Origin of the sequence: Shewanella sp. LZH-2 (assembly GCF_016859145.1) — a bacterium.
Taxonomy (GTDB): Bacteria; Pseudomonadota; Gammaproteobacteria; order Enterobacterales; family Shewanellaceae; genus Shewanella; species Shewanella xiamenensis.
Window position 1 is genome coordinate 1,037,606 of record NZ_CP069350.1, and the last position, 57,671, is coordinate 1,095,276.

The 57,671-nt window shown below is 45.6% G+C and carries 50 protein-coding genes and 1 riboswitch (2 of these 51 running past the window's edge); of the genes, 27 read left to right on the forward strand and 23 right to left on the reverse strand.

Annotation, left to right across the window (positions count from 1 at the left end):
• From JM642_RS04725 to JM642_RS04735, 3 genes are all read left to right on the forward strand, one after another.
• Positions 1 to 538, forward strand: partial view of a carbon starvation CstA family protein gene (locus JM642_RS04725; protein WP_088586780.1) — the end only. Its footprint begins 938 nt before the window's first position; only the last 538 of its 1,476 coding nucleotides appear in the window; its start codon lies beyond the left edge, outside the window; the stop codon is at positions 536 to 538.
• Positions 539 to 794: 256 nt separating this feature from the next.
• Positions 795 to 2,471, forward strand: coding sequence for a glucan biosynthesis protein D (locus JM642_RS04730; RefSeq protein ID WP_037414921.1), 1,677 nt, complete (start codon positions 795 to 797; stop codon positions 2,469 to 2,471).
• 187 nt (positions 2,472 to 2,658) lie between these two features.
• A complete protein-coding gene (locus tag JM642_RS04735) occupies positions 2,659 to 4,128 on the forward strand; it encodes an inorganic phosphate transporter (RefSeq protein WP_144345583.1) in 1,470 nt (489 codons plus the stop codon).
• Between the two features lie 21 nt (positions 4,129 to 4,149).
• Here the strand turns inward: JM642_RS04735 and JM642_RS04740 are convergent, their stop codons facing one another.
• Positions 4,150 to 5,046 (reverse strand): DUF72 domain-containing protein, encoded by an 897-nt coding sequence (locus JM642_RS04740; protein ID WP_169548771.1) that lies wholly within the window; start codon positions 5,044 to 5,046, stop codon positions 4,150 to 4,152.
• Positions 5,047 to 5,413: 367 nt separating this feature from the next.
• On the opposite strand from JM642_RS04740, the gene JM642_RS04745 reads away from it, so the two are divergent.
• Positions 5,414 to 6,778 (forward strand): diguanylate cyclase, encoded by a 1,365-nt coding sequence (locus tag JM642_RS04745; protein WP_037414912.1) that lies wholly within the window; start codon positions 5,414 to 5,416, stop codon positions 6,776 to 6,778.
• Positions 6,779 to 6,858: 80 nt separating this feature from the next.
• Here JM642_RS04745 and JM642_RS04750 read toward each other — a convergent pair whose 3' ends face one another.
• On the reverse strand, positions 6,859 to 8,751 hold the full coding sequence (locus JM642_RS04750) for a methyl-accepting chemotaxis protein (protein WP_169548770.1): 1,893 nt from the start codon (positions 8,749 to 8,751) through the stop codon (positions 6,859 to 6,861).
• A 259-nt stretch (positions 8,752 to 9,010) separates the two neighbouring features.
• Between JM642_RS04750 and JM642_RS04755 the strand changes: the two genes are divergently transcribed.
• Positions 9,011 to 10,537, forward strand: a complete 1,527-nt coding sequence (locus JM642_RS04755) for an EAL domain-containing protein (RefSeq protein WP_203433003.1) — start codon at positions 9,011 to 9,013, stop codon at positions 10,535 to 10,537.
• A 55-nt stretch (positions 10,538 to 10,592) separates the two neighbouring features.
• Here JM642_RS04755 and pepN read toward each other — a convergent pair whose 3' ends face one another.
• The 6 genes from pepN to JM642_RS04785 form a co-directional block, all read right to left on the reverse strand.
• The gene (gene pepN, locus JM642_RS04760; RefSeq protein WP_203433005.1) at positions 10,593 to 13,226 is read right to left on the reverse strand and encodes an aminopeptidase N; all 2,634 of its coding nucleotides are present in this window, start codon (positions 13,224 to 13,226) and stop codon (positions 10,593 to 10,595) included.
• A 239-nt stretch (positions 13,227 to 13,465) separates the two neighbouring features.
• Entirely contained in the window at positions 13,466 to 14,059 is a 594-nt protein-coding gene (gene lpoB / locus JM642_RS04765; protein WP_007645693.1) for a penicillin-binding protein activator LpoB, read from the reverse strand.
• A 67-nt stretch (positions 14,060 to 14,126) separates the two neighbouring features.
• Positions 14,127 to 15,527 carry a hypothetical protein gene (locus tag JM642_RS04770; protein WP_203433007.1) on the reverse strand — a complete coding sequence of 467 codons (1,401 nt, stop codon included), beginning with the start codon at positions 15,525 to 15,527 and terminating at the stop codon, positions 14,127 to 14,129.
• Entirely contained in the window at positions 15,524 to 16,066 is a 543-nt protein-coding gene (def, locus tag JM642_RS04775; protein ID WP_055646807.1) for a peptide deformylase, read from the reverse strand. Before def ends, JM642_RS04770 begins: the two co-directional genes overlap by 4 nt.
• Before the next feature lie 54 nt (positions 16,067 to 16,120).
• Positions 16,121 to 16,333: a SlyX family protein gene (locus JM642_RS04780; RefSeq protein ID WP_037414894.1), complete on the reverse strand. Its 213-nt coding sequence runs from the start codon at positions 16,331 to 16,333 to the stop codon at positions 16,121 to 16,123.
• Between the two features lie 9 nt (positions 16,334 to 16,342).
• Positions 16,343 to 17,293 carry a hypothetical protein gene (locus JM642_RS04785; protein ID WP_203433009.1) on the reverse strand — a complete coding sequence of 317 codons (951 nt, stop codon included), beginning with the start codon at positions 17,291 to 17,293 and terminating at the stop codon, positions 16,343 to 16,345.
• Between the two features lie 153 nt (positions 17,294 to 17,446).
• Between JM642_RS04785 and fkpA the strand changes: the two genes are divergently transcribed.
• The 6 genes from fkpA (at position 17,447) to katB (ending at position 24,652) form a co-directional block, all read left to right on the forward strand.
• Positions 17,447 to 18,217 carry an FKBP-type peptidyl-prolyl cis-trans isomerase gene (gene fkpA, locus JM642_RS04790; RefSeq protein WP_037414884.1) on the forward strand — a complete coding sequence of 257 codons (771 nt, stop codon included), beginning with the start codon at positions 17,447 to 17,449 and terminating at the stop codon, positions 18,215 to 18,217.
• 563 nt (positions 18,218 to 18,780) lie between these two features.
• Entirely contained in the window at positions 18,781 to 21,393 is a 2,613-nt protein-coding gene (gene exeM / locus JM642_RS04795; RefSeq protein WP_055646809.1) for an extracellular exonuclease ExeM, read from the forward strand.
• Positions 21,394 to 21,537: 144 nt separating this feature from the next.
• The gene (locus JM642_RS04800; RefSeq protein WP_144376427.1) at positions 21,538 to 21,993 is read left to right on the forward strand and encodes a hypothetical protein; all 456 of its coding nucleotides are present in this window, start codon (positions 21,538 to 21,540) and stop codon (positions 21,991 to 21,993) included.
• Positions 21,994 to 22,101: 108 nt separating this feature from the next.
• Positions 22,102 to 22,539, forward strand: coding sequence for a hotdog fold thioesterase (locus JM642_RS04805; protein ID WP_037426162.1), 438 nt, complete (start codon positions 22,102 to 22,104; stop codon positions 22,537 to 22,539).
• 52 nt (positions 22,540 to 22,591) lie between these two features.
• Positions 22,592 to 22,831: a YgjV family protein gene (locus tag JM642_RS04810; protein ID WP_037414872.1), complete on the forward strand. Its 240-nt coding sequence runs from the start codon at positions 22,592 to 22,594 to the stop codon at positions 22,829 to 22,831.
• 360 nt (positions 22,832 to 23,191) lie between these two features.
• A complete protein-coding gene (katB, locus tag JM642_RS04815) occupies positions 23,192 to 24,652 on the forward strand; it encodes a catalase KatB (protein ID WP_203433011.1) in 1,461 nt (486 codons plus the stop codon).
• A gap of 78 nt (positions 24,653 to 24,730) precedes the next feature.
• On the opposite strand, the gene JM642_RS04820 is transcribed toward katB, so the two are convergent.
• The gene (locus JM642_RS04820; RefSeq protein WP_037414866.1) at positions 24,731 to 25,285 is read right to left on the reverse strand and encodes a TMEM165/GDT1 family protein; all 555 of its coding nucleotides are present in this window, start codon (positions 25,283 to 25,285) and stop codon (positions 24,731 to 24,733) included.
• Between the two features lie 405 nt (positions 25,286 to 25,690).
• Positions 25,691 to 25,784: riboswitch (cyclic di-GMP riboswitch) on the forward strand.
• Between the two features lie 124 nt (positions 25,785 to 25,908).
• Between JM642_RS04820 and gbpA the strand changes: the two genes are divergently transcribed.
• The 3 genes from gbpA (at position 25,909) to JM642_RS04835 (ending at position 31,516) form a co-directional block, all read left to right on the forward strand.
• Complete coding sequence (gbpA, locus tag JM642_RS04825) at positions 25,909 to 27,384, forward strand: N-acetylglucosamine-binding protein GbpA (protein ID WP_203433013.1); 1,476 nt, start codon at positions 25,909 to 25,911, stop codon at positions 27,382 to 27,384.
• Between the two features lie 581 nt (positions 27,385 to 27,965).
• A complete protein-coding gene (locus JM642_RS04830; protein WP_203433733.1) occupies positions 27,966 to 29,141 on the forward strand; it encodes an aromatic amino acid transport family protein in 1,176 nt (391 codons plus the stop codon).
• A 218-nt stretch (positions 29,142 to 29,359) separates the two neighbouring features.
• Positions 29,360 to 31,516 carry a S46 family peptidase gene (locus JM642_RS04835; protein ID WP_203433015.1) on the forward strand — a complete coding sequence of 719 codons (2,157 nt, stop codon included), beginning with the start codon at positions 29,360 to 29,362 and terminating at the stop codon, positions 31,514 to 31,516.
• Between the two features lie 418 nt (positions 31,517 to 31,934).
• Here the strand turns inward: JM642_RS04835 and JM642_RS04840 are convergent, their stop codons facing one another.
• Positions 31,935 to 32,252 carry a DUF3144 domain-containing protein gene (locus JM642_RS04840; protein ID WP_055648549.1) on the reverse strand — a complete coding sequence of 106 codons (318 nt, stop codon included), beginning with the start codon at positions 32,250 to 32,252 and terminating at the stop codon, positions 31,935 to 31,937.
• Between the two features lie 70 nt (positions 32,253 to 32,322).
• Positions 32,323 to 32,883 (reverse strand): prepilin-type N-terminal cleavage/methylation domain-containing protein, encoded by a 561-nt coding sequence (locus tag JM642_RS04845; RefSeq protein WP_037421445.1) that lies wholly within the window; start codon positions 32,881 to 32,883, stop codon positions 32,323 to 32,325.
• A gap of 160 nt (positions 32,884 to 33,043) precedes the next feature.
• Here JM642_RS04845 and ung point away from each other — a divergent pair, with 160 nt between their 5' ends.
• A complete protein-coding gene (gene ung / locus JM642_RS04850) occupies positions 33,044 to 33,709 on the forward strand; it encodes a uracil-DNA glycosylase (RefSeq protein ID WP_086023977.1) in 666 nt (221 codons plus the stop codon).
• A gap of 76 nt (positions 33,710 to 33,785) precedes the next feature.
• Here the strand turns inward: ung and ispB are convergent, their stop codons facing one another.
• Positions 33,786 to 34,757, reverse strand: a complete 972-nt coding sequence (ispB, locus tag JM642_RS04855) for an octaprenyl diphosphate synthase (protein WP_037426181.1) — start codon at positions 34,755 to 34,757, stop codon at positions 33,786 to 33,788.
• A 273-nt stretch (positions 34,758 to 35,030) separates the two neighbouring features.
• Here ispB and rplU point away from each other — a divergent pair, with 273 nt between their 5' ends.
• From rplU to JM642_RS04890, 7 genes are all read left to right on the forward strand, one after another.
• On the forward strand, positions 35,031 to 35,342 hold the full coding sequence (gene rplU, locus JM642_RS04860; RefSeq protein ID WP_011073451.1) for a 50S ribosomal protein L21: 312 nt from the start codon (positions 35,031 to 35,033) through the stop codon (positions 35,340 to 35,342).
• A 14-nt stretch (positions 35,343 to 35,356) separates the two neighbouring features.
• Entirely contained in the window at positions 35,357 to 35,611 is a 255-nt protein-coding gene (gene rpmA / locus JM642_RS04865) for a 50S ribosomal protein L27 (protein ID WP_007650346.1), read from the forward strand.
• A gap of 213 nt (positions 35,612 to 35,824) precedes the next feature.
• On the forward strand, positions 35,825 to 36,991 hold the full coding sequence (gene cgtA, locus JM642_RS04870; RefSeq protein ID WP_037421441.1) for an Obg family GTPase CgtA: 1,167 nt from the start codon (positions 35,825 to 35,827) through the stop codon (positions 36,989 to 36,991).
• A 27-nt stretch (positions 36,992 to 37,018) separates the two neighbouring features.
• Positions 37,019 to 37,780 (forward strand): threonine/serine exporter family protein, encoded by a 762-nt coding sequence (locus JM642_RS04875; RefSeq protein WP_037421437.1) that lies wholly within the window; start codon positions 37,019 to 37,021, stop codon positions 37,778 to 37,780.
• Positions 37,777 to 38,250, forward strand: coding sequence for a threonine/serine exporter family protein (locus JM642_RS04880; protein WP_037421434.1), 474 nt, complete (start codon positions 37,777 to 37,779; stop codon positions 38,248 to 38,250). The genes JM642_RS04875 and JM642_RS04880 overlap by 4 nt, the downstream gene beginning before the upstream one ends.
• A gap of 22 nt (positions 38,251 to 38,272) precedes the next feature.
• A complete protein-coding gene (gene folA / locus JM642_RS04885) occupies positions 38,273 to 38,755 on the forward strand; it encodes a type 3 dihydrofolate reductase (protein ID WP_037421431.1) in 483 nt (160 codons plus the stop codon).
• A 196-nt stretch (positions 38,756 to 38,951) separates the two neighbouring features.
• Entirely contained in the window at positions 38,952 to 39,368 is a 417-nt protein-coding gene (locus tag JM642_RS04890) for a DUF3718 domain-containing protein (RefSeq protein ID WP_203433017.1), read from the forward strand.
• 245 nt (positions 39,369 to 39,613) lie between these two features.
• On the opposite strand, the gene JM642_RS04895 is transcribed toward JM642_RS04890, so the two are convergent.
• The 7 genes from JM642_RS04895 to lptD all read right to left on the reverse strand — a co-directional run bounded on the left by JM642_RS04895 (position 39,614) and on the right by lptD (position 48,649).
• The gene (locus tag JM642_RS04895; protein WP_037430780.1) at positions 39,614 to 41,635 is read right to left on the reverse strand and encodes a methyl-accepting chemotaxis protein; all 2,022 of its coding nucleotides are present in this window, start codon (positions 41,633 to 41,635) and stop codon (positions 39,614 to 39,616) included.
• 97 nt (positions 41,636 to 41,732) lie between these two features.
• The gene (locus JM642_RS04900; protein WP_047535502.1) at positions 41,733 to 42,557 is read right to left on the reverse strand and encodes a symmetrical bis(5'-nucleosyl)-tetraphosphatase; all 825 of its coding nucleotides are present in this window, start codon (positions 42,555 to 42,557) and stop codon (positions 41,733 to 41,735) included.
• 21 nt (positions 42,558 to 42,578) lie between these two features.
• The gene (gene apaG, locus JM642_RS04905) at positions 42,579 to 42,959 is read right to left on the reverse strand and encodes a Co2+/Mg2+ efflux protein ApaG (RefSeq protein ID WP_037421420.1); all 381 of its coding nucleotides are present in this window, start codon (positions 42,957 to 42,959) and stop codon (positions 42,579 to 42,581) included.
• 52 nt (positions 42,960 to 43,011) lie between these two features.
• Entirely contained in the window at positions 43,012 to 43,818 is an 807-nt protein-coding gene (gene rsmA, locus JM642_RS04910; RefSeq protein ID WP_037421417.1) for a 16S rRNA (adenine(1518)-N(6)/adenine(1519)-N(6))-dimethyltransferase RsmA, read from the reverse strand.
• Between the two features lie 14 nt (positions 43,819 to 43,832).
• Entirely contained in the window at positions 43,833 to 44,819 is a 987-nt protein-coding gene (gene pdxA / locus JM642_RS04915) for a 4-hydroxythreonine-4-phosphate dehydrogenase PdxA (RefSeq protein WP_203433019.1), read from the reverse strand.
• Positions 44,820 to 44,825: 6 nt separating this feature from the next.
• The gene (gene surA, locus JM642_RS04920; RefSeq protein ID WP_037421411.1) at positions 44,826 to 46,130 is read right to left on the reverse strand and encodes a peptidylprolyl isomerase SurA; all 1,305 of its coding nucleotides are present in this window, start codon (positions 46,128 to 46,130) and stop codon (positions 44,826 to 44,828) included.
• A 221-nt stretch (positions 46,131 to 46,351) separates the two neighbouring features.
• Positions 46,352 to 48,649: an LPS assembly protein LptD gene (gene lptD / locus JM642_RS04925; RefSeq protein ID WP_203433021.1), complete on the reverse strand. Its 2,298-nt coding sequence runs from the start codon at positions 48,647 to 48,649 to the stop codon at positions 46,352 to 46,354.
• 115 nt (positions 48,650 to 48,764) lie between these two features.
• Between lptD and JM642_RS04930 the strand changes: the two genes are divergently transcribed.
• The 5 genes from JM642_RS04930 to JM642_RS04950 all read left to right on the forward strand — a co-directional run bounded on the left by JM642_RS04930 (position 48,765) and on the right by JM642_RS04950 (position 53,106).
• On the forward strand, positions 48,765 to 49,856 hold the full coding sequence (locus JM642_RS04930; protein WP_203433023.1) for a phosphotransferase: 1,092 nt from the start codon (positions 48,765 to 48,767) through the stop codon (positions 49,854 to 49,856).
• Complete coding sequence (gene murU / locus JM642_RS04935; protein ID WP_203433025.1) at positions 49,853 to 50,524, forward strand: N-acetylmuramate alpha-1-phosphate uridylyltransferase MurU; 672 nt, start codon at positions 49,853 to 49,855, stop codon at positions 50,522 to 50,524. Before JM642_RS04930 ends, murU begins: the two co-directional genes overlap by 4 nt.
• Before the next feature lie 93 nt (positions 50,525 to 50,617).
• Positions 50,618 to 51,406, forward strand: a complete 789-nt coding sequence (gene djlA, locus JM642_RS04940) for a co-chaperone DjlA (protein WP_011718024.1) — start codon at positions 50,618 to 50,620, stop codon at positions 51,404 to 51,406.
• 55 nt (positions 51,407 to 51,461) lie between these two features.
• On the forward strand, positions 51,462 to 52,106 hold the full coding sequence (locus tag JM642_RS04945) for an outer membrane beta-barrel protein (protein WP_011718023.1): 645 nt from the start codon (positions 51,462 to 51,464) through the stop codon (positions 52,104 to 52,106).
• 46 nt (positions 52,107 to 52,152) lie between these two features.
• Positions 52,153 to 53,106 (forward strand): D-2-hydroxyacid dehydrogenase, encoded by a 954-nt coding sequence (locus JM642_RS04950; RefSeq protein ID WP_203433027.1) that lies wholly within the window; start codon positions 52,153 to 52,155, stop codon positions 53,104 to 53,106.
• 440 nt (positions 53,107 to 53,546) lie between these two features.
• On the opposite strand, the gene JM642_RS04955 is transcribed toward JM642_RS04950, so the two are convergent.
• The 4 genes from JM642_RS04955 to JM642_RS04970 form a co-directional block, all read right to left on the reverse strand.
• Positions 53,547 to 54,209, reverse strand: a complete 663-nt coding sequence (locus JM642_RS04955; protein WP_203433029.1) for a hypothetical protein — start codon at positions 54,207 to 54,209, stop codon at positions 53,547 to 53,549.
• A 132-nt stretch (positions 54,210 to 54,341) separates the two neighbouring features.
• Positions 54,342 to 54,617, reverse strand: coding sequence for a hypothetical protein (locus JM642_RS04960; RefSeq protein WP_099457600.1), 276 nt, complete (start codon positions 54,615 to 54,617; stop codon positions 54,342 to 54,344).
• Positions 54,618 to 55,304: 687 nt separating this feature from the next.
• Complete coding sequence (locus JM642_RS04965) at positions 55,305 to 57,584, reverse strand: tetratricopeptide repeat protein (RefSeq protein WP_203433031.1); 2,280 nt, start codon at positions 57,582 to 57,584, stop codon at positions 55,305 to 55,307.
• A protein-coding gene (locus JM642_RS04970; RefSeq protein ID WP_203433735.1) for a DUF3142 domain-containing protein crosses the window boundary here: on the reverse strand, positions 57,574 to 57,671 show its 3' portion. Its footprint extends 1,396 nt past the window's final position; 98 of the gene's 1,494 nt are visible here — the last part of the coding sequence; its start codon lies beyond the right edge, outside the window; it ends in the stop codon at positions 57,574 to 57,576. Before JM642_RS04970 ends, JM642_RS04965 begins: the two co-directional genes overlap by 11 nt.

Consider the following 57,671-nt stretch of genomic DNA (forward strand, 5'->3'; position numbering starts at 1 on the left):
GAGCTTACTAGACCAAGGCGGCCCTGGCTTAGTGGTTAACCAAGTGGCTACGAGCTATCTTGGGGTATTAGGCGGCGTGATGGCAATTATTGCGGTCGCTGTATTTCCGATTACCTCGGGGGATACCGCGTTCAGATCGCTGCGTCTAACCATTATCGACGCCTTTAATATCCCTCAGAGTATGCGTAACCGTTTACTGGTAGCGGCGCCTATTCTGACCATCGCTTACTTTATGACCAAGATCGACTTCTCCTTGATCTGGCGTTATTTTGCTTTCTCAAACATGCTGCTATCGACCAGTGTGCTATGGTTGGCGACAAAATATCTGTTCGATAGAGGCAGTTTTCACTGGATAGTAAGCTTGCCTGCGATTGCGGGCACCTGTGTGACAGTGTCTTACATTGTTACCGCAGGTATTGGTTTAGGTTTACCTCAATCCCTGAGTCAACCTGTGGGCATCGCAGTGGGGGTGGTGTGTTTAATCGCCTTGATTATTGCTCACAACAAACGCAAAACAGTAATAGATACAAAGTTATAACTTAATTGGGTTTATGACCATAAAGGGCTGCATTTTGCAGCCCTTTTTAATACTATTTTCATAAACTGGCGTCAGTATTGAATATTGTCACTGTGACATATTCCATTGCGTCGAAATTATGTTAGATTCTGGCGAACTGATGAAGATAGAGTTATTGTTATCACTGTCATCAACAGTTCTCCACAGGGCAGTCACTGCAATAATGCTTACTTTTGCAGAGAAGTGTCAGGAAGTTACACCAATTCAGAGTCTGCTTATGCAACCCAATTTATTTCCCGAACAAAGACATTTAAATCCTGAGCCGATGGTGATGCCATCGGTAGAAGCTCAGTCTACTCGTAGCCGCTTACAACGGATGGTTGGCAGCGTACTGCTCACCTGTAGTGTGTTGTTAAGCTTATCTGCTTGTGCAGCGGGTAAAGCCAGTGCGCCGCAGGAAGAAGAGTTTAGCTACGCTTGGTTAAAAGGCTATGCCCATACGCTGGCGACAGAGTCCTATGTAAGCCACAAGGGTGAGTTACCAAAAAGCTTACAGGGCATGAGCTGGGATGATTACCAGCAATTCCATTTCAAGAAAAAAGCCGCACTGTGGCATGAAGATGATTCGGAGTTTCGCGCCGAATTGTTCCACTTAGGTCTGTATTTCGATACACCAGTGCACATTTACCAATTGGAAAATGGCAAGGCTAAACTGATTGAATATTCTCCTTCTATGTTCGATTACGGTAAGTCGAAGGTAAAGGGTAGCCAGCTTCCTAAAGATTTAGGTTTTGCAGGCTTTAGAATGCAGTTCAACACTGACTGGCAACGTGACGTTGTCGCCTTCTTGGGCGCAAGCTATTTCCGCGCGGTCGGTCAGGAAATGCAATATGGTCTTTCTGCCCGTGGTTTGGCGGTTGATACTGCGTTGCCTAAGCCTGAAGAATTTCCGATGTTTACCCGTTTTTGGTTAGAGAAGCCGCAACCAGGTTCTAATATTGCGACTGTGTACGCTCTGTTAGATTCACCAAGTGTAACTGGTGCTTATCGTTTCGATATCGAGCCGGGTGAGCGTTTAAAAATGAAGGTTGATGCGGCGATTTATCCGCGTAAGGCTATCGAACGTTTAGGCGTTGCACCACTGACAAGTATGTTCATGGTCGGTGAGAACGATCGCCGTACAGGTTACGACTGGCGTCAAGAGATCCATGATTCAGATGGACTTGCCATGCATACTGGGAACGGTGAATGGATTTGGCGCCCACTGGGCAATCCAAGTAACTTGAGATTCAACGCCTATAGCGATGAGAATCCAAAGGGCTTTGGGTTAATGCAGCGCGACCGTAATTTCGATCACTACCAAGATGACGGCGTATTCTACGAGAAGCGCCCAAGTCTGTGGATTGAGCCAACAGGTAATTGGGGTAAAGGTTCGGTGCAGTTAGTTGAAATTCCAACACTGGATGAAACCTTCGACAATATCGTGGCTTTCTGGAATCCTGCAGAGCCCATTCAACCAGGCCAAGAGTTACTCTATAGCTACAACATGTACTGGGGCGGTACTCCACCTGTGCAGTCACCCCGTGCCCGCGTAGTGGATACCTTTACTGGTATTGGTGGCGTAGTTGGTCAAAAGCGTAAATACTATAGCAAGCGCTTCGTGATTGATTTTGCTGGTGGTTCTTTACCAATGCTGGGTAAAGATACTCAAGTGAAAGCGGTTATTTCAACTTCACAAGGCCGTGTGGAAATCGACTCTGCTCGCCCACAACATGCGATCAATGGTTACCGCGCTATGTTTGACCTCGTGCCGCCAGAGGATAGCGTTGAGCCGATTAACCTAAGAGTTTACTTAGAAGTAGATGGTCAACCTTTGTCTGAAACGTGGATGTACCAATGGACACCACCGCCGATGAACGAACGTGAACTGCATAACGCAGGTCATCTACAGTAAGCTATATGGGTGAATCAAAACGCCAGCCTCAGTGCTGGCGTTTTTGCATCAAGCGATTTGTTAATTGCAAGTTGGATTCAAAGTTATTGAGCACTAATTCACTTTTTGAAAATCTAAATAATTTTTCACTGTCAAATACCCAACCTTGGGCGTAATCTGTGGCGTCCTCGTCATAGGTTCGCGATTTATGTTTGAGATATTTACCTCTATCGGCTTTGGTTGGTCGGTGGCTTTAGTGCTGGCAGTGTTATTTGTGTTGGCCTACGAATTTATCAATGGCTTCCACGATACCGCCAATGCTGTTGCGACGGTGATCTATACCAAAGCTATGCCTGCAAATTTAGCGGTGGTTTCATCAGCCCTTTTTAACTTTGCGGGAGTGTTACTTGGCGGACTTGGCGTAGCCTATGCCATAGTACATCTTCTTCCCGTTGACTCCTTGTTGGGGATGGACTCTACCCAAGGGCTGTTGATGGTGTTTTCGCTATTATTTTCCGCGATTATTTGGAATTTAGGCACCTGGTACTTTGGCATTCCAGCCTCTAGCTCCCATACCTTAATTGGTTCGATTATGGGGGTTGGTGGCGCATTTGCTTGGATACATCACCAGCCTATATTGCATGGTATTAATCTCACTAAAGCCACGCAAATCATGTTATCTCTGATTATTTCGCCCACCCTTGGTTTTGTGCTGGCTGGAGCACTGCTATTGCTGATGAAGTTCATGTGGCAAAAGCATAAGATCCACCGTACGCCCGATGAACAATTTCAGATTAATGGTAAACGCCATCCACCATTTTGGGCGCGCGTCAGCCTGATAGCTTCGGCCATGGGGGTGAGTTTTGCCCACGGCTCGAATGATGGGCAGAAAGGCATAGGTTTAGTGATGCTGGTGCTTATCTGTATGGCCCCAGCGTATTTTGCCCTCGATATGAGCAGCCAGTCCTATGATTTGGCAAGGACGCAGGATGCAAACCGGCGGATTATGGCTATTTATAGCCGCAATCAAGCGATAATTAGCGATTTAGTTGATGTAAAAGCGCAGCTTGAGGCGAGTGATGAGCTGTTGAGTCATTGTTCGGCACAGACCGTGTTACCCGCGATGTCGTTGCTTGATCGCCGTTTGGATAAGGCGAATAGTTTTCAAGATATGACGGTAGAAGAGCGCCGTGAAGTGCGTAGGTTGTTGCTGTGTATCGATGATACCGCTCGTAAAGTGTCTAAATTAGACTTACCAGCCAAGGAGTTAAGCTCTTTAGCTAAATGGCGTAAGGATTTGACTAAATCGACCGAATACGCGCCGCTTTGGGTGATCGTGGCGATTGCGACTGCCTTGGGTTGTGGCACGCTTGTGGGCTGGCGGCGAATTGTTTATACCGTGGGAGAAAAAATAGGCTCGTCTGGAATGACCTATAGCCAAGGTATTGCTGCGCAGGTGACGGCTGCGGCTTCGATCGGGATTGCCAGCGTCACGGGGATGCCGGTTTCAACGACGCATATTCTGTCTTCGGCGGTTGCGGGTACTATGGTTGCCAATCGCTCTGGGCTGCAAAGCCAAACCATTAAGCAAATTCTATTGGCATGGGTACTCACGCTGCCTATTACGATGTTCTTGTCGGCATTGGTCTTTATTCTCGCTAACTCAATTTGGGGCTAAGCTGAAGTTGATATGCAGCCTCTACCAAGAGAGTTGCATTTGCGCGGTAGGATCTGCCAATGGTGGTGTGTGTAACTTGATTGTTGGTAAGCAAATCTCAGCGGCGATTTGCTGCTGTAACTGCTGATATAAACGAACTGCGAGCTCTGGAGCCGTTTGATTGTCGGGTGTATGGATAAAAAGATAGGGTTCTCGACCTTCTTTAATCCAGAGGGGAAGTTGCTGTAACCAATTTTTGAAAAAGCTATCGTTGTTTTTGATCTGTAACTTATCGTTATTGGCGGCTAAGGCTTCGATAGTGCCATCGGTTTGTCCGATAAAGCGAACCACTGGTGCATTTGCAGTTGCGATAGCATGTACGGGCAATTGTGGTTTTTTCTTATGGGCATCAATAATTGCTTCGCTAGCGGGCGGTAGGGCAAACAAGGGCCGACTGTCCATAATGATGCGATTTACCTGTTTATCCATCAGCAAGCGGTTTAGTGCTCGCTCAGCCTCGCCCTTCGCAAAAAAGGCTAAATGCCGTACTTCAACGCCATAGGTCAAGCCTTGGGGAAGCATTTCTAAAAAATGCGCCAAGGTTGTTAGTTGCTCCGGGCCAAAGTAGGCGGGAAGTTGGATCTTCCATAGCCCAGTTTTTTCAGCCAAGGGCGACATCACCCGAAAGAATTCCATTAGTTCCTGCTGACAATGTTGCAGCTGTCTTTGATGGGTGATGAGCTGCGGTAGTTTAAAGGTAAAGCGAAAGTCATCTGGTGTTGCGCTGTGCCAGTTCATCACTGTTTGTGTATTTGGCGTGGCGTAAAAACTGGTATTTCCTTCTACAGTGTTAAAAATGGTTGCGTAGCGGGCTAGGCGATCGGCTTGCTTAGTTGTTGCACCATAAACACTGCTTTGCCAATGCTGATGAGACCACATTGCAAGCCCTAGGCGAAAATGATTTGCTTGGTGTGAAGGTGACTTAAGCGCCGTCAAAATAACTCCAGATATAACCAACTAAATTTGAATTGGCTATTGTGCTCAAAGAGTTTTATCTCAGTCAAATACTAAGCATCTTGCGGATGCTGTTATTGGGTTAAGCTAATGTCCAATCCGGCTTTATGTATGGAATGTTGTAATAGTGGAACTGCCATGCTAATTAACCTACTCTAATAGTATGATATTATGTACTATTAACCTTAATCATCGAGTATTCGCGCGTTGGTTCTATACAGGGATGCAAAGCTTAGCTGCAATAGTCAGTTAGCTATTCTCGTTTTGTCTGCAGGCGTGGTGGGAGAGTCGTGTGAAAAACGAAGGTTATACTTCACTTGGTCGCTTTATTGATTTGCTATTAGATGCCATCTGTGTGGTGGATAAATCGGGGCGATTTGAATTTGTGAGTGCGGGTGCTGAACGTATTTTTGGTTACACGCCAGATGAAATGATTGGTATGCAGATGTTGGATTTGGTTTTACCAGAAGACCGTGAACGTACGCTTGCTGCGGCCAATGAAATTATGACAGATCACTATAAAATCGATTTTGAAAATCGTTATATACGCAAAGATGGCAGCATAGTGGATATTCTGTGGTCAGCCCGCTGGTCTGATGAATATCAACAACGCGTTGCGGTGGCTCGCGATATTACCAAAAATAAAAATGCTGAGCGTCGGCAAGCCGCGTTATACGAGATTTCTGAGGCGGTTCATGTGGCCGAGGATTTGTTATCCCTCTATAGTCATATCCACCAGATCATTGCAAAACTTTTACCCGCAGAAAATTTTGCTATCGCGCTTTATGACCAAGATTCAAATCAATTAGATTTTCCTTACCAGTTATCGGTGTCCGAGCAAAATATCGCATATATCAGTAATGCTAATTATTTTGCTGAGCAGATCATTCAAACGGGACAATCCTTACTCTTTTGTCCCATGTCGAATACGCTTTCATCGCCATTAGCAGTAACTTTTAAAGATTGCTGGCTCGGCGTGCCGTTGAGATTGCACAAAGGGGTGATTGGCGCGTTGATCATGCATAGCAACCCAGGTTCGAGAAGCTATACTACACAGGATTGTGAATTGGTGGAGTTTGTCTCGACTCAAATTGCGTTCGCCATCGAACGTCGTCAAATGTTGGCTCGCTTAGAGCAGATAGCACTCTACGACCAGTTGACTCATCTACCCAACAGAGAGTTATTTTACGATAGGTTTCAGAAGGCTTTATCTCGAGCGCATCGAGAGTCGAGTTATTTCTCTTTACTTTATCTAGACTTAGATAAATTTAAATGGGTTAACGATACCTACGGACATAGTGTGGGAGATTTGTTGTTACAAATTACCGCGCAGCGGCTTCTTAGCTGCGTGAGAGTTTCTGATACGGTCGCGCGTTTTGGTGGCGATGAATTTGTTATCTTACTGGAGCGAGTTGATTCTGCACACAATACCTTGCTCGTTGCTCAAAAAGTGCTGGATATATTGAATCAGCCTTTTGAACTTGTAGAGCAGCAAATTCATATTTTTCCAAGTATTGGTGTCGCTTTGTATCCTGAGCATGGTAAAGATGAACAGCAACTTATTTCCTGCGCCGATGCTGCCATGTATAAGGCTAAAAAGAATGGTGGTAATCGTATTGAGTTGGGGTATCAAGGTTTGAAGGGAAAGCACTTATAGGCCAGTGTTAAGACTCTAACTAAAACCCGCTGTAACGAAAATCGCTACAGCGGGCGTTTATATCAATGCAACAAGTGTATTTATAGTTTAAAACGTGACACTTCCTGTTGCAGTGAGGCGGCTAAGTGAGCCAACTCCTGTGACTGCACCATCGCACTTTGGGCCTCAATAGAGAGGTTTTCTGAGACTTCACGAATTGATTCGGTATTGCGATTAATTTCGCTAGTCACAGAGGTTTGTTCCTCTGCGGCCGTTGCAATTTGGCTTGCCATATCAGATATCTCATTAATTGCTTTGCTTATCTGCAGCAGGCTCTCACTGGCTGAGTTAGCATCAGCCACACTCGTTTCTGCCATATCATGGCTTTGAGTCATGGATTTTACGGCTTTGCCAGCTGTTTGTTGCAAGGTTTCAATCATTGCCTGAATTTCTTGGGTTGATGAGTGAGTGCGTTGCGATAATACGCGAACTTCATCGGCAACCACGGCGAAACCGCGACCTTGCTCACCTGCGCGAGCGGCTTCAATGGCTGCGTTTAACGCAAGCAAGTTGGTTTGTTCTGCAATCCCACTGATCGTTAATAGAATGCTATTAATTTTTTGTGAGTGCTCATTCAGCTCGCTGATAATACGTCCTGCGGTATCAACCTCATTTGCTAAGTTACGAATAGATTGCTGACTTTGCATCACTTGTTTTTGACCATGATTCGAGAGGCTCACGGCATTTTGCGCTGTTTGCGCTGTATGTTCGGCGTTGCTGGCAATCTCTTCTGTGGCGCTGGCCATTTCGGTGACTGCAGTGGCGACCATCGTCACTTCGTCCTGCTGAACCGCAATGCGTTGGCTGTTATCTGCCGCAGACGCACTGCTGCCCTTAGCTTGGTATTCAAGTTGGCCCGCAATATTGTGCATTCTTGAAATCATGCCGTGTAGACGTTCGACAAAGCGGTTAAAACCTGAGGCTAAGATCCCAATTTCATCATGGCTGTTTGCGGTATGAATTCTCACCGTCAGATCGCCATCGCCCTCTGCGATATCATTTAGTGCCAAAGCAACTCGTTCTAAGTCTTTGAATTGCATTTTGAAGATTGCGACTAATACTAAACCAAACATTACCAGTAACCCAGCGCCTACGGCGGACATCCACCAAGCGAGCGTAGTCGCTTGCGACATGATTTCTTGTTTGTTCATCACAAATATTAACGCCCAGTCGGTCGACGGAACGGTCGCTACATAGACTAACTGGGTCTCACCATCTAATTCACGCTCTTCCATAGTATTGGCATTGGCGCGTTGTGATAGCCAGGTGGGGGTAAAATCAGAGTCAATAGTAGTAAGTTGTTGATTATTTAACTTACTATTGGGGTGACTAATAATTAGTCCTGTGTTGTCAACCATCAGGGTGTAGCCATTACCGGGGACTTCAAGCCGCTGTACCGCATCGGTGAGTTGGTCAATGGTAAGGTTTGCCGCGGCGACACCGAAGAGTTGGCCCGCAACCATCACTGGCTCAGCGATAGTCACAACTTGTTTTTTAAGGGTGGCGCTGACATAGGGAGCAGTCATAACCATGCTATTAGCGGCTTTGGCATCCATATACCAAGGGCGGACACGTGGGTCATAGTTTGCGGTATTGAGCGCTGGATCTTGGCGGTACATGTTGCCTTGCTCATCACCAAAATAGGTGAGTGCAAACCCCATTGCATTATGTGCTTGTAATAAATAAGGGGTAATTTGTACACTCGGGTCAGCCTCTATGGTCTTTTTAAGGCTTGTAATGGCTGTTTTTCTATCTTTCATCCACAGTCCAATACCTTCGGCAAAAGTATTCGCTAGTTGATCAATCTCACCTTGGGTATTGCCTATAGCATGATTTCTAATGACGTAGCTTGAAATACTAACCAGTACTGCAACAGTGATGAATACGGCTAAGAGACTACTAAAAAGTAGGCGAGTTTTAAGTGTTGAACGCATATTCTATTCCTTTAAATTCCGCTAGCAACCTAACGTTAATAAAGTATAGCGGCTGAAATAGCTAAAGCATTAATGGTTGATCATTCAGATTTGATAAAGTTGTGGCAGCGAACCGTATTTTGTTTTGTATAAGTATTTCAACAGTTGCTTATATCATGGTGAACTTGTTTTATTGCACAGTTTTGAAAGACTTTTTAGCATAGTATTCCTTAAGTGTCATAAGCAAGTACACCCAAACATAAGTAAGAGAGTAATATAGATGAAATGGAATTTTCCTCGCTGGTGCTTTAATCCTTGGTTACATTCATGCTTAATCTTTCTTTTACCAATACTTTTAGCGAGTACAATTTATCCTTGGTTGACGGCCTATAGCATAGAAAAAAAGTTTAATCGTGATTTTGATGAAATAACACTTACTTTTGCAAATGGTGTTGATGATTTTAAGCAAAAAAATATTGAACGGGCATTTGCTAAATTATCTTTTACCTGCAATGAAGATGATATTGCGTTACTCAATAGTCAATCCTTGAGCCCAGCAATGGTTCGTTTTATCCAGCTAGAACTTGCCGATGGTAAAAAATGCTCCAATATCGGTCCGCCAGTCAATTATCATCTTGACCGATCTCGAAGTTTATTTGTTGGCTCACAACAGGTCGATATTGCGACAACGGTCGCGGCCACCGATCGTGCTCGTAGTCTTGCCTATGCTTTTCATTTAGGTGAGCAGAAGTTAGTCGTGCTGACTAATAGCTCTGTTTATAACGAAACCCTATCTAACCTTTGCCACGGTTGTTATCAATTACTCATCAGTTATCAAGGGCTTTCCCCCATGGTTAGGGGGACAGAAAATCTTGATGAAAACCAAAGCGTTATCAAGGAATCTCGTTATATTAAAACGTTAGATGTCACCTTAACCTTAAAGGCGGGTGATGATCTCTACTGGCAAGAAGCTTATCGCATTGGTGTCGTACTCTTTATTGCAGCGTTAATTGCAGCATTTTTAGCTGTGATTTTTTATTGGAACTGGCAATCTGCCCGGGTGTCGCTTGGTATGTTGCTGCAAAAAGGAATGAGTCGAAAAGAATTTATTCCCTATTATCAGCCCATTATCGATTGCCGTTCAGGCAACGTTGTTGGGCAGGAGATGCTGGTACGTTGGCGTCGATTTGATGGTGTATTAGTCCAGCCCAATCAATTTATTCCCTATGCTGAGGATTCGGGGCTCATATTACCGATCACCGATTTATTGCTAGATCAGGTGTATCGCGATTTAGCTCAACTAAAAGGCTGGGTAAGCATCAATATTGTTGCGCAGCACTTAGAGTCTGGCTTGCTGAGTCAATGGTTCTCTTTAAACCGAGATCCCATGGTTAAGCGGATTGCATTTGAGCTGACGGAGCGCAAACCTATCACTCAATTTGAGCTAGCCTTAGCTGAAATAAAAGCCGTTTTACCATTGTGCCATGACTTTAAACTGGATGACTTTGGTACGGGTTTTGGCGGTTTTAGCTATTTACAGCGACTTGGAATTAATAGTATCAAAATTGATAAGATGTTTATCGATACCATTGGTACGAAAGATCTTAAAGGTGCGGTGCTCGATGCCATTATTGCCTTTGGACACGAGTCGAATATGGAGATGATTGCCGAAGGCGTGGAAACCCAAGAACAGGTAGATTATTTAGCGGCTAAAGGGGTGTATCAACATCAGGGCTATTTTTATTCTAAGCCACTACCATTGAAAGAGTTATTACATTTTTATCTACAGGTTTCCCATGTAAGGTAAAGATCAAGGCAAAAAGAAGAGGCTCATCAGAGCCTCTTCTTTTTTCAACTCATTATCAGTGGGTCATTTTATTTTTGATTAGCACGCAACGCTGCTCTGCTTGACGCGTTTCTAATAAAGTACGACGGCTAAGATTAGATAAGCCTGTTTGGCTGTCTAATACTTTATCCAAGGCGGTAATACTATTGTAATTACAGTCGGTTGGGATCAAGTTACGGCTGTAGCTACGCATAAACACTGGGCCCTTTTTGTCCATATCGGCTAAGTTTGCGAGGCGCTCTTCAGCTGTGGCTGCGCTTAAGAGTTTTTGCTCAGCAGGATAAAGGTTTTCCATGATGATGCGCTGCTTAGCAAACGGTAGGGCATCGGCGTGGACTTTACTCAACCAGCGACGTTTTGCGGCAGCTTCAGGACGGATCACTTGAGCGGCTAATGCCGCTTTTTCCCCAGAATCTGAGTTATCGCGTGCTATTTCCCGTGTTATACGTTGCTGCGCATTCGGGAAGTCGTAGCGATTAAGCTGGATTATGATTGCCCAGCGCAGATCTTGATCTAAAGTTAACCCTTTGATTTTAGTCGTGCCGTCTAGCAATTGCGCTAAATGACGTAAACTGTCACGATCGCTGGCTAATTGGATATAGGCATCGAACCAGCGGCGCTGGAAGTCACTGTCCCCTCGACTCTCCATGGTCTTACGAAGGCTCATTTGCGCTAAGCCTTTGACTGCATTTTCAGCATAGTTTTGCTGAATAGGCGCGATCTGCGCGAGGTATTCTTTACTGCGTAGCAAACTAGAAATAATTTGGCCGACCACAGTGTAGTCATTCTCCGCTGGGGCGTTGACGAATACTGTGCTGAGGTATTGATCTAAACTCAGGTTGCCCTCACGTACACTGTCCCACAAGCTTTGCCATAACATTGAGCGCAATAGCGGATCTGTAACTCGGCTTAACTGTTGCTTGGCGGTATCGAAGGATTTTTCATCGAGTTGCACCTTCACAAAGCCCCAATCATCATAGTTGGGGTAAACCAGATCGGGACAACGCTCACCGACTAATTGTTTCACCTCGGTACGCTCGCCCTTGTAGGTTACTGGTACTGTGGTCTCATGCCTTAAATCGAAACGTCCTTTAGTAAACAGTGCAATTTGGACTTTTTGCTCTCTCAGTGTCGGTAGTTCGCTGCTAGCGGGATATTGCAACAGGCTAAATTCGCTAATGCGATTACCGTCGCAGCGGTATTCGGCTTTAATGGTGTTTACCCCTGCGCTGTATAGCCATTCCTGTGTCCATGCGCTTAAGTCTCTGCCCGCAGCTTTAGCGAGGCTATTGATAAAGTCATCCAGCTCGGCATTTTGGTAGCTGTATTGTTTGAGGTAGTTGCTCACGCCGCGGCGGAACACCAGATCACCAAGTAAATGGCGTAGCTGCTTGAGCGTCGAGGCGCCTTTTTGATAGGTAATAGCATCGATATTGTCGAAGGCATTTTGGGTGGTAGCTACAGGCACTTCAATCGGATGGGTAGTGACTAAGCTGTCTTGCTCATAGGCACGCTGTTTGCCTTGAGCATAAAAACTGCGCCAAGCATTCGTAAATTCGGTGGCTTCTTGGGTCGCGAGTGTACCCATAAAAGAAGCAAAACTTTCGTTTAACCACAGGCCATTCCACCACTTCATCGTGACCAAATCGCCAAACCACTGGTGGGCCATTTCGTGCATAATAACACCCGCCAAGCTTTGTTTTTGCTCGGCGGTCATTTCAGCTTTGTGGAGGAAATGATCTTCGGCAAAGGTCACTGCTGCTGCGTTTTCCATTGCGCCATAGAGAAAGTCTGGCACTAGGATTTGGTCGTATTTTTTAAAGGGATAAGGAATACCAAAATAGGCGTCAAAGAAGGTTAAACCCTGTTTTGTATAGGTAAACCAGTCCTGTGGGGTCACTTGGTGAGCAACGGATTGTCGTGCAAATAATCGCATAGGATAACGGCCGGAATTATCCTGCCACATATGGTACGGGCCTGCATGCATAGAGAAATTGTAAGGGCTTAATTTAGGCGTTTCAGGAAACTCCCAACGATTAATGGTCCCCGCAGGTGTGACAGAGGACTCGCGCATGGTACTGATCACTTGCCAATCCTTCGGCGCGGTCACACTGATTTTGTAATTGGCTTTTAAATCGGGTTGATCAAATACTGCAAACATCTGTTGCGCAGCGGCAGGCTCAAAGTGAGAGTAGAGGTAGACCTTGCCATCGACGGGATCTTGGAAGCGATGCAAGCCTTCGCCATTAGTGCTGTGCGCTCGGGTAAATTGCACTTCAACCGTGTTATCACCCGAGGTCAGTAAGCGGGTGTTTAAGCTGATATAGGCACCATTGTAATTGGGGTAAATGGCGGTTCCGTTAATCAAAAAACGCTTAATTTGTGCTTTGCTTAGATCCAAGCTCAGTTGCTTAGGAACCTCGCTAAGATTGAAGTGGATCTTCGTTGTTGCGCTGAATTGCGTGTCGCCCGTCAGTTGAAAATCCAACTCATAATGCACATCCGATATTACCTGTGAACGTAGGCTTGCCTGATACTGGCTGATATAGGGACTGGCGTCCCTTGGCCCTGTATTTAAAGGACTTTTAACGGCGCACGACATTAATGCAGAGCAGGTGAGGGCGACTAGGCTAGCTTTAAACAAATTCACTACTTAAATCCTTCAACGATTTACTTTATTTGTGGCGTAGATGCGGCGTCGTGGGTCAAGAGTCGGCCTGATTGTGTCGCGAACTCTTCTCCATACAAAAGCGGCATCATTGCTTAGTGTTTTGGGCGAGTACACTACCTTATTTAGCATGGATAACCAATGTTAAAAATGTAAAAAAAGCCAGCAAAAATGCTGGCTTTTTTGGATGTTTCGGCATTAGCCTATTACTTTGAGCGGGATTACATGCCCAAGAAAGACTTAGATTTGGTCTTACGGATTTCTTTTTCGTCAGACCATTCGATAAGACCTGTTTCTAAGTCCATTAGACGCATAGTCATCTTGTAGTAAACGTCTTTGGTGCTGCCATCTTGCTTAACGATGCTAGATAGGTTGCCATACAGCATGTACTGGGCACCGATTTGACGACCAAACTTGATGGCGGTTGACGGGTCAACCATACCGGTATTGTTTTGGTAATCCAGTTGCTTACGAACTGAATCGACTTTAGTCATGTCGATAAAACGGAACTTGCCTGAGCGCAATAATTTGTTGCTGATAGAGTCGGTTACTGACTCAGTATCGATATGCTCAGAGGTTTTGTTTTTGATGCTATCGACAAACAAAATTGGGCGGTTGTTCGCTGTCATGGCCACAATCGGTGGGAAAGTCATCATGCTATCAACCATTTTAGCGGCAATGGCTTGCAGATCCGTTGAGCCAAAGTTTTCGTTAACGGTTTCAACCTCTGTGGCATCACCATACTCTACTTTAGATTGACATGCAGCCAGACCCATCACGGCAGCCAGCACAAAAATCAGTTTAAATTGTTTCATAGTCAGTTCCATTTTGTGATTGTAAAAACTTAATGACACTCGTTTTATTCAAACATTCACCGCTCGGTTAAATGATTATTGAATAAATTCGGGTGTAATTACCAGTATCAATTGCCCAGACCAAGGTGGTCTTGCCTGCGGCAACGTCAATTTTGGCCGGTGGTGCTTTATCCAATTGCAGTGTGTATTCGCCAGGATTGAGATAACGCCTGCCAATTTGTGCCTGTTTCGGCAGTGTTAACCAACTACGGCGATCCGCCTGTTCGGTAACAACGTTAAAAATCTGCATAGCAATACTGCCAATATCGGCGGCATTATTGCCGGGTTTACCACTTTTTTCGACTTGATAAGCCATTTCCGATTTGGCATAAACCCTTGCAACTTGGCGGACTAAGGTTCCGGGTAAATCTTCTTTCAAGGCGGTAATCGCTAAGGCATCAATATTGGCGATAGGTTCAGTTTTAAGCACTGTGCCTAAGCCCTGCACTTGAGTCTCTGGCACATAGCTATTGTTTGGCCCATAGGTCGCTAGAGACACGGTTTGCCAGTTGCCATGGATAGTGAAGGGCACTGTGAGCGCTTGTTTTTCGGGGACAAAGCCCTTTTCGACCATCAACACTACTTGGCCTTCACCCGCTTTAGGCAGTTTGGCATCGCCCCAGCGCTTTTTAAACTCATCGTATTGCGGCATGCCGAGTTGTTTGGCAAGGCGGACCAAATCCTGTTGCAGATACGTGTTATCAGGAGTGATTTGTGCTGCTTTACGGTAATCGATAAAGGCATCGTTTGGTTCACCAAGCACTTCGTGTAGTACGCCCGTCGTGTAATAGCTATAAGCATTTAGGAAGGAGCTGGTGACAGTGCCTGCCGCTTGCCCAAGTTTATTCACTTCGGCATCGACCGTACCATTAGCCATAGCTTGTACCGATTTTTGCGATTTTTGATAGCGTTCTTGCTCTGAACTTTGCAATTCGTTACTACGACGAACTTCCACTAGCGCGCCTTGATAGTCGCCGCTGAATAGGTAATTGAGCGCCTGATATTGGTGCAGCATAATGCGCTCAAAGCCCGGGCCGCGGTAGGGAATCGCATTGTCATTTAACACTAAGCTTGTCGCCGTCGCGCCGATATCGCTGGCGCTAATCTTGGCTTTATCATCAAAGGCGGTGTAGGCCGCCACCGCTTGCTCGTAGTATTTTTTACTGCTGGCAAAATCCCCCGCAACTTGAGCGATGCGCCCCGCTTCTTGAGCGTAAAGCAAACCGTCATTGCCTTGGATATTACTGGTTAATTTGTCGATATCCGCCATGGGCGTCGCGGTATTGAGATCTTGTTTGATTGGCGCGATTTGTGCCGGATAATTGATAAAAATACTGTTATAGGCACAGCCGCTCGAACCGAAGATGGCGGCGAGCATCAATGTGCTGATGGTGGGTCTGATAAAAGAGTGAATGAAGGTGGTGTTCATGCCTGTGGGTTACCTTCTTGTGCCATTAGTGTTTGCTGTGGCATTTGTGAACGCTCAAGCAAAGTGATCCCTTGAAGATGATCAAATTCATGTTGGAAAATACGTGCAATAAAACCCGTTAATTCGGCGTGTTGCCACTGTCCCGCTAGGTTTTGATAGCGCACAACTATACTGTGGTGACGCCAAATGGTAAACCGTTGTCCTGGGACAGATAAACAGCCTTCCTCACCTTTTTCGAGTTGTAAAGATGCCAACTCGATGTGTGGATTAACCACTACAACGGGCTCCATTAGCGGTGCATCGGGGTAACGCTCGTTTGGCCGTGATGCCATGATAAATAGCGCTAGCGGGCTGTGCACTTGTGGGGCAGCGATACCGACGCCTTTTGCCTCTACCATGCTTGCTACCATTTGCGATGCTAACTGACTGAGCGTTTCATCAAAGTCGCGTACTTCAATTGCCTGTTGTTTTAAAATGGCTTCCCCTACCTGGGCAATCGGTAGCGGCTGACAGGAGTGTTGTATCTCATTTTTAAACATCGCATTCCCTGGATATTTAGTCTTCATCGTTTGGCTGACGATTTTAGGTCGTTATTAATAATGGGGTGGCGGCGTTTCTTCAGCTTGGGTGGCAATATTGCTGGGCTCCATTGCCTGCAACTTGCCAACTAATAACTGGATCTGGTGCTGTTGATGGGCCACGAGTCGATTCAGCTTAATCACCTCTTGGTTTAATTCTTCGACAGTGAGTTCTTGAAAAGCTAATTTAGTTTGCAGCTCTTCAATTTGTTGTTGTACACCTTGCATGGCTAACCTCTATTGTTGCCAAGTCTCAACTAAGCCTTGGCTACTGATACTAACGACTTTATTGGTATCTCGAATTGCCACAGAGTATACAACGGCTCCTCGGTTTTGGCTGTTTTTCGTCAACGCAATTTGCCATTGTGCAATAGGTTTACCCGAACTGCGTTGCCAGAGTATGACTTCGCGGGCGGGAGTTCCCGTTAATAACTGCTTGTCTTGCTCAGTAAAACGTACTGCTGAAAAGGTCATTTGGCGACGATTAATTGCTAATTGATTTAAAAGTTTACCGCTTGAATTGTCCCAAATTTTTGCTTCATTCGTACTGCCATTGGTAAAGCTTAAACTACCACTGTCGTTCAGTGCCACTTTGGTCACCCGACTGCCAAGATCCCAAGTGTGGATTGGTTGTCCGGTTTGTGCCTGCCATAAAATGGCCTGCATATCATTTGACCCTGTGAGTGCGATGCGACCATCCGCCGACAGTGCAACCGTATTGACGCGTTCTTTATGGCCTAAGAATTTGATCAGTGCCGTTTTTGCCGCATTCAGAGACATTACACTGCCATCGTTTAAACCAATAAGTAAAACCCCATTGTTGGCTACCGCAACACTTTCTCCCGATGCGGGTAGTGACCACCAACCTACGGATTTTCCGTCGGCTATTGTCCATAGGGCAACTGAATCGCGGCTTAACGATGCGGCGAACTCACCATTAGGTGAAATGGCTGTGCTGGCTACGCCTGTATTAAGGTCGCCATGCACCCATTGGTATTTAAGGGTGTGCTGGGTTAAATCCCAACATTGGACTCCTTGATTCTGAGTTGCGACAATTGCGAGAGTGCCATCACTCGAGAGACTTGCACTGTAAGAAGGGTCTTTTGAAAGCACGCGAATATCTTCGGCTTTAGGATAGCAAGCCGTCAAAAAAATCGTGCAAATTACCAGCAGTAGGGTTTTCTTCATGAACTTGCTCCTAAAGTTGGTGTCTCTAACTCGGTAGAGTGAAATTAATCACAGTTAACCCATAAAGAATCTAGTTGGTATAACCCAGATAACTAGTATAAAGTTGTCGCGCTTAGGTTATTGTAACCGCTTGAGGATGCTGAGGAAGCTTTAATGAAATCGATTTATAAATTATCGTTAGTTGCATTGGCTGTTATTGGCCTATCTGCTTGTAATCAAGAAGAAAAAGCAACAAATGCAAGCACAAATGTTGAATTAACGACAGAAGCACAAAAAGAAGCCTACAGTGTGGGTGCTTCAATCGGTCGTTATATGTCTGGTCATATTAAAGAGCAAGAAGAATTAGGCCTACCAGTTGACCGCACGCTGATCGTGACAGGTTTTACTAATGGTTTGAATGATCAGCTGAAGTTAACTGAAGAAGAAATGCAAACCATTCTTCAAAGTTTAGACAAAAAATTAAATGACAAGCGTACAGAACAAGCTAAAGCCATTGCGGCGAAAAATCTCGAGGATAGCAAAAAGTTCCTTGAAGAAAACAAAGCTAAGCCAGGCGTAGTCACAACTGAATCGGGCTTGCAATACGAAGTACTCACTCCTGGTTCAGGTGAAAAGCCAGCGGCTGAAGACACGGTTGAAGTAGATTACGTAGGTACTCTGATTGATGGCAAAGAGTTTGATAGCTCTTACAAACGTGGTGAAACGGCTAAATTTCCACTGAATCGTGTTATTCCTGGTTGGACCGAAGGCGTACAGTTAATGCCTGTTGGTGCTAAGTACAAGTTTGTTATCCCTGCAAACTTAGCTTACGGTGAACGTGATACTGGAACGATTCCACCAAACTCAACGCTGATTTTTGAAGTTGAGTTGAAATCAATTGAGAAAGCACAAGCTGCACCTGCTGCTGAACCCGCTAAGAAGTAATTTTTAGTTACAGTATGCTTTTATAAAAATACCGCCTTTGGGCGGTATTTTTTTATGCTGTTAAATCCTACTTTTGTTTTAATTCATTAGTAAACCGAGTTGTAACAGGCTATTTAGCTTTATTAGTGTTTTATTTTGTTATTTGAATAACAAGGTATTGCCGTATCAATAAGCGATTATTTTAGAACGATGGAAGACTGATTAAGTTTTAAATGAATAACGCATATTTAAAGCAACAAATTTAATACGCTTATTCAGAATGGCATGTTTAAAAATATCATAAAAATATCATATTTTTTTTGCGATTATTATTTGTTCACTTAGGTTAACTAGGGGGACTGGATGTCTTTTTCTTACTTATTGTTTTATCGCTGTTTAATAATTTTGTGTTATGGCACTGTTCTGAATGTAAGACAATTTACTCTGTAAAATTACATTTCCATCAATATGTTATGCATGCATAGTGAGATCTTGCCCCCTTTTTTTAGCCCTACAAGTCTGGAATAATCCGCCCGCACGTTAATAAAAATTAGCGGCAATATTATAATAATGGGGTTGTTGATATGGAAAATGTTAATAAGTTGACGGCTATTTCTTTAGCTGTAGCCGCGGCGTTGCCTATGATGGCAAGTGCTGATGTCATAATCACTGAGTATGTTGAAGGTAGCTCTAATAACAAAGCTATCGAATTGTATAACAGCGGTGATGCGGCAATTGATCTCACAGGTTATAAGCTCGTTCGTTATAAAGATGGCGCAACAGATGCGTCAGATATGCAAGTATTAGATGGCCAGAGCATTGCGCCTAAAGCCACTAAAGTGATTCTCAATTCAAGCGGTGTTATTACCCTGCCACAAGGCGTCGATAGTTTTTCTGGTAGCTTAAGCTTTAACGGCGGTGATGCTGTCGCTTTGGTTAAAGATGGCGCCGTGGTTGATATTATTGGTGATGTGCCAACGCCAGTCGGTTGGGGACTCGATGTTACCCTTAAGCGTAAACTAGACTCATTAGTCGCAAATACCGTCTTTAATGCTGCCCAGTGGGAACAATTACCTAAAGATACTTTCACTGGTCTTGGTTCTCTGAATACGCCAACCGCACCAGAAACACCTGTATTTAGTTGCAGTGGCGCGAAAATTGTTCCTATTTATCAAGTACAAGGTGCTGGCGAATCTAGCCCTTATGTTCCTCAAGGTGCATTTGAGTCTGAAAGTGAAGTGACGGTTCGCGGGGTGGTGACTGCCCGTGGCGAGAGTTTGTTCAAAGGTTTTTATTTGCAAGAAGTGAAGGGTGATAACTCGCCATATACTTCCGATGGTGTATTTGTCTTTTTAGGTGAAACACCGCCAGCAGCGATCCAACCTGGGGTTGAAATCTGTGTTCAGGGTAAGGTCAAGGAATACTTCGGTCTAACCCAAATTGATATTAAAACCGATAAAAAATTTGAAGTGGGCGCGAAGGGGGAAGTTCCTGTCGCAGCGCCTTTCTATGTTGCCGAGGGAGAAACATTAGCGCAGGCTTTAGAGCGTTATGAAGGCATGAACGTGCTATTAGATGCGGGCAGTGATCTGAAGATCAGCCGCACCTTTAGCTTCGACTATGCGGGCAAGCGTAATAACATGTTGGTGTCTTACAAAGAACCCTTGATGAAGCCAACCCAGTTATACCCAGCGCTTTCTCCAGAGGCAACGGCATTAGTTAAATCTAACCTAGAAAATCAGCTGTTTATCGAATCCGATTACAAACCTGCTGACGGTGTAATTCCTTACTTCCCTGACTTTAATGCTGAAACAGGTTATATCCGCGTCGGTGATCAATTGACCAATCTGCAAGGGGTGATTGGTTATAGCTACGGGGCTTACCGTTTAGTGGCTACGAACACTATTACTGCTGGCGATTTTATCCGCGGCGATGATAGAACAGATGCACCAAGTGTGGCGACTAAAGGTGATATCCGTGTGGCCAGCTTTAACGTACTGAACTTCTTCAATGATGTTGTGGGTGGTGATACTAACCCATCGGGTGGCAACCGCGGCGCATTGACCGAAGAAGAAATGCTGTTACAACGTGCGAAAATCGTTAGTGCCATTACTGCCATGAATGCCGATATCGTTGGCTTGATGGAAATTGCTAACAACGGTTTTGGCGAAAAGAGCGCGATTAAGAACTTAGTCGATGCCTTAAACGAGAAGCAAACTGCTGAAAATGCTTACAGCTATATTGAAATCGTCGATGAAGATAAATACGACGGTAAGTACTTCGGTAGCGATGCGATTACCGTTGGTATGCTGTACCGTGCGGGTAAAGTAAGCCTTGCAGGTGCTGCTCGCACTATTGATACCCCAGAGCAACATGCGAGTGCAGGCAGTGTGACTCGCATTAAAGAGGGTAAGACTGAGACTAACCCAGGTAACGATGCTTACCAACGCCACAGCTTAGCGCAAACCTTTAAGATCCATAATGAAAATCTAACCGTTGTTGTTAACCATCTGAAATCAAAAGGCTCAGGCTGTTTGGAGGATTGGGTTAACTTCGAAGAGTCTGTTGATCCTGCGGATCAACAGGGTAAGTGCAATGCTTTCCGCGTGTCAGCAGCTAAAGTGATCGGTGAAGCGTTGAAAGACGTAAAAGGCGATTTACTGGTTATCGGTGATATGAATGCCTACGGTATGGAAGATCCTATCCGTGTATTGACCGACTACGATGCGAGTAAGTCTGATCGTGCAATCATGACCGCCTCTTGGACAACCTTAAATGGCAAAGTGTTTGAACGCCAAGGCAGCAAGATTGAGAAAGGTTATGGTCTTATCAATCTCAATACTAAAGCTCACGGTACTGGCACTTACTCATACAGCTACAATGGTGAGTTAGGCAACCTTGACCATGCCTTGGCAAACACTAGTCTCGCCAAGCGTTTAGTGGATATTGAAGATTGGCATATCAACTCTGTGGAGTCTACCCTGTTCGAATACGGCAAAAAATTCTCAGGTAATCTCGTAAAATCTGAAAATGCGTTTTCTGCTTCAGACCATGACCCTGTGATAGTTGCATTAAGCTATCCAGCGCCTGTTGAGCCACCAAAACCTGAGCCAAAGCCTAAGGATGATGGTGGTGCACTAGGTTACTTAGGCTTAGCCTTGTTATCACTATTTGGATTACAGCGCCGTCGCCGTTAAATACGTGTTAATACGCTCACAACTTATTTTGTGAGCTAAACTCAGAGCTAAGGGATGGTTTTACCATCCCTTTTTATTGAGCTGGTTTTATCGTGTTTTCATCGTATTTCATGGGAATGAGTCTTGAGCCCAACGGAGAAAAAGATGGTTGTGAGTACACCCAAGCATTCCATTGGTGTTACCAAGGCGCCATTGTGGTTTTACGTTATCGCAGTCGTTAGTTTGCTTTGGAATATCATGGGATTATTGGCCTTTGTTATTCAAATGACTATGACGCCAGACGCCATGGCGCAGATGAGTCCTGATCAGATTAAGCTCTATGAATCGACACCCGCTTGGCTCAACTTTGTGTTTGGTTTTGCGGTGGTTTCTGGCGTTATCGGTTGTCTGTTTCTACTGATTAAAAAAGCCTTCTCTTATAAAGTGTTGCTCGCGTCACTGGTGGCGGTATTGGTGCAGATGGGTTATGTATTTGGGATTCAGCAGGCGGCAGCGGTATTAGGCTCTGATGCTCTTGTGATGCCAAGTGTAGTGATCCTTTGGGGGATTTTCTTAGTTTGGTTTAGCCGTTTGGCTGTCACAAAACATTGGTTAACTTAGTCGTAGCGTTTCCTTGCCGTACAGAACTGGTTAAGCGATGGCTTATGTGTTGAACTTCAGTCACTTCTTAGTAAACTGCTAGCTGGTTTTCTTTACTAGGATGTTGAAATGAGTATTTGGTTTAGACCGGTAAGCTTAGAGGATTGTGCCCGTTTAGATGCTGGTATGGGGGGCAAAGGCACCTTGATGCAGACCCTAGGGATTGAGATCAGCGAGATTGGCGATGACTTTATGAAGGCGACTATGCCTGCCACGCCCGCCGTACATAATCCCTTAGGCATTGTCCATGGGGGCGCGAACGTTGCCTTAGCCGAAACGGTTGCCAGTTATGCGGCAAACTTTGCGGTGGATTTCGAGCAATATTATTGTGTTGGACAAGAGATTAACGCCAACCATTTACGTGCTTCACGTAATGGCGTGCTAACCGCAACGGCAAAACCCATTCATCTGGGGAAACGCAGCTCGGTATGGGAAATCTTAATCCATAATAGTGCAGGGGAGTTGACCTGTATCTCACGGATGACAGCAGCGGTAGTTAAACGCTAATGCAGATTAACCAACCTGTTTCAATGTATAAATCGATAAATAAGGTTTTAATATGGATAGTGCAATGATTTGGGAATGGGTTGGTTATTTGGCGTCTGTGGTAGTAGCTATCTCTTTGATGATGTCAAACATCAAGAAGTTACGTTGGTTGAATTTGCTTGGGGCGGCACTGTTTGTTGCTTATGGGATGGCGATACAGGCTTATCCTGTTGCAGCGGTTAACTTTTTTATTGTACTCATCGATGCTTATTATCTTGTTGTTATCTACCGTGAGCAGCTAAGCCAAAAGTAAGTTTGGAGGTTGGTTTCGATGCAAGTCCTAACCAATCTGCTTATTTTTCATACCTTTAATTTTAGTCCTCAGTGTAAAAACTCATATCTTCCATCAGTCGGGGATACCCTTTAATGGGTTTTACTCTCCAGATATTAAACAATAATACTGTCTGCACTTAAGTGATGACAGTGAGTATTTCTTAGTCTTAATCTTTAAAATAGATTATTTAAATCTGTATTAATCGTTTTATTAGATTTCATCTTTTCTCTATTCTAGCTCCATCGACAACACGTCGCCTGCCAAGGAGATAAGCCATGGCTACTATTTTCGATTTAATTGAATCTTGGATTCACACTAAAAAAGACTAAGGAGCAAGATATGAGTCAACAGTATTTAACCAGCCAGAGCGGTTCCCCTATTGCAGACGATCAAAACTCGTTATCAGCGGGTGAACGTGGTCCTTTACTCCTACAAGATTGGCATTTAATTGAAAAGCTTGCTCATTTTAACCGTGAGCGTATTCCTGAGCGTGTAGTACATGCTAAAGGTACTGGTGTATACGGGACTTTTACCCTCACAAAAGACTTAAGCGATTACACCATTGCTGACCATTTCAATGGTGTGGGTAAGCAAACTGAAACCTTCGTGCGTTTCTCAACCGTTGGCGGTGAAATGGGCTCTGCCGATGCCGAGCGTGATCCCCGTGGTTTTGGTCTGCGCTTCTATACTGCTCGTGGTAATCACGACATAGTGGGTAACAATACGCCGACTTTCTTCCTGCGTGATGGCATTAAGTTCCCGGATTTTATCCATACTCAAAAGCGCAACCCATTGACTAACCTTAAAGATCCACAAGCGATGTGGGACTTCTGGTCATTAAACCCTGAAGCCATGCATCAGGTGACGATTTTGATGTCAGACCGTGGTATTCCGGCAAACTATCGCCAAATGCACGGCTATGGCTCGCATACTTTCTCGTTCTGGAATGCTAAAGGCGAGCGTTTCTGGGTGAAGTTTCACTTTAAATCGCAGCAAGGCGTAGTGAACTTAACCAACGAACAGGCTGATAAGTTAAAAGGGATTGACCCTGATTCATCGCAACGCGATATGGTGGTGGCGATCACCGATGGTAATTTCCCGCGTTGGACAGTGAATGTGCAGATTATGCCTGAAGCTGATGCCAACACTTACCATATCAACCCATTTGATTTAACTAAGGTTTGGCCACATGGTGATTACCCATTAATTGAAATCGGTGTGTTAGAGCTAAACCGTTTACCGCAAAACTACTTTGCGGAAGTCGAGCAAGTGGCCTTAGCACCGAGTAACTTAGTGCCTGGTGTAGGCGCATCACCTGATAAAATGTTACAGGCACGTTTGTTCGCCTATGCCGATGCACAGCGTTATCGTATTGGCGCGAATTACAACCAATTGCCAGTAAACTGTCCACATGCGGCTAAAGCCAATCATCATCAACGTGCAGGCGCAATGGCAGGAACTCAATGTCCTTATCATGGCAGTCAAACAGGTGGCGATGCTTCAGCAAACTATGGCCCTAATAGCACTGCGGGCGCCTTGGTAGAACCAGCAAACTTTGCTGAGCCACCACTGCGTTTAGATGGCGAAGCGGCGCGTTACAGCCGATACAATCAGGATGATTACACCCAAGCCGGTAATTTGTACCGCATCTTCAGCGAAGATGAAAAAGCCCGCTTAGTGGAAACCATTTCAGGCTCACTGCGTCAAGCGAGTTTAGATGTACAGCAACGTATGCTGGCACTTTTCCAAAAAGCTGATGCTGATTACGGTCAACGGATCCAAACCGCATTAGGGCTATAAGTTAATCTACTAACCCATAGCAAAGGCCTGTGATATCACAGGCCTTTTAATTATTTAAAATTCAATTCATTAGTTGAATTAATAGATTAAGGTTGCGACCCCAAGTAGGGCAAACAAAATCGCGCAGCCCCTGTGGATCCACTTCATCGGTAATTTTTCGGCACTAAAATGGCCCGCAATCACCACTGGCACGTTCGCCAGCAACATACCCAAAGTGGTACCTGCAACCACCATGGCTAAGGCATCGTATTTTGCGGCTAACACGACAGTCGCGATCTGGGTTTTATCGCCCATTTCGGCAATAAAGAACAGAATAAAGGTCGCGACAAAGGGGCCCATTTTATAGAAACGGCTTTCTTCAGCATCCACTTTGTCGGGGATTAACACCCAAAGGGCAATCGCGAAGAAGGAGGCGGCAACCAAGTAACGCGCTACATCAGGACTCACCCAGTTAATGGCCCATTGTCCAAGCCATGCAGCGGCAAAATGGTTAAACAGGGTTGAGAGTAAAATCCCCATAATGATCGCGGTTTTATTTTTAAATCTTGCAGCGAGTAATAGGGCAAGCAGTTGAGTTTTATCGCCAATCTCGGCGATAGCAACCGTAAAGGTTGAGGCGAGTAACGCTTCCAAGTGTGATCCTTTTAGGGGTGGTTTTTGACATAAGCACAATAGACCGTCCACCCCTAGGTGCGGTTATTGTGCTCAGGTCTTGCAAGACAAATCGATGATTTGCTGTGAACACCATGGCATGTGGCCAAGTATGTTGACGTTCACCCTAGATGTTGATGACTCAAAATCCAGTTAGCTACTCCCCCGAAGCGAGGTGGGCATTATACCCAAGTCGCGATCCGTTTCAAGGTTAAACTTATCAAGATTAAAAGCATAAAATCTGGCAGGTGCCAAAAAAATACCGATTCACATTCTGTAATTCATTGAATTGTAATAATTTAATTTTTGACAACGTTGTCTTTTGTTGTTAGTTTAACCGCATCTCAGTCTTTGAGTTACATCCTGTTAACTTAATCAATTGAGATCCACCGTATTGGGCAAACTAATTGAAAAATTAGGACGCAAAGCCTCCGGTCTAAGGTTGTAAAAGGATGTTAACTAAGATAGCTGGGTTGCTGTAGAATTCAGCGAATATATTGAATTCTTTAAAAAATAAACGGCTTTGCTTAATGCTGTTTTGCCTAAATACCACTTTTATACCAATGCCAATCTTTTATTGAATGGCCCCTACGGAGTACATTAAAGTGGAACATCTGACTGCTTTTTCTCAATCAACTGTCCCTAAATTTGCAATTCCTAAGCTTACTCAGTTAAGCCTAGTAGCATTAGCCTTGACTGCCGGAAGTTCGTTGCTGAGCCAAACGGCATCGGCTCATGGTTATGTTATATCACCAGAGTCTCGCTCCTACGCCTGTAAAACGGGCAGCAACGTCAACTGTGGCGCCATTCAGTGGGAGCCGCAAAGTGTTGAAGGTCCTTCTGGATTCCCTGAGTCTGGCCCTGCTGATGGTAAAATTGCTAGTGCGGCAAATGGGGCATTTTCTCCTTTGGATGAACAGAGCCCAAGCCGTTGGTCTAAGCGCGATATCAAAGCGGGTTGGAATGACTTTTCTTGGCAGTTTACTGCTAACCACGTTACCCGCAATTGGCGCTACTATTTAACTCGTCAAGGCTGGGATCAAAATCAAGCTCTGAGCCGCGCAAGCTTTGACTTAGCCCCCTTCTGTGTGATCGACGGTGGCATGGTGCAACCGCCAAAGCTAGTGACTCATAATTGTTATGTGCCTGAAGATAGAACGGGTTATCACGTTATATTGGCCGTGTGGGAAGTGGGTGACACCACCAACAGCTTCTACAATGCCATCGATGTAAACTTGAGCTCAGGCGCTGTGGTGCCGGGCGAGTGGACCGATATTGGTGATATTAATCCGTCACTCGATCTTAAAGCGGGTGATAAGGTAATGACGCGGGTGTTTGATGCTAATGGTGAACAAAGCGCTAAGCAAACCCAAATTACCATTGCCGATGCCACCCAAGGTGCTAAGCAAAATTGGCCATTCCTTTTAGCTAGCGCGATTAATGCTCAGCAGCCACAACTTAAAGCTGGGCAGAAGAATGCGGCTGGTGTGATTTCACCTGTGTATGGCAAAAATGAGATTTTTGCCGCGCCTAAGTCGGGCTTAGAGCGAGTGGAAGTGAGCTTTGATATTGCGCCAGCACCGGGAAATCAGCTTAATGTTACCTCCTTGGCCGATGATTACACCATTGTTGATGGTGCGGCGCAGGTCAGCTTTGATGTGAGTACCAATGCGGATATGCAGGTTTCGGCCTATTTATTTAGCCACGATGGCACCGCAGCAGGTTATGTGACGCAGGCGGTAAACAATACCAGCGCGAGTTTTGTGTTGGATGTCGTTACCCCTAAGGCAGGACATTATCATTTACAAGTGAAAGCCGAGCCTAAACAAGGTGAAGTTATCCAGCAAAACTTTGATCTTTTCCTAAAAGATCAAGCCACTGCACCGGATGCTGACTTTATCTTCCCTGAGGGAATAAAAAGCTATGCAGCGGGCACTAAAGTGCTACAACCTAAAACTGGTAAAGTCTATCAATGTAAACCTTGGCCCTACAGTGGCTATTGTGTGCAATGGTCACCAACTGCAACGGGTTTTGAACCTGGCGTAGGTAGCTCTTGGACCATGGCTTGGACTGAGCTGTAATTTAACATTTTGAGTGATTGTTAAATTCAACGGAATGGACTTAAGCATATGGAAGGTGTTTAAGTCCATTATCAGCGCGTTTGTGATGTTGCAAAGGCCAAATTAACCTTTAGGTGATTTTAATCGCGCATTTGGCGTATTTTCACAAAGGTAGCGATTTTGTTGGTTTGTATGTTTTCGTTTATCACTGCGCTATTGAGTTGTTACCATTAGGCGCACCTTCTATCTTTGTTCACAACTGGCTTGCCCACTGGGATTGGCTCTGTTAATGTCCCTAGCTATCTTCTATTACGCGCGTTGTCGCTGTTTTGCTAAGGCAATCACGGTTGAAATTAATGTCACTTTTCTGCAAACGATTTAGTTAGCCTCAATGGCTACTGGGTTGAAATATTCAAAAGCTATTGGGGCCAATTGATCTGCTCTATTGAGATCGGATTGGATGCTTTAAGTTTAGTGACGCTTTTCGTTTGAGATTGCTGTTGGCTTAATCACAGAGTGCGCAAGGCTTTATCCTTCAAATCTACTCAAAAACCTTAAAAAAATAATTAATACTTGAACAGGATAATTGTGTGAATTCAAAAATGTTAGGCTCGATAGCCATCGTCGCGGGAACCGCCATTGGCGCGGGAATGTTAGCCTTACCCTTAGCCACGGCTGCGTTAGGTATGATCCCCGCTATTTTATTGATGGTGGTTATTTGGGGGCTGTCAGCCTATACCTCATTGTTAATGCTTGAGATTAACCTTCGTTCTGGTGTGGGCGATAATGTCCATGCGATTACTGGCAAATTACTCGGTAAGAAAGGCCAAATGGTGCAAGGGGCGTCATTCCTTAGTTTACTCTTTGCCTTAACTGCAGCGTATCTCACGGGGGGATCATCATTATTGGTGCTTAAAGCACAAAATATGTTTGAGTTTGCATTAGACAACCAATTGGCGGTGGTGTTATTCACCATAGTACTCGGCGGATTTGCGGCATTAGGCGTGGCTTGGGTCGATAAAGTGTCGCGCTTTTTGTTCTCATTGATGATTTTATTGCTGATTGTTGTCGTGCTGTTTTTATTACCTGAAGTCAGTATTTCCAGTATGGCAACCAATGCGATAGCGCAATCCTTGACCAGCAGTTGGATGGCGGCGATCCCTGTGGTATTTACCTCCTTTGGTTTTCACGTGTGTATTGCAACCTTAGTGCGTTATTTAGATGGTGATGCCGCCTCGCTGCGTAAGGTATTGTTAATAGGTTCAACGATTCCGCTTGCCTGTTATATCTTTTGGTTGTTAGTGACCTTAGGCACTGTGGGGGGCAATGAAATCAGTGGCTTTAATGGTTCTTTGCCAGCGCTTATCAGTGCGTTACAAGAGATTGCCCATACGCCTTGGATCAGTAAATGTATTTCGCTATTCGCGGATTTAGCTTTAATTACCTCTTTCCTCGGGGTGACCTTAAGTTTGTATGATTTTGTGGCAGAACTCACCCGCGCTAAGAAAACCTTCTTTGGGCGGACGCAAACTTGGTTATTAACCTTTGTGCCGCCATTGTTATGCGCGCTCTATGTGCCCGAAGGCTTTGTTGCCGTATTAGGCTTTGCTGCGGTGCCGTTGGTGGTGATGATTATTTTTCTGCCGATTGTGATGGCGCTACGTCAACGTCAAGCCGTGCCCCAAGGATACCAAGTGTCAGGCGGAACATTTGCCCTTGGACTTGCTGGTCTGTTGGGAGCAATCATTATTGGTGCTCAGCTATTTGTCGCACTTTAAACTGCGGCAATTGAGTGCATTTAAACTTGTAGTGCTTAGTTAATGTATTTGCTTTGTAAGCGAATTTTTCTGAGTCTGTTATAAAGTGCGTACGATATGCTAAAGTCAGGCTCTGTGCCTGACTTTTTACTTTCTGGCTGTCGGGTAAGTGATTCACATCATACGTAGAAATAGCCTCGCAAGCGCTCGGCTTTCTTTATCAAAACGGACTTAAGACAATGAAAAAATGGTTACTCTCAGTTGCTGTGGCGGCGAGTTTTGCTTCCCATGCTGACGAAGGTATGTGGCAGCCCCATCAATTGCCCGCAATGGCCGATGAACTCAAAGCGAAAGGCTTAGAAATTGATGCTAAATCAATCTCTAAACTTACCGAATTCCCGATGAATGCCGTGATAAGCCTTGGTGGCTGTACGGCATCTTTTGTATCACCCAAAGGCTTAGTGGTGACTAACCATCACTGCGCCTATGGTTCGATTCAATACAATTCTACTGCTGAGAAAAACCTGTTACAGGACGGTTTTTTAGCTAAAACCTTTGCTGATGAATTACCCGCAGCCCCAGGCTCACGGGTATATGTGACTGAAGATGTGACTAATGTTACTGAGCGCGTTAAAGCTGGGCTAGAAAACAAAACGGGCCGTGAGTTTTATCAAGGGATTGAAAACCAAGAGAAAGCTCTCGTTGCCGAGTGTGAAAAAGACGAAGGCTATCGTTGCCAGGTGTATAGCTTCCACGGTGGCTTGGAATACTATCTGGTTAAACAGCTAGAAATCCGCGACGTGCGTTTAGTCTACAATCCTGCGGGCAGCGTTGGTAAATACGGTGGCGATATCGATAACTGGATGTGGCCACGTCATACGGGCGACTATTCTTTCTACCGCGCCTATGTGTCTAAAAATGGTAAACCCGCAGAATTTAGCGCTGACAACGTGCCTTATGAGCCAAAGAGTTTCTTAAAAGTATCAGCCAAAGGCGTGAGTGAAGGTGACTTTGTGATGGTAGCGGGTTATCCCGGCCGTACAAATCGTTATCGCACCGCGACTGAAGTTCAAAATGAGTTTGAGTGGGCTTATCCCGAAGGCAAAATGCTGCGTGAGCGCTTTATTGAAATCATTAAAGCAACTGCGCCAGAGGGCAGTGACGAGCGGATTAAGTATGAGAGCCAAATCGCGGGCTTAGCAAATTATGCTAAAAACTTCACTTCGATGATCGAGTTCTACGGCAAATCGACTATGTTGGCCGACCGTAAAGCCCTTGAAGCTAAACTGGCTGAGTGGATCGCTAAAGACAGCAGCCGTGAGGCTAAATACAGTAAAACCTTAGCCGAATTAGATGCCTTGATTGCTAAGAGCAAAGCGCACCAAGAACGGGATATGATTTTAAGCTACATCAGTAGCACCACTATGTTACCAACGGCGACGAATCTGTACCGTTTAGCCCATGAAAAGCAACTGCCTGATATGCAGCGTGAACCAGGCTTCCAAGACCGTGATATGACTCGCTTTAAGGCAAGCATGGAACGTATTGATCGCCGTTATGCCGCGAGTGTCGATAAGGCCGTACTCTTAGATATGCTAAAACGTTATGCCGCGTTACCTGAAGCGCAGCGTTTACCTGCGATGGATAAAGCCTTTGGTATCGATAACAAGGTTAACGAAGCTAAGCTTGCTAAAACCTTAGATAAAATGTACGCCAAAACCGAACTCGGTAATAAAGATGTGCGTTTAGCTTGGATGGAAAAATCCGTCGACGATTTTAAAGCCTCTAAGGATCCTTTTATTCAATTTGCGGTGGCCATGTATGACACCAATATGAGCGAAGAGAAGAAAGAAAAAGAATTAGACGGCGAGATGATGAAAATACGTCCGCAATATATGGATGCCATCATTGCCTATAACCTTGAGCAGGGTAAGCCCGTTTACGCCGATGCGAACTCTAGCCTGCGTGTTACGGTTGGCCATGTAAAAGGTTATTCGCCAAAAGATGGTTTAGTGGCTGTGCCATTCACTCGCCTCGAAGGCATAGTGCAAAAGGACACGGGTATTGATCCATTCGATGCACCGAAAAAGCAGTTAGAGCTTATTAAACAGAAGCAATACGGTGATTTCTATATGAAATCCATTGATTCTGTACCAGTTAACTTCCTGTCGACCTTAGATACCACCGGTGGTAACTCTGGTTCACCGACCTTAAACGGCCGCGCTGAACTCGTTGGGTTGTTGTTCGATGGTGTATATGAAAGCATTATCGGCGGTTGGGCATTTGATAATGAGATTAACCGCTCTATTCATGTCGATAGCCGTTATATGTTGTGGGTAATGAAATATTTGGATGGTGCCGACAATCTCTTAGCTGAGATGGAAATCGTTAAATAATCCATTGCCGGATTAGCGTCACAGCGGTCAAGGCAAGACATTAAAAAGCGATAAACCCATAGGGCTTATCGCTTTTTCATTTTGAGATGATAAAACGACCCAATGCCTGCGTATGGTCAAAAGCGGTTTGGGATAGATATTCATTAGGTTGAGTTGCACACGCCCTAGTGCTCGCTAAATATCAAGCCATACTGGCTTTCGTTGCATTCACTCAACGAGACAGTAAATAGAAACTAAAATTGATACTGGCTTAGGGTTTCTATTAGGGACTAATTCAGCAGTATCCAGTTTGAATTTAGCCCTAAATGTCTTGTGGTGTAGCGCTGATGTATTCACCTAAAGTGATCGATAAGATAAGAAGACCTCTGCAGCTTTGGTGGCACAAAAAATAGTGTGCCACTTCACCCTTAGCAGATGATCAGTTCTTAAAAATTTGGACAGAATCATCTATCTCTGCGGATTCTTCCTGCATAACGGGTGGGTTGGCGATATGGTCGTCTAAATTATCACTCAGCATTTCACGGTATTCTGCGCTAAACCAGTCGAGTGCATTGTCTTTTTCTGCACCTAAATCGGCTGATTTAATTGCCGCTTCAAAAGCGTTAAAACGGGCCGCCGCAAAACGTAGGGCGGTACCTACTTTGCCTACATCACCTTCTTGCTGGCTTAGCTGATTGGCTAAGGCAATAAATTGATCGGCAAGTTCAAAAATAGTGGTGTTGCTCGTGTCTGTCATAGCGCTTACTCAAAATAATTTATTGGTGGGCGATTCTATCCTAATTTCTATGGGAAAGAATCGCTAACTCTTAACTATTGGGATCTAAGTCTGTTGTGACGGTTCCCGTTCTTGAATCGTAATAAATGGATAATTTATCGTTAGCCCGATAAAAATATCGGCATTGATTAGGGTTGAGATAACTGGCTTTATAGTCTGTTTCCGTGGCATCAATATTGAGTCGTGAGACGCTCGGCTGCGCATTTTGGAATAACACTTCCCATACAGAGACACAGTCTTCCACATTATCTAATGAAGGTGATGCCTCATTGCCATAAATATAGTGTTGGGCAGGCCAACCGTTAGCATTAAAGTCCACTTGTTCAGATTGTGCTGTGCCAAATACGGGCAAATCTTCCTTGGGGCCTGAGCCTACTTTCACTGCCCAAACTGAACGCGCTAAATTTAAACCGGATTTAAATCCTGCGCCTGCGGCTTTGACTGTAGCTATCTGCGCATCTTGCTGCACATTGATAAACTTGGGCAAAGCCACAACGGCTAAAATTCCAAGCACAATAATCACTACAACGAGTTCAATTAAGGTAAAGCCTGCGGATTGTGGACTTGAGCCTTGTAAGCGGTCGCGGATCATTTATCTGAATGAATAGGGGATAAGTGCCGACACTATAGCACTTAATTGGTGGCATTTTAACTTGAACTATCAGCAGTTCAGGCGAATTAATCGTACAGTGAGCTTGTCATGGTTGCTTATCACTTTTAAGCTAACGGCATTGTAACTTAAGTAAGAGAAACTGATTTTGGCGACTTGGCAAGCATTTATCGACCATCAACGTACGCAACCTTACTATCAACAGCTGATCGCATTTGTGAATCAACAGCGAGAAGCGGGCAAAGTGATTTATCCTCCGAAAGAGGATGTGTTTAATGCATTCAAAACAACGCCGCTCGAGCAAGTGCGTGTAGTGTTAATTGGTCAAGATCCCTACCATGGCCCCAATCAAGCCCATGGTTTATGTTTCTCAGTGAAACGAGGGGTTAAACCGCCGCCTTCGCTTGCCAATATGTATAAAGAATTGGTTAACGATATTCCGGGATTCCATATTCCCAACCATGGTGATTTAACGGCCTGGGCTGAACAGGGGATTTTGATGCTTAATACTGTCCTCACGGTAGAACAGGGGCAAGCGCACTCCCATGCCAATGCGGGCTGGGAAATTTTTACGACGGAAGCGTTAAAGCTGCTTAATGCGCAGCAACGTCCAATTATCTTCGTGCTGTGGGGGAGTCATGCCATCAAAAAAGGTGCTGTGATTAACGCGCCACAACACCAAATTCTATCGGGACCGCATCCATCTCCTTTATCGGCGTATCGTGGTTTTTTTGGTTGTGGGCATTTTTCAAAAGTGAATCAACTACTGATGGCTCGGGGCGAAGCGCCGATCCAATGGCAAGTTTAAGTTCCATGTTGTAAAGAATGCTAAAAATAAAAAGGCCTTGCTAAGCAAGGCCTTTTTATTGATTGTTCACAACAGCTTAGTGGTTGCGATCTACTGATATTTTCGCCAGTGAGACTAATGCGGTTTTAAAATCACTGTCAGGTAATGCCGCAAGTGCAGCAATAGCCTTATTTGATTCCTCAATGGCCTTTTGCTGAGTATAAGTGAGCGCGCCGCAATGATGCAGAGCGGCAACTATCTTCTCAATCGCATGGGTGCCATCACCTTGCTCAATCGCATGACGAATGAGTTGCTGCTCTTCTTCTGTGCCATGGGCAATGGCATAGATCAGCGGTAATGTCGGCTTGCCTTCGGCGAGGTCATCACCGATGTTTTTACCTAACTCTTCACTGTCGGCGGTGTAGTCGAGCAAATCGTCGGTCAATTGGAAGGCTGTACCTAAATACTTCCCATAATCGCCCAACGCCGTTTCTTGTTCAGGTGTGGCGCCCGCTAATACAGCGGCAAGTAAGGTTGCTGCTTCGAATAGCTTTGCAGTCTTACAGTAAATCACCCGCATATAGCTTTCTTCGGTAGTATCTGGGTCATTACAGTTCATTAGCTGTAATACTTCGCCCTCAGCTAATACGTTGGTGGTATCGGCTAGTACCCGTAATACTCGCATATTGTCGAGTTCAGTCATCATTTGGAATGAGCGGGTATAAAGGAAGTCACCCACTAATACACTGGCGCTATTACCAAAGAGCGCGTTGGCGGTTTCGCGGCCGCGTCTGAGGGTCGATTCATCGACCACATCATCGTGCAGTAATGAAGCGGTATGAATAAATTCAATAATCGCGGCAAGCTTAAGGTGGGCTTCACCTTTATAGTCGACGGCGCGAGCGGCGAGGACGGACAGTAAAGGACGAAGACGTTTACCACCACCATTGATAATGTAGAAACCTAGCTGGTTGATCAGGGCGACATCTGACTCCAGCTGTTTATAGATCAGCTGATTGACTGCTTGCATATCAGTGTCAGCCAGTTGACGAATAGCGTTTAAATCCATAATAGACTCTGGTTGTGGGGCCATTACGTACCCGGCCTGTATTTTAGGCTCACGTGTTATATAGAATGAATTTTACCTAAAATTCTGACATATGACAGTACTCACACTACTAATGTGCGAGTTATTCCGGCCTTTTTTTATTCTTTCCTAATTAGGGCTTGCCAGATAAGGATTCTTCGCGTAAACTCCGCGCCCATTGTCAATAAAGTTTTTGTAGCATCCTGCCCCCAAGAATGTGGGCCAGCATGTTAGGAATATCGGAGTAAAATAGCTATGTACGCTGTTTTTCAAAGTGGTGGTAAACAACACCGTGTAGCCCCTGGCCACACAGTTCGTTTAGAAAAATTAGAAGTTGCTACTGGTTCAACTGTTGAATTCGATCAAGTTTTACTGATCGCTGACGGTGAAAAAGTGCACGTTGGTGCTCCTTTAGTGGCTGGCGGTAAAGTCGTTGCTGAAGTAGTAAGTCATGGTCGTGGCGAGAAAGTAACTATTGTTAAGTTCCGTCGTCGTAAGCACCACGACAAGAAGTTGGGCCACCGTCAGTGGTTCACCGAAGTTAAAATTACTGCTATCAACGCATAATAGGAGTCTAACTCATGGCACATAAAAAAGCTGGCGGTTCTACTCGTAACGGCCGTGATTCAGAAAGTAAACGTCTAGGTGTTAAGCGCTTTGGCGGTGAATCAGTTCTAGCTGGTAACATTATCGTTCGTCAACGTGGTACTAAATTCCACGCTGGTGTAAACGTGGGTATTGGTCGCGACCACACTCTGTTTGCTCTGACCGACGGTAAAGTAAAATTCGAAGTTAAAGGTCCTAATAACCGTAAGTTTATTAGCATCGAAGCTTAATTTTCGAGTCTAGCTTATACTGTAAAGCCCCGCCTTTGGTGGGGCTTTCTGTTTTTTGTGCTTCTACTTACCTACGTTTCTGGAGCAATTTGATAAATCTTTATCAAATTAAGGGCGTTGACTGGTAAGATTGGGAGCAAGTATCTCGAGTTTTTTGGCGACCGATGAAGTTAAACGGTATAATTCCTTCATTCAGTGATGCCAGGAGTAAGTATGAAGTTTGTCGATGAGGCAGTAATTAGGGTCGAAGCAGGCGACGGCGGTAGCGGTTGCGTGAGTTTCAGACGCGAAAAATATATCCCTGATGGTGGTCCTGATGGTGGTGATGGTGGTGACGGCGGCAGTGTGTATCTAGAGGCCGACGAAAACTTCAACACCTTGATTGAATATCGTTTTGAACGTTTCCACATGGCTGAACGCGGTGAAAACGGTCGTGGCCGTGATTGTACTGGCCATAGTGGTAAAGATTTGATTTTAAAAGTGCCTGTGGGTACTCGTGCGATTGATCATGACACCGAAGAAGTGCTTGGTGATTTAACTACCCATGGCCAGAAGTTATTAGTGGCAAAAGGTGGTTTCCATGGTTTAGGTAATACTCGCTTTAAGAGCAGTACAAACCGTGCGCCACGGCAGAAAACCTTAGGTACACCGGGTGAAGTGCGTAGCTTAAAATTAGAACTGCTATTGTTAGCCGATGTTGGCTTGCTTGGTATGCCTAATGCGGGTAAATCGACCTTTATTCGTGCAGTGTCTCGTGCGACACCTAAGGTTGCGGATTATCCCTTTACGACATTAGTGCCTAACCTCGGTGTGGTTAACCCACGTCCAGGCCAAAGCTATGTCATCGCAGATATTCCTGGTTTGATCGAAGGCGCGGCAGAAGGTGCGGGTCTGGGTATTCGCTTCTTAAAGCATTTAGAACGTTGCCGTATTCTGTTACATATCATCGATATCGAGCCAATTGATGGCACAGATCCTGTCGACTCTGCGCGTGCAATCGTCGGTGAGCTTGAAAAGTATTCGCCAAAACTGGCAAGCAAACCTCGTTGGTTAGTCTTCAATAAGGCCGATCTACTGCTCGAAGACGAGCTAAAAGAAAAGGTTGACCGAGTTGTTAAAGAGCTTGGTTGGGAAGGTGAAGTTTACACTATTTCCGCCTATGGCCGCGATGGTACTAAGGAATTAGCGACTAAGCTGTGGGATTTCATCCAAAGTCTTCCTCCTGAAGATAAAGATGCAAATCCAGACGATGAAGTCGAATTCAAGTGGGATAATTATCATCAAGCTAACATTGAGTCCGTCAATGAAGATTATGATGATGACTTCGACGATGACTTTGATGATGATGACTACGATGTTGAAGTCATCTACCAAAGATAATATCCATATCTAAGTTTTGAGAGTTTCGTGTACGCAGATACTCAAAATGATATTACTCGGCAAGTTGTGCGGGTTGCACAACTCTTGCTGGCCTACGGTGCTGAATCTGATTTAGTTGAAGAAATCAGCCAGCGCCTAGGTCAGGCCTTAGGCTTAGCAAGTATCGAGCTTTCTATTTCCTCCAATTCCCTCGTGTTAACGAGTTTAGTTCATGGTCGCTGTATCACGACAACGCGTCGGATCCGTGAGCATGGCATTAACATGACCATAGTGTGTGAGTTACAACGTATTTGTTTACTTGCAGAAAAAGGCCTCTATGGCCCCAATGAAGTGCGCAAACGTTTAGCCCGCATCGAGCCTAAGACCTATCCTCCTTATCTTGTTATATTGATGATAGGCTTATCCTGCGCGAGTTTTTGTCATCTCTTTAATGGTGATGTCGCGGCTTCAATCATTACTTTTTTCGCCTCTGCGGTGGGAATGTCGGTGAGACTTGCGATTGCAAAGCGGCATTTTAATTTGCTGGTGAATTTTGCGGTGACGGCATTTGTCACTAGCATGTTGGCGCAGACGGGTTATGTATTCAACTTGAGTGAGACTCCGCAGGCGGCCATGGCGGCCAGTGTATTAATGCTGGTGCCGGGATTCCCAATGATCAATGCGATTTCTGATATGGTTAAGGGGCATATGAATGTGGGCATTTCCCGTTGGGGACATGCAACATTACTGACGGTTTCTTCGGTCATTGGGATTACAATCGCAATGCAACTTGGTGGTATTTTTCTGTGATGGAATTACTGACTATTTTGCTACACGATGCCTTTTTCTCAGCGATCCCTGCCATCGGCTTTGCCATGGTATTTAATGTACCTAAACGCTTTTTAGTCTACTGTGCATTAGCTGGCGCAATTGGTCATAGCTCTCGCACACTTATGCTGCAATTTGGCTTACCCATTGAGTGGGCGACCTTTGCCGCGGCGGCGTTAGTGGGCACTATTACTATCGGGTTTGCAAAGCGTCATTTAGCGCCGCCGTTGATGTATGCAGTTGCTGCTATTATCCCCATGATCCCAGGTACTTATGCATTCAATACTGTGATTGCCTTAGTGCAACTCACGGCACAATCGCAGGTAAGCCAAGAGCTAACAGGCCAAGTGATTAGTAATGGGTTAAAAACAGTCTTTATTCTAGGGGCACTATCGGTTGGTTTAGCCTTGCCGAGTTTGTTGTACTTTAGAACCCGTCCAGTTATTAAATAAAAACTATTCCACAGGAGTGACCATGCGCATTGCTATGATAGCCGCGATGGCAAACAATCGAGTCATCGGAAAAGACAATAAAATGCCATGGCATCTACCCGAAGATTTACGCCATTTTAAAGCCATGACCTTAGGTAAGCCAGTTGTGATGGGCCGTAAAACCTTTGAATCAATCGGTCGACCTTTACCTGGGCGTCATAATATTGTGATTTCTCGCCAAGCGGATTTATTGATCGAGGGCGTAACCTGTGTCACATCATTTGAAGCTGCCAAAGAGGCGGCTGGCGATTGTGAAGAGTTGGTGGTCATTGGCGGTGGACAATTGTATCAACAGCTATTACCCCAAGCCGATAGGCTCTATCTAACTCAAATTAACTTAGACGTTGAAGGTGATACCTTTTTCCCTGCTTGGAAAAATGATGAGTGGCAAGAAACCGAATCCGTAGCGGCTATAAATGCTGATGGGCTGGAATATCGCTTTATCAATTTGGCAAAAAAATGTTAAATTATGTCGTTATGTTGTGTACCCTGTGCGTATGGATTGTCAATATGTCGAAGGTATTATACCGGTTAGGCGCCAGTAGGCTGAGATAACTGTGTTATCGAGAGCTATCTGAACCTGAGAGGTTAATTATCGTTAGAGATAGACGCAGACCATACAAACCATAAAAAAATTATAAGAAAGTATTAAGGAGTATCGGATGCGTCTAATGCCTGTAGCCTTGGCTGCACTAATCGGATTTAGCTATGTTTCTGTGCCAACCTCGGCTAAAGCGACTGAAGCAGATCCGCTTGTTGCGAGTATTTGTGATTACGTTAAAGCAAACGATAAAAACCGCTTACGTAAAAAATTAAAAGAAAGTCGTGTTAAATTGCGCCAAGTTTACAGCGGAATTAGTTGTGACGGCCAAAGCTTACTACGTACCGCCTATGCCGTGAATGCGAATGATGCGGGTGAGTTTGTTGCTAAGCGGTTATCCGTCAACGAGCTAAGCGTACCAGAAGCGGATGGCATGACTATCCAAGCTTGGGCTGAGGCAAATGGTCATAGTGCCAGCCCTATCACTGCAGCGGTTAAAGAGCGTTTAGGTGCAGGCGCTGGCGGTGAAGAAGAGTAATAGCCTGTTTAATCATTTTCTCGCGTGCTTTTACATAGACAAAGAATAATACGTAAAAAATGCCGAACTCAGTTCGGCATTTTTTATGGGTGTCGTTTAGGCCGTTTTTACCGAATATTGAGCTGAGTTCCGAAATTGCATTTATAGCATTTGGCTGCGGTATAGCCTGATAACCGAGTACAAGGGAAAGCGCAAGCCAAAGAAAAGGGCCGCGACAGCGACCCTATTTATACCTGAGTGTTTGCTTACACTCTAAATTCACCGACAGAAGCTTGTAGCTCTTCGGCAAGCTTAGCCACCTGATGGCTTGATTGGGCGGTTTGATCTGCGCCAATCGCGGTCTCTTCCGAAATTGCTGCAATATGTTCTAGTTTTTCAGACACTTGTTGGCTTACTAAATTTTGTTCCTGCGCGGCGTGGGCAATATGAGTGCCTGCATCATAGGCTTTATGCACCGACTGGCTGATGGTCTCTAGGGCAAGGTTGGCTTGTTCTGTTTTTGCTACGCAGGCATTGGCTTGGGCACGGCCCATATCCATCGCAGCCACTGCTTGCTGTGCCCCTTGCTGTAGTACCTCAATCATTTGTTGAATTTCACGGGTCGAGACTTGGGTCCTTGATGCTAGGCTTCTTACTTCGTCGGCGACGACCGCAAAGCCACGGCCTTGTTCACCCGCCCGCGCGGCTTCAATGGCCGCGTTCAATGCCAATAGATTCGTCTGTTCGGCAATACCGCGGATCACATCCAAAATCGACCCAATTGAGGCGCTATCCGATTGGACCTTGTTAATCACTTGGCCTGCTTTAGCCACTTCTTCCGCTAAGGCCAGAATGGTGTGTTTATTTTCCTCGGCAATAGCACGCATATGCTTAGCTTCTTGATCAGCTTGTTTAATTTGTGCGAGGGCATCATCGGCACTCATCGACACTTGTTGCGCGCTGGAGCTTAATTCTGTCGTTGCAGTAGCCACTTGATCGACTTGATTCTTTTGTTCTTGGATACCCGTGGTGGTTTGTGCGGTGATTGCAGAGGTCTGTTCAGCTGCGGCGGCAAGCTGGTTTGAACGATCTAAAATACCCGCAATTAAGCCGCGTAAACTATCGACCAAGCGATTACAGTTTTTGGCAAGTTCAGCAAACTCATCGTGACCTGAATCATCTAATTTATGGGTTAAATTACCTGAAGCGAGCACATTCAGCGCATTGTTTACTTGGTTCAGCGAGCGTTTTAGGGGCGTGACTACGGCAAAGCTGATAATAACGGCGACAACAATTGCGATAAGCACCACAATCATAGTGCGGATACTGGCTGCATCAATTTGAGCAATGGTTTCTTGGCTCATTTGTGCCGCAACCGCTTCGATATTATTGCTCACTTCTTCCATGTTACGATCGATGATTTTAGCGTCTTTCTCAATAATGCTGAGTTGATTCGATGCCGCCAGTGCGTGGTTCAGCTGGCTCGCTTTGAGTTGCACCATAGAATCTGAGCCTTCGAGGAGTGCCAGTACTTTTTTAATATCTTGGTTAATCGATTCTAAGGTATCAGCTTCAATAATACCCTGCGCATGGCGGTTAACGTATTCGAGCTTATTTTTGCTTTCGCTAAGAATGTAATCAAGTTCCTTGGAAATGAGTTCGTGTTTACTCATTTCTTCGTTTGTCACCAAATCAGCAATGGTGGTGATGATATTCCCCATGCTGCTATCAATTGCACTGGCTGAAGCTGCAAGACTCTGGGCATCAGGGTTTTGGCTATTTTCTAAATCGATAATATCGAGCAGTACCGATGAGGCATCATCGGCGGCATTTTCGAGTTTCTTTTTTAAATTGATAAGCTGTTCTTGTTTGCTTAACGCGGCTTCTCGCTCGGTAAGCATGGCCAAACTATCCCGCTCAAAGGTAGAAAAGCTTGTATTTAATTGAGAAATCAATGATGACAAGTTGTTTTGCTTTTGAACAAGCTGGTTGAGATTGCTGATCTCATTTTTAAACTGGGCGCTATGGTCGTTAAATACTTTACGGATATCGGGAATGAGCCGGGATTTTGGGGCATGGTAAGCGATTAATACTTGACGCTGTTGCTCACTCAGGGACTCGGTTAAATGATTGGTCGACTTTAGGGCTGGCAGGCTGAGTTCTTGCATCATCGCCGAACTATCTTTGAGGCTAATGTTTGTCAGGTAAGAGGTAAATCCTAACAACACAAGTAAAAGCGTGACTATGCTAAACCCGCCAATGACTCGGGTGGCTACATTAACTTTCATAGGATACTCCGGTTATTATTATATTATTCCGAATGAAAAGATTATTAAATTCAGGGCTTAGACGCACTGTCGTTTATCGACCAAAGTTAAGGTTAGTTTAACTCTTTTTTAACTTTTTTTGGGTAATTTTTTGGTCTTTTTCAAGATGCCATAGGGTGAGGTGTTCTCCCCAGCAACAGCCTGTATCGAGTGCTTTTAACTTAGGATCTTTCACTTTTCCCATCAATGCAGCCCAATGTCCAAACACTAAGGTGTGACTTTGGCGTAACGCCGACGTAAATTCAAACCACGGGCGAAGCTGTGGATTACTGCAATTTTCTGGTGGCTGTTTACAATCAAAATCCAAATGACCATCGATATACAAATAACGCATGCGGGTCAACGCATTAATACAAAATCGCAGCCGATTTATACCAATAGCACTTGGGTCCCAACGTTCTGCGGTGTCGGTATACATTTGGCGAATGAGAGCATCGAGATAATCATTTTGCTGTAGGGCTTGGCTAACTAGTTGGGATTCTTGCTTTAATTGTTCTAATGACCATTGCGGTGGCACGCCAGCATGGGTCATGATGACGTTATGTTCTGGCAACTCTCGCATTAGGGGTTGCTGCCTAAGCCAGTCGATAAGGCTCGAAATATCCGGTGCGTTTAATAGTGGTGTGAGGTTATCACTGGGTTTATCCCGCTTAAGTTTGCCATGCAGGGCCAGTAAATGCAGATCGTGGTTCCCTAGAACCGTTTTACCCGCATCACCTAGAGATTGAAAAAAGCGCAGTGTCGCTAATGAATCTGGGCCTCTAGCGACAAGATCACCCACCGCCCACAGTTCATCGCGGGATGGATTAAAGTCGACCTTAGCAAGTAATTTTTGGAGTTCGGCAAAACAGCCTTGGACATCACCAACAAAATAATGGGCCACAGTATCCTTTCTTAAATTAAATCAGTGTAATAAACCAGGGGTCGCTAAACGGAAGGGCTTAATGGTTGCCTTAAAACGTTCGCCAGATTCGCTGACCATACCATAAGTACCATACATAATGCCAAGAGGCGTATCGAGTACTGTGCCACTGGTATATTGGTAGGCGGTATTGGGTGGAATGCTTGGGGTTTCGCCGACGACTCCTGCACCTTGTACTTCAGTCATTTTGCCGTTCGCGTCGGTAATGATCCAGTGACGGGTTTCGAGTTTTGCGGTCTGCTCACCGAGGTTAATAATGGTGATAGTGTAGCTAAAGAGGTATTTCTGATCCTCTGGCGAGGATTGTTGTTCAATATACTCGGTTTTGACTTCGACTCGGATAGAGTTATCCAATACGCTCATGTGAGTTCCTACAATGATATTGGGCACCTAAGTGCCCATCAAACTTAACTGCTTAAGCCTGCTTATCACATACCATATTCGCCATTGCAACATATTGTTCAACGGAGATTTGTTCTGGACGCAGGTTGTGATCGATACCTAACTGTTCGAACTCTTCATCACTTAACACTTGTTTGAGGTTATTACGCAGTGTTTTGCGGCGCATATTGAATGCTGTGGTACATAGCTGGCGTAGCACATTCACATCTTTACAGGGGAAGGGTTTTTCAGCATAGGGCAAAAGGCGCACTACCGCAGAATCCACTTTCGGTGGCGGCGCAAAGCTATGGGGTGGTACTTCGAGTACGGGGACCACTTGGCAAAAATATTGTGCCATAACCGTTAATCTGCCATAGGCTTTCGTGCCTGGACTTGCAGATAAACGCAGTACTACTTCCTTCTGCAACATAAAGTGCATGGTTTCAATCAGTTCGGCAAACTCGAACAGATGGAACATTAACGGAGTTGAAATATTGTAAGGTAAGTTACCAAAAACTTTGAGTTTTTTACCTGGGACAACCAACTGACTAAAATCAAACTGCAATGCATCGCCCTGATGAATGGTGAGCTTATCCTTAAGTACTGGGTGATGCTGCAAGCGCTCAACCAAATCGCGGTCTAACTCCACTACGGTGAGATTGTCTATCGAGGAGGCGACTGGCTCCGTTAAAGCGCCAAGGCCTGGGCCGATCTCTACCATTACATGGTCGTTATCGGGGGCGATCGCACCCACAATGCGGTTAATCACATTGTTATCAGTTAAGAAGTTTTGTCCGAAACGCTTTCTGGCCGTGTGGCCTAAATGTACTTTGCTACTCATTAATATCTAATCGTTTAGTTTTTTGAGGATAACTCAATGGCTTTATTCAAGGCGCAGACAAAACTGCCGATATCGGCTTTGCCAGTTCCCGCAAGATCGAGCGCCGTACCATGGTCAACCGAGGTACGGATATAAGGTAAACCCAAGGTAATGTTTACCGATTTGCCAAATCCTTGTGACTTTAGAACGGGTAGACCTTGGTCATGGTACATGGCCAAGACGACATCCGCGTCCTGTAAATATTTAGGTTGGAACAGGGTATCGGCAGGGAGGGGGCCGACAATGTTCATTTGAAACTCATTACGTAGTTCATTGAGAGCGGGAATAATCACATCGATCTCTTCACGCCCTAAATGTCCATCTTCACCCGCATGGGGATTTAAGCCACAGACATAAATCTTGGGCGAAGCAATGGCAAACTTGCTGATAAGGTCAGCGTGTAAAATCTTGATAATATGATGTAAGCGTTGGCGTGTAATAGCTTTAGCAACATAAGCCAGTGGAATATGAGTGGTCACCAGTGCCACTTGTAAACCTTGAGTTGCTAACATCATCACTACATCGGGGCAGTTAGCCTGATGGGCAAAAAACTCGGTGTGACCACTAAAGGAAATCCCTGCTTGATTGATGATCCCCTTATGCACTGGGCCGGTGACAACGGCATCAAACTCGCCACTCATGTTTTTTTCACCCGCGTAACGCAGAGTCTCAACCACATAGGCACTATTTTGCTCATCAAGTTGCCCACAAACGGCTTCAGTGACGAGCTTGAAGGGGGCTATTGTCAGCGTACCTGCTGCTTGAGGTTTTGGGGCCTGATCTGGCAAATAGGGGCGAAAGGTAACATGAAGGCCAAGTCGTTTAGCCCGGCTGGCTAATAATTCAGGATCCGCACAAACGACTAACTCAGCAGGCCAAGCCTGCTGAGCCAGTTGCACGACTAAATCGGGGCCGATACCCGCAGGTTCTCCGGGGGTAACGGCAATACGTTTAGTGGTCAATTTACCTTAACCTCGATTAGACTCAGGCTGAAAGACTTCAATGTATGCGTCGGCACGCATTTCGTCTAGCCAGTTTTGCAGTTCTTCGTTAAATTTGCGACGGAAAATCAGTTGGTGCGCACGGTTAGTATTAAATTGATCCGTGGCATCGGTTTTTCTACGCTCTTCTAACTGAGTGATATGCCAGCCGTGGGTAGTACGGAAAGGCTCACTGATCTGATCAGGGCTTAAACTATTAAGTGTCTGCGCAAATTCTGGCACATAAATACCTGGCTCTGCCCAACCTAACTCGCCCCCCTTAGTCGCTGAACCCGGATCTTCAGAGTATTGACGGGCTAAATCTTCGAATTTAGCTTCGCCTGAACGAATTTGCTTCAGGAATTGCTCCAACATGGCCTTAGCGCGATCTTCCGACAGAATTGGCGATGGCTTGAGCAGGATATGACGCGCTCTCACTTCTTCAATTTCTTTGGTTTGTAAACCACGAGCATCCATAATCTTGATGATATGGAAGCCAGCACCGCTTTTAATTGGGCCGATAATATCGCCTTTTTTGGCGCCATTAATGACTTCTGCAAACAGGGTTGGCATCTCGTTGATGTTCATGTAATCCCAAATACCGCCTTCAAGTGCTTTAGGGCCAGATGAAGAGGCGATAGCGGTACGGCGGAAATCCTCACCACTCTTTAAACGTTCAAGCACGGCATTGGCGCGTTTGCTTGACGCTTCGAGTTGTTCACTGGTGGGATTATTGGGTACATCAATAAGGATATGGCCGATTTGGTATTCGACGTCCTTCATGCCTTGCTCTTGGATCAGTTTCACTAGGCCAGTGATTTCCTGTGGTGAAACTTGGATACGGCGTTGTACTTGAATACGTTGGATTTCACCTAAGGTGATTTCTTCACGCAGTTGCTCACGGTATTGGCCGAAGCTTAAGCCTTCGCTCTCAATTTTTTGCTGCATTTGCGCCACGGTCATTTTTTGTTCGCGCGCAATGTTTTCAATTGCTTGGTCTAACTGTAGGTCACCAATATGTAGACCAATGCGATCCGCCATTTGTAATTGCAGACGAGTCAAAATTAATCGCTCGATAACCTGGGTGCGCAGTGCACTGTCGGAGGGTAACGATTGATTCGCGGCCTTAGCATTGGCTTTAACCGTGTCAATCATATTGGTGATTTCACTTTCGAGCACAATACCGTCGTTGATTTGAACGGCAACACGGTCGAGTGGCTGGGGAGCTGCCATGGTTGGCTGGCTGATAGCGAGTGCAAATAAAGCAAAAATCAGATGTTTACTGGGTTTCATCCACAAAATCCTTGGCACGTTCTAAGGTCAGATTCGACGGCTTATTTAAGTTAACTTTACCATTTATATCGAAATTACAGTGAGTTGCCTAAATGTTCTTTTGTTGGTAACTCTTAAAAGATGCGCCACTCAATTCAGTTATTGGGTGAACGCACAGCTTTCATTAACTTGTTTGGACTCTCAGTCCTTGTTGAGGTTCAGCAATCTACCACAATTCTTTGCTAATTCCTCAGATAAAGCGGTTTTCTGTAGTTAAACAGACCATCATTGAGCATATCCGTTACACCTAATGGACCAGAACCACCGAGCCCTTTGATGACTAAGTTGAGGTACACACCACGCTCAAATTGCTCGCGCTCATCGATAATGGCTGAGCCGATGTTGTCATCGTAGTTGGTTTTAATGCGATAGTGATAACTGAGGCGGATTGCATAACAGCATGATTCATATTGGAAACCTGTATAGGTTTCTATGCTACGACTCTCGTTGAGGTCATAGTACCAGTTGCCAACAAAATAGAGGCTGTCATTGATAGGCCAAGCTCCGCGAACACCTGCTTGGGAGATATTAACCAAATCGTTAGTGTTGGAGTTCAGTAGATCGGGTACATAACGATAGCTTAATTGCAGTAGTTTGTTGGCTTCAGGACGGAAGTCTAAGGTGACTTCGGTCTTCTTATTGTCACTGGTGTTGGTATCGTACTGAATGGCCGCGCCTAAATACCAGTCTTGGCTTAAACGAGTATCTAACTCGGCCGCCAATACTGAAGTTGATTGATTTTGCTCAAAAATATTATCTTCATAGCCTAGCTTACTGTCTTGAAGATAGAAGATTTGTCCGAGACTGAATTTGGTCGCTTCTTGGTTATGGTCATCGAAGAAACGAGTTGTAATACCAAGAGTCACTTGGTTGGCATCGGCGATACGGTCAAGGCCAGAGAAGCGGCGATCCCGGAATAGACCAAAGTAGTCGTCCTGCAATTGGGCGGTATCGTAAATACCAATGCCCCGTTGATCCTCATAACCTACATACAGATACTGGAATTGAGGTTCGAGTGTTTGGCGATAATTTTGCTCAAATATTTCGGTAAAACGTTCGAAGTTGATTTGTCCGTTGATACGCACCTGAGGAATGGTACGGCTTACAGTGTCATCTAAGGTATCAAATTTAGTGTTATTTTTGTCCTGCCAATAGTTAGTTTGCATTAACTTTAATTGGCTCGTCAGTGAGCCTGAAGGACCATGGATTGGCAGTGTTAGGCTGGGTGCCATATGCAAACGGGTTGCCGTGTTTACATCGTCATCTTGGTGGGCAAAATTGGTCAGCTCGGAGTTAAAACCAAAGTCCAAGTTGTTCCAAAAGTCGGCGGCACGGTAGTTAAAGTTAACCTGTGGCATCACTTGGTATGGCTTTTCATCTTCGCCCAGAACTTTAATATCCTGCACCCGAGTGCTGATATCCCAATCACGTTCGAAGTAACTGACTTCGCCAATCCGTGATAATTGGTTATCGGTCGCACGGTTAACATCAGACTTTAAGTCGTTGAAATAGTTGTTATCCGAAACTTCAGTAAAGTTAGTCAATACTCGCCAGTTTTTATCGATAGCTCCCTGGTGTTGCCAGTTATACAGGTAACGATTTGGGCTGCCGCCGATCATTCGATCACTGCCTAGATATTCAAAATTCAAACGGCCATTTTGAGCTTCACCCGCGAGATAACGAAACTCAGTTTTAGTGAATAACCCGCGGTTAGTCATATAGTTTGGCGTAAATGTCAGGTCGTATTCCGGTGCAATATTCCAATAGTAGGGCGCTGACACCTCAAAACCGTTGGTGGTGCTGGTGCTAAAGCTTGGATAGAGGAAGCCTGTTTTACGTTTGTCTGAAACCGGAACCGTCATATAAGGGATGTAGAACACCGGAATATCGGCCACTCGCAGCTTGGCATTCCAGATCTCGCCCCATTCTTCTTCGCTGTTGATCTTAATTTTTTCGGCTTCAAGCAACCAAGAGACGTTGTCAGGCGGACAGGTGGTAAAGTTCGTATTGGTTAAAATCAGGTTGTTGTTTATGGTGATTTGCAGTTTTTCTGCATCACCGTGCACCTGTTGCCCGTGCAGCCAATACTGTGCGCCTTTGAGGGTGGCACGATTGCTGCGCATTTGCGCCTGTAGCGAGTCTGCGGTAACGGTAAAATTGCTGTCTTGGAAGACTAAGTTGCCATTAGCATCAAATTGTTCTGTGGCTTGATCGAGGATGGCTTCATCGGCAGCGATGTGTCTATCGCCTTGGCTGAAGACCACATCACCGGTAAAAATCGCTTGCTTACCCATTTCAGCTTTTGAGCGGTCTGAAGCTATTCGAATTTTTGCTTGTTCAGCCGCACTCAACCCCGGTTGAGATACGATACGAGGTACTGGCGGTTCGATTAGGCATTGTGATGCTAAGGTTGCGGGAGATTCGTCTGCCAGGACTAATTTAGGTAACAGGCTCAAGGCCAGAAGGTAACGGATCTGCATCTTAGGTCAATAATAATGATTTCTTAGTCTGGACAAGTATCGACGGGGAAAGTTGCAAACTACAAGTGCAACGCAGCAAATAAATCTCTCAATTTCTTAGCTGTTTCCAAATTATATGCCAGCTATAATAAAGCAATTTTTCTATAAGAGCCATGAAATGACTTTATCCGATCCGAGATTTATTTCCCTTAATCAGTGGCTGAACCGTTATTTTTCCTATGATGTGACCCCGATATTGATTTCGGGTGATGCTAGTTTTAGACGCTATTTCCGCGTCGTTGCGCGTGATGCTAGCTATATTGTCGCCGATTCTCCGCCCGCCTTAGTGCCTATCGCGCCTTTTATCGCCCTCGCCAGTAGCTATGCTGCGGCGGGACTGACAGTTCCAAAAGTGATTACTACCGATGCCGAGCAAGGTTTTATGCTTCTGAGCGATCTGGGGGATACCCAGTTATTGTCTGTACTTACGGACGATAATGTCGCCGATTATTACCGCCGCGCATTGGCATTATTGCCTCAAGTCGCCTCAGTGGTTGAGAGCTTTGATCCTGTCACAGGCAACACGCAGCCCTTGCCTTTATATGATGAGGCGTTTGTGCGTCGCGAGCTGGGGATCTTTACTGAGTGGCTGTTAGAGAGGCATTTACAGCTCGAACTTAGCCATGTGGAACGCTCGCTTATAGAAGAAAGCTTTGACCTATTAGTGGAAAATGCCCTCGCTCAGCCAAAGGTGGGGATGCACCGGGATTTCCATAGCCGTAACTTGATGCTTAAAGATGGCGAGTTGTGCGTGATTGATTTCCAAGATGCGGTGTTAGGCCCTGTGACCTACGATGCTGTGTCTTTACTGCGGGATTGCTATATCCGTTGGCCGCAAACCATGGTGCTGGAATTAATGCAGCTGCATTATCAGCAAGTGCTTGAGTTAGGGCAAATCCCGGCGCAGACATCCTTTACCCAGTACCAAACTTGGTTTGATTTAATGGGGCTGCAGCGCCATATCAAGGCCGCAGGGATTTTTGCCCGTTTACACTATCGTGATAACAAGCCCGCCTATATGGCCGATATTCCGTTAACCTTGTCCTACATTGTGGATATTGCCAGTGTTTATCCTGAGTTGGCACCGTTTTCCGCTTGGGTGCAATCGCGTGTTGTGCCTGCGTTTGCAGCCAAGGGAAAGGATACTCAGCAGGGAGACAAGCAATGAAGGCGATGATCCTGGCGGCAGGCAGAGGAGAGCGTTTACGCCCATTGACTGACTCTTTACCAAAACCCCTAGTACCGGTGTTAGGTAAACCGCTGATTGTGTACCATATCGAGAAGTTAGCGGCGGCGGGTATCGTGGATATCGTGATAAATCACGCTTGGCTTGGGCATAAGCTTGTCGAAACCTTAGGGGATGGTCATGCCTTTGGGGTCAAGATCCAATATAGCGCCGAAGCATCGGCACTCGAGACCGGTGGCGGAATTAAACAAGCCTTGCCTCTGCTGATAACGGATGGCGACTCGGATGCACCGTTTTTAGTGCTAAATGGTGATGTGTTTATCGATGCTTTGCCGACGATTGTCCCCCTAGCGGATACAGCTCTGGCGCATTTGTGGTTGGTGCCGAATCCCGAGCAACATCCTAACGGTGACTTTGCCTTGGAGCAGGGCCTTGTACGTGAGCTGGGTGAGCAAAAATACACTTTCTCTGGCATGGGCTTATATCGCCCATCATTATTTGATGGCACGCCGAATGGTGCCTTTGCCCTTGGGCCTTTGCTGCGGGCTAAAATGGCCGATGGCCTGATCACCGGGGCACACTTTAATGGACTCTGGTGCGATGTTGGGACGATTGCGCGTCTGCAAGCATTAGAGTCAGCGCTAGCGTAATGGCATATCGCCTAATGTTTAGCGCCCTGACTTAACGGTTTCACTCGCGATGTCGATTGAGTGACTGAATAAATTATCAAATTGGGAATTAAGATGCGCCTTTGGGGTAAGTTTTTTGGATTTGTTATCGGGTTTATGTTTGGCCGTATTTTCGGTGCGCTACTGGGCTTATGGCTTGGGCATCTCTACGACAAGCGCGCCGGTGGTGGCGCCAGTTTTAGTCAGATCTTAGGTCAAGCCAAGAATCGACAGGGGATATTCTTTAACACCACCTTCGCCGTAATGGGTCATGTGGCCAAGGCGTCGGGTCGAGTGACTGAAACCGATATTCGTATCGCGACTATGTTGATGGATCAGATGCGCTTAACGGGTGAAGCCCGTAAAGAGGCGCAGCAGGCGTTCCGTGAGGGTAAAGAGCCTGACTTTGACCTGCGTAGCAGCCTGCAAGCCTTTCGCGCCGTGACCCAAGGCCGCCAAGAACTGGTGCAAATGTTTATCGAGATCCAAATTCAAACCGCCCTATCGGACGGTGAGCTCGATGCCGCAGAACATGCAATTCTGATGACGGTGGCCCAAGAGTTAGGTTATGGTCGTGGGCAACTCGATGAATTACTTAAACGTTGGCAAGCGGAATATCGTTTTCACCAGACCTCTAATGGAAATAAAACCTCGATTACCGACGCCTATCATTTGCTCGGCATTAATGCCGAGGCAACGGATCAAGAGGTCAAGCGGGCTTATCGTAAGTTGATGAACGAACATCATCCCGATAAATTGGTTGCTAAGGGGTTACCACCCGAGATGATGGAAATTGCCAATCGTAAGGCGCAGGATATCCAAGCTGCGTACGACAGAGTGAAATCGGAGCGCGGCATGCGCTAATGCTTCGGTTAACGTTGTCTACGCAAGGAATAATAACGATAGATAAGGGATTAAGATGAAATACGTTAACCGATTAAGTGTGATTGCAGGTTTATTACCTCTAACCCTCGCATTACCAACCTATGCCGAACCCGAGCTGTTTGTCGCCCCCTACGGTGGTTACAGCTTTGGCGGCAGCTCGTTCGATATCAATGAACTCGATGCTAACAACGCTGAAACCAATAATAAGCAGAGTGTGGGTATCGAAGAGGCGAGCCATTACGGCCTCATGTTAGGGATTGGCACTAACGATCCCGGCAATATTTACCTGCTTTACAGTCGCCAATCCTCCGAGTTGAAAAGCGGTGGCCTGTTTACCCCAGACTTAGTCGCCTCCTTAGATGTGGACTATATCCACCTTGGCGGCACTTTATTCTTCCCAAGTGGCGATTTTCAGCCCTACATTACCGCCAGTGCCGGGGTGACTCGGATGATGCCCGATGATTGGTCAACGGAAACCCGTTTTTCCATGGGCATTGGTGGTGGCGTCGAATATCGTATGATGCAAAACTTTGCGTTGTTTGCGGATCTGCGTGGCTACGCGACCTTTATTGACAGTGACACCTCACTTTTTTGTAATGAAGACCAATGCTTATGGCATGTCACATCGGATGTAATGTGGCAAGTGCAAGCCAATCTTGGGGTCAAACTCAGTTTTTAATTTTCCTGCTTTATGGGCAAGGCGCAAACGCAGTTAAGAGGTAAAGATGAAAATAGTCGTACTCGATGGTGAAACCTTAAATCCAGGGGATTTAACCTGGCAAGCGGTCAGCGCATTAGGGGAATTTAGCTGTTTTGCCCGCACGCCCTCGGCGGAGATTATCCCCCGTGCTCAGGATGCGGAGATCGTGCTCACCAACAAGACGCCCCTCGATGCCAACACCTTAGCCCAACTGCCTAAGCTTAAATATATCGGCGTGCTCGCCACCGGCACTAACGTGGTAGATCTTGCCGCCGCAAAAGAGTTAGGCATAGTGGTTACCAACGTGCCCGCCTATGGTCCCGATGCCGTCGCACAAATGGTGTTTGCCCATATTTTGCATCACACGCAAGCGGTTGCGGCGCACCATCAAGCCGTTGCCGCAGGGCAATGGAGCAATTGCAGTGACTTTTGTTTTACCTTAATGCCGCTGCAATCCCTCAAAGGCAAAACCTTAGGCTTAATTGGTTATGGGGATATTGGTCAGCAGGTGGCTAAACTCGCTTTAGCTTTCGGCATGAAGGTATTAGTAAATACCCGCACTGAACCTAGCGATTTGCCTCAAGGCGTGAGTTGGACATCCCGCGATACGGTATTTAAGGAGTCCGATATTCTCTCGCTCCACTGTCCACTTACCCCTGAAACCACCGAGCTGATTAATGCCCAAACCCTTGAATTAATGAAGCCGCAGGCGCTACTGATCAACACCGCACGCGGCGGCTTAATCGATGAGGCGGCGCTGGCGGCCGCATTAACGCAGGGCAAAGTCTTTGCCGGCGTCGATGTTCTCTCAACCGAACCACCGAGCGCGGATAATCCGCTACTAACAGCGCCCAATATCAGTATCAGCCCACACAATGCTTGGGCAACCAAAGAGGCGCGTCAAAACCTACTCAATATCGCGACGGCAAATCTCAGCGCTTATTTAGCTGGCGATCGAGTGAATTGGGTGAATCCCTAAGGCTTATGGGTTAGCTTGTTCCTGTTTAAAGGGAATAGGCTGCTACTCCAGCGTAAATTATGCAGGGATCGTAGGTAGTTAAAAATGTTGGCACCAACTGATAGGTGCGCCATGGCATTCGCTCACCGACACGCAGCAAGTCCGTCCTTGGATGCTCGACCGCCCCGTCCATGGGGCGGACGGTCGTCTCGCAAACCTCCATGGCTCACCTATTTAGCATCGGCGTAATCTGTAAGTTTTAAAGAAATACATAGCACGCTTTTGGGACAAAAGCATGTTAGATTCCCAACTCTAATTATTGAGTTTCGGATTAAAATTTCTATGGAGATAACGCCGCTGTATGGGGCATTTTTTGTGTAGTGGAGTTTTGGGGTAAAATGGCGAAGCCACCCCAAAACGGAACGAAGCAAAAAATGTCCCTATGACAGCTTTGTTATGCATTAGATCTCTATAATTTCCTTGCGCATTTGAGATAGTAGCTGTCGTGAATATTTCTGTAACTCTTCACCTAGGCTGGCCGCTTTAGATTGAAACAAAGCTGTCTCTTCCTCTTTTTGATTTTTCACGATGTCGGTAAAATTAGTCATGTATTCATTGGTGATATCAAATATTTGTTGATTTAAATTTTCAATTGCTTCGAAAGTAACTAGCATTTCATCTGTTGCAATAAGCTTTAGGCGGTTGGATTCATATTTAAGCTTCATTACGTCTTTGAGCCCCTCATTCATCAATGATTGAATCTCAGAGCTAAACCACGTTATGACTTCGTTTACTCTTTGGGAATCTCCCGATTCCGAAGCGCTTAAGTACTCAGTAAAGTATGTTTGAAAGATTGGTTGCATTTTAGCAGGGATTTCAACTTGGTTCTTTTTCCCAAGTGAATCTAAATCAGTTACATACTGGCTATACTGAGTCGCTTTTAGGTCAAATATTTTTAAGCGTCGATCAAAGCCATATTTTATATCCTGCTCTAGGTGCTTAAGCTTTCTCTCGTGTGATTGTTTATTAAAATAGAGGAAGACACCCCACAGAATATTAATAACCCCGAATGCCCAAGCATAAAACTGAGGATTTTCTTGTATTAACGTGTAGATTATTTCCATACTCTGCTTCTATGCATAACACCAAGTTAACTGGCAGCAAACACAAAGCGTAGTTGAGCGCATAAAATGGGCGCAGCCCATGCGCAAAACGAAGCGACTGTTTGCTGTCCGGTTGAACGCCTTGTTATGCATTTATCTATCCCGCCCAAATAGCTTAGAGATGAGTGAGGATTTTTGTGTTTTAGGTTTTGGTAATGAGAGATTTGCATACTCTGGCGCCAATGCTTTTGAACCATGCTTTTCGAAATTTATTCGTATTGTTACTTCGCCGGATTTAACAAACTTAAAGATTGCTTCTACTTGGCCCAAACCAAAAACTGGGTGTTCTAGTTGCATGCCCGAAGTAACGTGACCGACGCCATTAACGTCTAAGCTTTCTAGTTCATTAGCTTCCATTTTATTGGACATGCTCAATCCTTTTTAAGTTCATAACATTTTATTCATGCGCATGCGCGTTTACCTCGTTAGACCAGTGAAAACGCGCACAGTTAACTATCTGTATGCAAAGAACTTATCAGCATTCTATTAAATATACCATCTGGAAAAACGCGCATGCGCGTTTTTCAAACCTATTAACTAAAACTCAACCTCTATAGTCAATTGATTTTATAGAGTTTTTCTTGTTTCAGATGGAATTGGTGCGCAATGCTCTTGTCTTAAAATCATACAAAAATACCTAAATTTAAATATGACTGTATACCCATACATTGTTATGTCGATTTCTGGTAAGGCAAAACATAGGCAAATAGATAAAAATTTGTATGGCAGCAGGAGTGAGAATTTTCGGTTGAGCTAACGAGGCGAAACACGAAATGGGGCAATATCTTTTTAGCTGAACGAGCAGCTAGAGGGATAGTTAGGGTTGGCATTGTTGCAACTGTTACCGTTGGCGGCATGGCCGCTCTTTCACATCCATGTGAACGCGGCATTTACACTTCCATGTGTTGCAGATGCCGCCGTCGAGCCTATAGGGACATATTCACGGCGTGTCACTGGGGAAACAGTGACAATTCCTCCTGCATACCTAATGACAAATTATCAGGCTGTTAGCTTTAGCGCCTTTCTTTGGGAATATAAGAAAGGCGCTTTGTGTTTTTACTGTTTACGCTTTCTTCTGCGCCACGCGTAAGCGCCGAGTAGGGCGGCGATGATGGCAACGCTAACGGCCACAGGCTTTTTCAGTTTGTGGTAAATCGCATTCCACTCGGCGATTTGGTTGGCTTTTTCCCGTTCGACGGCGCGGTCAAAGTCTGGGGTTTCACACTGCGTACCAAAATTCTCGGCCCAAGGCACAAAGGGGCCGTTGGCGACGTATTTTTTATAGTAGCGTTGGGCGAGTTCATCATCGCGATATAACACCCATCCTGTGGCTTGGCATAATAGCGCTGCATAGGCTTGGCTGTTGTGGGGCACGAGATCGGCGGCCTTGCTTGCTAGCTCGGCAGCTTGGTAGCGATAGTGGAAACGTTTATCGGGAATCGCTTGGCTGGCGCTGATGCGTTGCTGCTCTTTATCGCTGAGCTTATCCGCAGCATACCAATCTCTTAAGTCGAACATCCCGGCGTAAATCGAATAATCCGGCGCTAATTCAAAGCCTAAGATTTCCATGCCTTGATGACGCGCGAGTTCTGCGGCAGTCCAATAGGCGCGGGCACTCTCAATGCCCTTGCTACTCTTGGCTGTGGTCAGTGCCTTGCCATAGTCTTGCACGTTAGTATTGAGTGTGGGATTACTGAAATAAGCAGGAGCTTCGGCAATCGCGCCTTCACGCAGTAAGCGACGACCCAGTAAGTAACGCAGGCGATTGTTTAGTGGCTCGACACTGTCGTACCAATCGCTGTCCTTGGGATACTCGAAGTTCATTACCGGCACATGCTCGTCGATAAACAGCTTAAGCTCGGCGGTGGTGAGCACGCGCTCGGCTACGTAGGCGATATCCTGCCAATACTCATCACCACTGGCGAACAGTTGGTTTAGGGCATCGACATATTCGCCCCGCTCAAGGGATAGCACGCCCTGCTCGGCGCGAATACGGCAATAGGTGGCTTGCTCTGCATCGGCTTCAATAGCCTGTTGTTGGGCATCCTGTTGGCTGGTAGTTGCCGTAGCGGCGTTCATATCTGTTGGGAAATGGCGCACCGCTTCGGCATAGGCCTTAGCGGCTTGGGCTTGATCACCCTTTTGCATCATTAATTTTGCCGTGAGCCACCAAGTGAGTCCGCTGGGTTTAGCGAGGGCAATGAGGCGCTCGGCACTGGCATAGTCGCCCAACTGATAGTAAATCGCGGCTAACTTATCGCCTTGGCTCAGCATGAGGCCGTCGGTTGGGAAGATGGTCAGGATCTTAGCGACCTGTTGCCCCATTTCTGTAAGCTGTCCATCAAAGGCGAAGTCATTGGCGCTGCTCTGCCAGTAGGCGATAAGCAGTTGCTGCACGCTAGGCTGCTGCAATAAGGGTTTTAACTCTAAGAGATTTTTTGCCATTAGTGTGCGGCTTAACATCAATAACGAATCATAGCCACTGCTGTCGCCCTCGGCCGATTGAGTGGCATATAGCTCAATAATCTTATCCAGCGTAGCGGGATTTAAGGCCACATCAATTTTTGGCGGTTCATATTCCCCGCGTGTGACTTCAATTTGAGCTTGGCCTTGATGCAACAGAATATAAGCCTGTTCGCCAAGGCCGGCTAAGCTCAAGCGCAGCGGATCGGCGGCGCCTTGAGTCACCTCAGTTTGTAGTTGCTGCAAGTAAGCATTGGCTTGAACAAAATGGCTATTATCGTTGGCGGTTTTGCTCTTTATCAGCTCGATACGAGACAAGCTATACAGCGCCCACAGGCTGCGACCCGCACGCTCAGTCTCAGGTAGGGCGATGACCTTTTTAAAGTAATCGCTGGCTTTATCGTACTCTTTGGCATCAAACGCCATGGCGCCAAGGCTGTACCACGTTAAGGCGGGCGCTAAGCTCTCTTTTAACTGCGCGGCGATTTGTTCGGCCTCAGCCAAGCTTTGCGCATCACGCAGGCTATTAACTTGCGCAAGTTGAGCCTCGGATAACTCACTGTTTTCATAAGCGCGGGTTTGAGAAAGATAGCGACTATGCACCTCATCCCAAAGATACTCCTGCGCCGCTGGCGCCCCCTGAAACTGCCAAGCCAGTGGTTTGGCTAAACCGCTTAGCTGCTGGCTAAAACTGGTTTGCGGTAAATAACTTAGGTTATTTTGCCTGTCTTGAGTCAACTGTAATGGGAAGTCGGGGCCACAGGCTAATAGCACAGGGGAGAAGAGACTTAACCCAATCAGGCTGGTTTGTTTTAATTTGGTTTTCCAGCGTGGAATAGCCTTCGCTGGCAATGAATTTGACTTATGGCGCATAAATTCCCTGTAAATGTAATGACTCACAACGTGCCCAGCCTATGACTCTGCGTCCATTTGGGCTTAGCTCGACCGCTGAGATTAAAT

Excerpts from the sequence above, each read along its gene's own strand:
- ispB (WP_037426181.1), bottom strand. The coding sequence starts at position 34,757 with ATGGATTTAAACGCTATTCGTCAACTGGCTGACACTGATATGCAAGCA.
- JM642_RS04930 (WP_203433023.1), top strand. The coding sequence starts at position 48,765 with ATGCCAGCTATAATAAAGCAATTTTTCTATAAGAGCCATGAAATGACT.
- JM642_RS04955 (WP_203433029.1), bottom strand. The coding sequence starts at position 54,209 with ATGGAAATAATCTACACGTTAATACAAGAAAATCCTCAGTTTTATGCT.
- katB (WP_203433011.1), top strand. The coding sequence starts at position 23,192 with ATGAGTCAACAGTATTTAACCAGCCAGAGCGGTTCCCCTATTGCAGAC.
- JM642_RS04785 (WP_203433009.1), bottom strand. The coding sequence starts at position 17,293 with ATGAAGAAAACCCTACTGCTGGTAATTTGCACGATTTTTTTGACGGCT.
- JM642_RS04750 (WP_169548770.1), bottom strand. The coding sequence starts at position 8,751 with ATGCGTTCAACACTTAAAACTCGCCTACTTTTTAGTAGTCTCTTAGCC.
- JM642_RS04755 (WP_203433003.1), top strand. The coding sequence starts at position 9,011 with ATGAAATGGAATTTTCCTCGCTGGTGCTTTAATCCTTGGTTACATTCA.
- rplU (WP_011073451.1), top strand. The coding sequence starts at position 35,031 with ATGTACGCTGTTTTTCAAAGTGGTGGTAAACAACACCGTGTAGCCCCT.
- JM642_RS04735 (WP_144345583.1), top strand. The coding sequence starts at position 2,659 with ATGTTTGAGATATTTACCTCTATCGGCTTTGGTTGGTCGGTGGCTTTA.
- lptD (WP_203433021.1), bottom strand. The coding sequence starts at position 48,649 with ATGCAGATCCGTTACCTTCTGGCCTTGAGCCTGTTACCTAAATTAGTC.
- JM642_RS04895 (WP_037430780.1), bottom strand. The coding sequence starts at position 41,635 with ATGAAAGTTAATGTAGCCACCCGAGTCATTGGCGGGTTTAGCATAGTC.
- surA (WP_037421411.1), bottom strand. The coding sequence starts at position 46,130 with ATGAAACCCAGTAAACATCTGATTTTTGCTTTATTTGCACTCGCTATC.
- JM642_RS04945 (WP_011718023.1), top strand. The coding sequence starts at position 51,462 with ATGAAATACGTTAACCGATTAAGTGTGATTGCAGGTTTATTACCTCTA.
- JM642_RS04805 (WP_037426162.1), top strand. The coding sequence starts at position 22,102 with ATGAGTATTTGGTTTAGACCGGTAAGCTTAGAGGATTGTGCCCGTTTA.
- exeM (WP_055646809.1), top strand. The coding sequence starts at position 18,781 with ATGGAAAATGTTAATAAGTTGACGGCTATTTCTTTAGCTGTAGCCGCG.
- rsmA (WP_037421417.1), bottom strand. The coding sequence starts at position 43,818 with ATGAGTAGCAAAGTACATTTAGGCCACACGGCCAGAAAGCGTTTCGGA.
- JM642_RS04800 (WP_144376427.1), top strand. The coding sequence starts at position 21,538 with ATGGTTGTGAGTACACCCAAGCATTCCATTGGTGTTACCAAGGCGCCA.
- murU (WP_203433025.1), top strand. The coding sequence starts at position 49,853 with ATGAAGGCGATGATCCTGGCGGCAGGCAGAGGAGAGCGTTTACGCCCA.
- JM642_RS04845 (WP_037421445.1), bottom strand. The coding sequence starts at position 32,883 with ATGATCCGCGACCGCTTACAAGGCTCAAGTCCACAATCCGCAGGCTTT.
- rpmA (WP_007650346.1), top strand. The coding sequence starts at position 35,357 with ATGGCACATAAAAAAGCTGGCGGTTCTACTCGTAACGGCCGTGATTCA.
- JM642_RS04780 (WP_037414894.1), bottom strand. The coding sequence starts at position 16,333 with ATGCAAGGTGTACAACAACAAATTGAAGAGCTGCAAACTAAATTAGCT.
- JM642_RS04960 (WP_099457600.1), bottom strand. The coding sequence starts at position 54,617 with ATGTCCAATAAAATGGAAGCTAATGAACTAGAAAGCTTAGACGTTAAT.
- djlA (WP_011718024.1), top strand. The coding sequence starts at position 50,618 with ATGCGCCTTTGGGGTAAGTTTTTTGGATTTGTTATCGGGTTTATGTTT.
- fkpA (WP_037414884.1), top strand. The coding sequence starts at position 17,447 with ATGAAATCGATTTATAAATTATCGTTAGTTGCATTGGCTGTTATTGGC.
- JM642_RS04840 (WP_055648549.1), bottom strand. The coding sequence starts at position 32,252 with ATGACAGACACGAGCAACACCACTATTTTTGAACTTGCCGATCAATTT.
- JM642_RS04950 (WP_203433027.1), top strand. The coding sequence starts at position 52,153 with ATGAAAATAGTCGTACTCGATGGTGAAACCTTAAATCCAGGGGATTTA.
- folA (WP_037421431.1), top strand. The coding sequence starts at position 38,273 with ATGCGCATTGCTATGATAGCCGCGATGGCAAACAATCGAGTCATCGGA.
- def (WP_055646807.1), bottom strand. The coding sequence starts at position 16,066 with ATGTTTAAAAATGAGATACAACACTCCTGTCAGCCGCTACCGATTGCC.
- JM642_RS04810 (WP_037414872.1), top strand. The coding sequence starts at position 22,592 with ATGGATAGTGCAATGATTTGGGAATGGGTTGGTTATTTGGCGTCTGTG.
- JM642_RS04965 (WP_203433031.1), bottom strand. The coding sequence starts at position 57,584 with ATGCGCCATAAGTCAAATTCATTGCCAGCGAAGGCTATTCCACGCTGG.
- JM642_RS04740 (WP_169548771.1), bottom strand. The coding sequence starts at position 5,046 with ATGTGGTCTCATCAGCATTGGCAAAGCAGTGTTTATGGTGCAACAACT.
- JM642_RS04770 (WP_203433007.1), bottom strand. The coding sequence starts at position 15,527 with ATGAACACCACCTTCATTCACTCTTTTATCAGACCCACCATCAGCACA.
- JM642_RS04830 (WP_203433733.1), top strand. The coding sequence starts at position 27,966 with ATGTTAGGCTCGATAGCCATCGTCGCGGGAACCGCCATTGGCGCGGGA.
- cgtA (WP_037421441.1), top strand. The coding sequence starts at position 35,825 with ATGAAGTTTGTCGATGAGGCAGTAATTAGGGTCGAAGCAGGCGACGGC.
- lpoB (WP_007645693.1), bottom strand. The coding sequence starts at position 14,059 with ATGAAACAATTTAAACTGATTTTTGTGCTGGCTGCCGTGATGGGTCTG.
- JM642_RS04730 (WP_037414921.1), top strand. The coding sequence starts at position 795 with ATGCAACCCAATTTATTTCCCGAACAAAGACATTTAAATCCTGAGCCG.
- JM642_RS04890 (WP_203433017.1), top strand. The coding sequence starts at position 38,952 with ATGCGTCTAATGCCTGTAGCCTTGGCTGCACTAATCGGATTTAGCTAT.
- apaG (WP_037421420.1), bottom strand. The coding sequence starts at position 42,959 with ATGAGCGTATTGGATAACTCTATCCGAGTCGAAGTCAAAACCGAGTAT.
- JM642_RS04835 (WP_203433015.1), top strand. The coding sequence starts at position 29,360 with ATGAAAAAATGGTTACTCTCAGTTGCTGTGGCGGCGAGTTTTGCTTCC.